General features: G+C 61.8%; 47 protein-coding genes and 2 riboswitches (2 of these 49 only partly in view). Of the genes, 23 read left to right on the forward strand and 24 right to left on the reverse strand.

Annotated elements, in window-relative coordinates; all coding sequences use genetic code 11:
- On the forward strand, positions 1-612 hold the 3' portion of the coding sequence (locus tag N5D61_RS01595) for a UvrD-helicase domain-containing protein (RefSeq protein ID WP_279890303.1). Its footprint begins 1,902 nt before the window's first position; 612 of the gene's 2,514 nt are visible here — the last part of the coding sequence; its start codon lies off the left edge, out of view; it ends in the stop codon at positions 610-612.
- A 72-nt stretch (positions 613-684) separates the two neighbouring features.
- On the opposite strand, the gene N5D61_RS01600 is transcribed toward N5D61_RS01595, so the two are convergent.
- Entirely contained in the window at positions 685-966 is a 282-nt protein-coding gene (locus N5D61_RS01600; RefSeq protein WP_108236755.1) for a DUF1652 domain-containing protein, read from the reverse strand.
- A 563-nt stretch (positions 967-1,529) separates the two neighbouring features.
- On the opposite strand from N5D61_RS01600, the gene N5D61_RS01605 reads away from it, so the two are divergent.
- On the forward strand, positions 1,530-3,155 hold the full coding sequence (locus tag N5D61_RS01605) for a methyl-accepting chemotaxis protein (protein ID WP_108236481.1): 1,626 nt from the start codon (positions 1,530-1,532) through the stop codon (positions 3,153-3,155).
- Positions 3,156-3,202: 47 nt separating this feature from the next.
- Here the strand turns inward: N5D61_RS01605 and N5D61_RS01610 are convergent, their stop codons facing one another.
- The 5 genes from N5D61_RS01610 to N5D61_RS01630 form a co-directional block, all read right to left on the reverse strand.
- The gene (locus N5D61_RS01610) at positions 3,203-4,186 is read right to left on the reverse strand and encodes an NAD(P)-dependent oxidoreductase (RefSeq protein WP_279890306.1); all 984 of its coding nucleotides are present in this window, start codon (positions 4,184-4,186) and stop codon (positions 3,203-3,205) included.
- Between the two features lie 14 nt (positions 4,187-4,200).
- A complete protein-coding gene (locus N5D61_RS01615; protein ID WP_108236483.1) occupies positions 4,201-5,517 on the reverse strand; it encodes an MFS transporter in 1,317 nt (438 codons plus the stop codon).
- A 75-nt stretch (positions 5,518-5,592) separates the two neighbouring features.
- Entirely contained in the window at positions 5,593-6,552 is a 960-nt protein-coding gene (locus tag N5D61_RS01620; RefSeq protein WP_279890308.1) for a sugar kinase, read from the reverse strand.
- Positions 6,545-7,342, reverse strand: coding sequence for a TIM barrel protein (locus N5D61_RS01625; protein WP_279890309.1), 798 nt, complete (start codon positions 7,340-7,342; stop codon positions 6,545-6,547). Before N5D61_RS01625 ends, N5D61_RS01620 begins: the two co-directional genes overlap by 8 nt.
- Positions 7,343-7,442: 100 nt before the next feature.
- Positions 7,443-8,465, reverse strand: coding sequence for a LacI family DNA-binding transcriptional regulator (locus tag N5D61_RS01630; protein WP_279890310.1), 1,023 nt, complete (start codon positions 8,463-8,465; stop codon positions 7,443-7,445).
- A gap of 422 nt (positions 8,466-8,887) precedes the next feature.
- Between N5D61_RS01630 and N5D61_RS01635 the strand changes: the two genes are divergently transcribed.
- From N5D61_RS01635 to N5D61_RS01655, 5 genes are all read left to right on the forward strand, one after another.
- Entirely contained in the window at positions 8,888-10,024 is a 1,137-nt protein-coding gene (locus N5D61_RS01635; protein ID WP_108236487.1) for an MFS transporter, read from the forward strand.
- A gap of 204 nt (positions 10,025-10,228) precedes the next feature.
- On the forward strand, positions 10,229-10,906 hold the full coding sequence (locus N5D61_RS01640) for a hypothetical protein (protein ID WP_108236488.1): 678 nt from the start codon (positions 10,229-10,231) through the stop codon (positions 10,904-10,906).
- Positions 10,907-11,008: 102 nt separating this feature from the next.
- Positions 11,009-11,548, forward strand: coding sequence for a methylated-DNA--[protein]-cysteine S-methyltransferase (locus N5D61_RS01645; RefSeq protein WP_279890312.1), 540 nt, complete (start codon positions 11,009-11,011; stop codon positions 11,546-11,548).
- Positions 11,549-11,642: 94 nt separating this feature from the next.
- Positions 11,643-12,806: an alcohol dehydrogenase-like regulatory protein ErcA gene (ercA, locus tag N5D61_RS01650; RefSeq protein ID WP_279890314.1), complete on the forward strand. Its 1,164-nt coding sequence runs from the start codon at positions 11,643-11,645 to the stop codon at positions 12,804-12,806.
- Positions 12,790-14,520 (forward strand): NahK/ErcS family hybrid sensor histidine kinase/response regulator, encoded by a 1,731-nt coding sequence (locus tag N5D61_RS01655; RefSeq protein ID WP_279890316.1) that lies wholly within the window; start codon positions 12,790-12,792, stop codon positions 14,518-14,520. The genes ercA and N5D61_RS01655 overlap by 17 nt, the downstream gene beginning before the upstream one ends.
- Before the next feature lie 47 nt (positions 14,521-14,567).
- Here N5D61_RS01655 and N5D61_RS01660 read toward each other — a convergent pair whose 3' ends face one another.
- Positions 14,568-15,878, reverse strand: a complete 1,311-nt coding sequence (locus N5D61_RS01660; protein WP_279890318.1) for a glycosyltransferase — start codon at positions 15,876-15,878, stop codon at positions 14,568-14,570.
- The gene (locus N5D61_RS01665; RefSeq protein WP_108236493.1) at positions 15,865-16,230 is read right to left on the reverse strand and encodes a response regulator; all 366 of its coding nucleotides are present in this window, start codon (positions 16,228-16,230) and stop codon (positions 15,865-15,867) included. Before N5D61_RS01665 ends, N5D61_RS01660 begins: the two co-directional genes overlap by 14 nt.
- 271 nt (positions 16,231-16,501) lie before the next feature.
- Between N5D61_RS01665 and N5D61_RS01670 the strand changes: the two genes are divergently transcribed.
- The 5 genes from N5D61_RS01670 to N5D61_RS01690 all read left to right on the forward strand — a co-directional run bounded on the left by N5D61_RS01670 (position 16,502) and on the right by N5D61_RS01690 (position 23,200).
- Positions 16,502-20,008, forward strand: a complete 3,507-nt coding sequence (locus N5D61_RS01670; RefSeq protein WP_279890320.1) for a response regulator — start codon at positions 16,502-16,504, stop codon at positions 20,006-20,008.
- A gap of 48 nt (positions 20,009-20,056) precedes the next feature.
- Positions 20,057-20,878: a protein-glutamate O-methyltransferase CheR gene (locus N5D61_RS01675; RefSeq protein WP_279890322.1), complete on the forward strand. Its 822-nt coding sequence runs from the start codon at positions 20,057-20,059 to the stop codon at positions 20,876-20,878.
- A complete protein-coding gene (locus tag N5D61_RS01680; RefSeq protein ID WP_279890324.1) occupies positions 20,875-21,492 on the forward strand; it encodes a chemotaxis protein CheB in 618 nt (205 codons plus the stop codon). The genes N5D61_RS01675 and N5D61_RS01680 overlap by 4 nt, the downstream gene beginning before the upstream one ends.
- Positions 21,486-22,667, forward strand: coding sequence for a hybrid sensor histidine kinase/response regulator (locus N5D61_RS01685; protein ID WP_108236497.1), 1,182 nt, complete (start codon positions 21,486-21,488; stop codon positions 22,665-22,667). Before N5D61_RS01680 ends, N5D61_RS01685 begins: the two co-directional genes overlap by 7 nt.
- 155 nt (positions 22,668-22,822) lie before the next feature.
- A complete protein-coding gene (locus tag N5D61_RS01690; RefSeq protein WP_108236498.1) occupies positions 22,823-23,200 on the forward strand; it encodes a response regulator in 378 nt (125 codons plus the stop codon).
- 148 nt (positions 23,201-23,348) lie between these two features.
- On the opposite strand, the gene N5D61_RS01695 is transcribed toward N5D61_RS01690, so the two are convergent.
- Both N5D61_RS01695 and N5D61_RS01700 read right to left on the reverse strand, forming a co-directional pair.
- Positions 23,349-25,379, reverse strand: a complete 2,031-nt coding sequence (locus tag N5D61_RS01695) for a PAS domain-containing sensor histidine kinase (RefSeq protein WP_279890327.1) — start codon at positions 25,377-25,379, stop codon at positions 23,349-23,351.
- On the reverse strand, positions 25,376-26,860 hold the full coding sequence (locus N5D61_RS01700) for an ATPase domain-containing protein (RefSeq protein ID WP_279890330.1): 1,485 nt from the start codon (positions 26,858-26,860) through the stop codon (positions 25,376-25,378). The genes N5D61_RS01695 and N5D61_RS01700 overlap by 4 nt, the downstream gene beginning before the upstream one ends.
- A gap of 242 nt (positions 26,861-27,102) precedes the next feature.
- Here N5D61_RS01700 and N5D61_RS01705 point away from each other — a divergent pair, with 242 nt between their 5' ends.
- Both N5D61_RS01705 and nudC read left to right on the forward strand, forming a co-directional pair.
- Positions 27,103-27,915, forward strand: a complete 813-nt coding sequence (locus tag N5D61_RS01705) for a crotonase/enoyl-CoA hydratase family protein (protein WP_108236501.1) — start codon at positions 27,103-27,105, stop codon at positions 27,913-27,915.
- 88 nt (positions 27,916-28,003) lie between these two features.
- Positions 28,004-28,852 (forward strand): NAD(+) diphosphatase, encoded by an 849-nt coding sequence (nudC, locus tag N5D61_RS01710; protein WP_279890331.1) that lies wholly within the window; start codon positions 28,004-28,006, stop codon positions 28,850-28,852.
- Here nudC and N5D61_RS01715 read toward each other — a convergent pair.
- The 6 genes from N5D61_RS01715 to N5D61_RS01740 all read right to left on the reverse strand — a co-directional run bounded on the left by N5D61_RS01715 (position 28,814) and on the right by N5D61_RS01740 (position 34,267).
- Complete coding sequence (locus N5D61_RS01715; RefSeq protein WP_279890332.1) at positions 28,814-29,587, reverse strand: TSUP family transporter; 774 nt, start codon at positions 29,585-29,587, stop codon at positions 28,814-28,816. The genes nudC and N5D61_RS01715 overlap by 39 nt on opposite strands.
- A gap of 137 nt (positions 29,588-29,724) precedes the next feature.
- The gene (locus N5D61_RS01720) at positions 29,725-30,864 is read right to left on the reverse strand and encodes a Gfo/Idh/MocA family oxidoreductase (RefSeq protein WP_279890334.1); all 1,140 of its coding nucleotides are present in this window, start codon (positions 30,862-30,864) and stop codon (positions 29,725-29,727) included.
- A 233-nt stretch (positions 30,865-31,097) separates the two neighbouring features.
- Positions 31,098-31,865: an SDR family oxidoreductase gene (locus tag N5D61_RS01725; RefSeq protein ID WP_279890336.1), complete on the reverse strand. Its 768-nt coding sequence runs from the start codon at positions 31,863-31,865 to the stop codon at positions 31,098-31,100.
- A 44-nt stretch (positions 31,866-31,909) separates the two neighbouring features.
- Positions 31,910-32,977 carry a phosphotransferase family protein gene (locus tag N5D61_RS01730; RefSeq protein ID WP_279890337.1) on the reverse strand — a complete coding sequence of 356 codons (1,068 nt, stop codon included), beginning with the start codon at positions 32,975-32,977 and terminating at the stop codon, positions 31,910-31,912.
- A 208-nt stretch (positions 32,978-33,185) separates the two neighbouring features.
- Positions 33,186-33,500 (reverse strand): SCP2 sterol-binding domain-containing protein, encoded by a 315-nt coding sequence (locus N5D61_RS01735; RefSeq protein ID WP_108236507.1) that lies wholly within the window; start codon positions 33,498-33,500, stop codon positions 33,186-33,188.
- A 56-nt stretch (positions 33,501-33,556) separates the two neighbouring features.
- The gene (locus N5D61_RS01740; protein ID WP_279890339.1) at positions 33,557-34,267 is read right to left on the reverse strand and encodes a histidine phosphatase family protein; all 711 of its coding nucleotides are present in this window, start codon (positions 34,265-34,267) and stop codon (positions 33,557-33,559) included.
- A 218-nt stretch (positions 34,268-34,485) separates the two neighbouring features.
- On the opposite strand from N5D61_RS01740, the gene sohB reads away from it, so the two are divergent.
- Positions 34,486-35,508, forward strand: a complete 1,023-nt coding sequence (gene sohB, locus N5D61_RS01745; RefSeq protein WP_279890341.1) for a protease SohB — start codon at positions 34,486-34,488, stop codon at positions 35,506-35,508.
- Positions 35,509-35,797: 289 nt separating this feature from the next.
- Here the strand turns inward: sohB and N5D61_RS01750 are convergent, their stop codons facing one another.
- Positions 35,798-36,292: a DUF934 domain-containing protein gene (locus tag N5D61_RS01750; RefSeq protein WP_108236510.1), complete on the reverse strand. Its 495-nt coding sequence runs from the start codon at positions 36,290-36,292 to the stop codon at positions 35,798-35,800.
- Positions 36,276-37,934 carry a nitrite/sulfite reductase gene (locus N5D61_RS01755; RefSeq protein ID WP_108236511.1) on the reverse strand — a complete coding sequence of 553 codons (1,659 nt, stop codon included), beginning with the start codon at positions 37,932-37,934 and terminating at the stop codon, positions 36,276-36,278. The genes N5D61_RS01750 and N5D61_RS01755 overlap by 17 nt, the downstream gene beginning before the upstream one ends.
- A gap of 679 nt (positions 37,935-38,613) precedes the next feature.
- Here N5D61_RS01755 and N5D61_RS01760 point away from each other — a divergent pair.
- Positions 38,614-39,702 carry an ABC transporter substrate-binding protein gene (locus tag N5D61_RS01760; RefSeq protein ID WP_279890534.1) on the forward strand — a complete coding sequence of 363 codons (1,089 nt, stop codon included), beginning with the start codon at positions 38,614-38,616 and terminating at the stop codon, positions 39,700-39,702.
- Positions 39,703-39,780: 78 nt separating this feature from the next.
- Here N5D61_RS01760 and metH read toward each other — a convergent pair whose 3' ends face one another.
- Positions 39,781-43,491, reverse strand: coding sequence for a methionine synthase (gene metH, locus N5D61_RS01765; RefSeq protein WP_279890343.1), 3,711 nt, complete (start codon positions 43,489-43,491; stop codon positions 39,781-39,783).
- A 169-nt stretch (positions 43,492-43,660) separates the two neighbouring features.
- Between metH and N5D61_RS01770 the strand changes: the two genes are divergently transcribed.
- From N5D61_RS01770 to nfuA, 3 genes are all read left to right on the forward strand, one after another.
- Complete coding sequence (locus tag N5D61_RS01770; RefSeq protein WP_279890344.1) at positions 43,661-45,976, forward strand: fatty acid cis/trans isomerase; 2,316 nt, start codon at positions 43,661-43,663, stop codon at positions 45,974-45,976.
- Between the two features lie 196 nt (positions 45,977-46,172).
- Entirely contained in the window at positions 46,173-47,195 is a 1,023-nt protein-coding gene (locus tag N5D61_RS01775) for an acyltransferase (RefSeq protein WP_108236515.1), read from the forward strand.
- Between the two features lie 97 nt (positions 47,196-47,292).
- Entirely contained in the window at positions 47,293-47,886 is a 594-nt protein-coding gene (nfuA, locus tag N5D61_RS01780; RefSeq protein WP_108236516.1) for a Fe-S biogenesis protein NfuA, read from the forward strand.
- 77 nt (positions 47,887-47,963) lie between these two features.
- On the opposite strand, the gene cobM is transcribed toward nfuA, so the two are convergent.
- From cobM to N5D61_RS01800, 4 genes are all read right to left on the reverse strand, one after another.
- The gene (cobM, locus tag N5D61_RS01785; protein ID WP_279890345.1) at positions 47,964-48,710 is read right to left on the reverse strand and encodes a precorrin-4 C(11)-methyltransferase; all 747 of its coding nucleotides are present in this window, start codon (positions 48,708-48,710) and stop codon (positions 47,964-47,966) included.
- Between the two features lie 66 nt (positions 48,711-48,776).
- Positions 48,777-49,223, reverse strand: a complete 447-nt coding sequence (locus tag N5D61_RS01790; protein WP_279890347.1) for a cobalamin biosynthesis protein — start codon at positions 49,221-49,223, stop codon at positions 48,777-48,779.
- Positions 49,220-49,939, reverse strand: coding sequence for a CbtA family protein (locus tag N5D61_RS01795; protein WP_279890349.1), 720 nt, complete (start codon positions 49,937-49,939; stop codon positions 49,220-49,222). The genes N5D61_RS01790 and N5D61_RS01795 overlap by 4 nt, the downstream gene beginning before the upstream one ends.
- Before the next feature lie 11 nt (positions 49,940-49,950).
- A complete protein-coding gene (locus N5D61_RS01800; protein ID WP_108236520.1) occupies positions 49,951-50,136 on the reverse strand; it encodes a CbtB domain-containing protein in 186 nt (61 codons plus the stop codon).
- A 94-nt stretch (positions 50,137-50,230) separates the two neighbouring features.
- Positions 50,231-50,446, reverse strand: a riboswitch (cobalamin riboswitch).
- Between the two features lie 125 nt (positions 50,447-50,571).
- A riboswitch (cobalamin riboswitch) is annotated at positions 50,572-50,792 on the forward strand.
- Positions 50,793-50,915: 123 nt separating this feature from the next.
- On the opposite strand from N5D61_RS01800, the gene cobW reads away from it, so the two are divergent.
- The 4 genes from cobW to N5D61_RS01820 all read left to right on the forward strand — a co-directional run bounded on the left by cobW (position 50,916) and on the right by N5D61_RS01820 (position 57,556).
- Entirely contained in the window at positions 50,916-51,980 is a 1,065-nt protein-coding gene (gene cobW / locus N5D61_RS01805) for a cobalamin biosynthesis protein CobW (RefSeq protein ID WP_108236521.1), read from the forward strand.
- Between the two features lie 3 nt (positions 51,981-51,983).
- Complete coding sequence (gene cobN / locus N5D61_RS01810) at positions 51,984-55,763, forward strand: cobaltochelatase subunit CobN (protein WP_279890351.1); 3,780 nt, start codon at positions 51,984-51,986, stop codon at positions 55,761-55,763.
- Positions 55,764-55,877: 114 nt separating this feature from the next.
- A complete protein-coding gene (locus tag N5D61_RS01815; RefSeq protein WP_279890353.1) occupies positions 55,878-56,897 on the forward strand; it encodes an ATP-binding protein in 1,020 nt (339 codons plus the stop codon).
- 26 nt (positions 56,898-56,923) lie between these two features.
- The gene (locus N5D61_RS01820; protein WP_279890354.1) at positions 56,924-57,556 is read left to right on the forward strand and encodes a VWA domain-containing protein; all 633 of its coding nucleotides are present in this window, start codon (positions 56,924-56,926) and stop codon (positions 57,554-57,556) included.
- A 51-nt stretch (positions 57,557-57,607) separates the two neighbouring features.
- Here the strand turns inward: N5D61_RS01820 and N5D61_RS01825 are convergent, their stop codons facing one another.
- A protein-coding gene (locus N5D61_RS01825; protein ID WP_108236525.1) for a hypothetical protein crosses the window boundary here: on the reverse strand, positions 57,608-57,671 show its 3' portion. Its footprint extends 203 nt past the window's final position; the window shows 64 of its 267 coding nt (coding positions 204-267); its start codon lies beyond the right edge, outside the window — the gene reads right to left on this strand; it ends in the stop codon at positions 57,608-57,610.

Consider the following 57,671-nt stretch of genomic DNA (forward strand, 5'->3'; position numbering starts at 1 on the left):
CACATCATCGATGCCGCAGAGCACATCGTACGCGCTGCACCTGCCATTCCGGGGAAGAAGGCCAAGGCGAGCGGGCCGGTTCAGGACCTGCTGCCGGTCACCGTGCTGGACCGCAACGACGAGCTGCTGGTGGCCAGCCTTGTGAAACATTACGAGGCCGGCGAATCGGTGTTGTTGCTGTACCGCAAGGGCAGCGAGCGCAACCGCTTGCCGGAGACGCTTCAGGCATTGATCGACGCTGACCGGGCACTGCCACCCCACGCGCGGCGTCTGAAACAACTGACCTATCACAGCGCCAAGGGGCTACAGGCGGACGCCGTGTTTCTGCTGGGCGATTGCCAGCACCTGACGCAGTCGCCTTACAAGAACCAGGTGTACCAGTTGGCAGGGCTGGGAACGGCAGGCGACCTCGAAGCGTTCGACAATGCCCAGAAAGACGAAGTGTTGCGCCTGGCCTATGTGGCGATCACTCGTGCCGTCCGGCAGTGTTACTGGTTCATCGACGCGGCGGGCAACGAGGACGCCAATGTGCCGAAAGCGTCAGCGCGGATTGCGTCAGACAAGGCGTTTTTCGACGACCGGCGCGGCGGCGTGACGATGCTGGAAGGCTGAGTTACGCCTGATCAAGGGTGGCAGGCGGTGGGGACGCTGGCTGCCGCCGGCCAATTCAATGCAGGGTGGCGATCACGCCTGACGGTCATACGACGGTTGATGCGGCACGAACGTCTCCAATTCCAACTCAATGGCCTCGATGATGTGCTCGACGTCCATTGCATTCATGACCGTTGCGCAGGGAATGCCCGCGATGGCGATCATCGTCTCGCCGCTGGCGCGGTCGAACAGGCGCGCCACCATGCTGCCAGGCGCATCCATGCTGGCTTCGAAGCCCACCGGGTGAAAATGCCAGCGCATCAGTTGGCAGGCGTTGGGAAACGTGACTTTGTTCATGGGACCCACCTCATCAATCGAGCAATTCCAAAGCTCCGCAGGGCAGGAAAACAGTGTCTGTCGCCCGGATCCGAGGAACGGCGCAACGCGCATGCCAGAGCAGGGCGGTGCTTTGTGGGTCGTCCTTCGTGGGTCGAATCAGGCGGTGCAGATCACGAGTCAGGTAAAAGTAGCACTGACTTCTTACAACGATGAGAAAAAATTCCTACGAAACGAAAAACTTTACGTTTCTTTGATGAACGTCACCTGCGCTTATTCGTTGAAGTTATTAGGGTGTTATTAATTTTTTGACGTCAATAATAAGGCACGTGGCCACTATATTAGTTGGGCTCTGTAGCAGTATTCACGTGTGTAATAACGCACACAGCTTTTCAAGTCATTTTTCGCAATTGGATCCGCAAAAACGCACGTTTAAAAAAAATTCCTAAAATCCACTGGTCCTGTTCATACCGCCAGCCGATAGAGAATTAGAGGCGTCAAAGGCCAACTTATTTTTGCGCCCCCTCGAGGTGTGCAGTGGATAGCGGCTGAGGCATAACCCGGCATGGATGCGCTCCGCAGACTGAAAAGAGAGACTTTCCATGTCAATAAGAAACATGAATATTGCGCCGCGTGCATTTCTGGGGTTCGCGTTCATTGCCGTTCTGGTAATCGGGCTGGGCTTCTTTTCCATTAACCGCATGGCAGTGATTCGCCAGGCCACTATTGACATGGAAACCAATCAACTTCCCAGTGTCGGGTTCCTGGGTAACATGCTGGAGAGCAGCTTGCGGTTGCGTATCACGTCCTTCCGCACGTTGGTCAACCGCGAACCCGCCGCATTGCGTGAAACCGAGGGGCGCATCGCGGATTTGATCGGTAAGTTGCAAGACGCCAAGAAGAGTTACGCAGCGTTGCCTGCCGAAGGCGAAGAGCTCGCGACTTACCACCAATTCGAAGCGACGCTGGCTACGTTCCTCGATGTCCAGGCGCAGGTGCTCGACTTGTCTCGTCAGGATAAAGTCGAAGAAATGCGCAACATGATCAATACGCGCATGAAGGACGCCACGGATCTTATGGGCGTGCAACTCAATCAACTCATCACAATTAACAAGGCTAACGCGACAGCAGCGGCGGCGTTGTCCAAACAGCAATACGATGGGGCGAACATTGGTGTCATCAGTGTCTCGGTCATTGCAGCGCTCATGACAGTGTTACTGGCGTGGTTATTGACCAAAAGTATCGTCAACCCGCTGGCCAAAGCGGTTCGGGCTGCGGAAAGCATTGCCGGCGGCGATTTGACCCAACCCATTGAGGTGGATGGTAAAGACGAGGCTACCCAACTCCTGCATTCTCTGGTGACGATGCAGAAGAACCTGCGCCAGACCTTGGAGTTGATCTCTGGCTCGGCCACACAGTTGGCTTCAGCCGCCGAGGAACTGAGCGCCGTCACTGAAGAGTCGTCGCGCGGTCTGCAACAGCAGAACAACGAGATCGAGCAAGCCGCTACGGCGGTCAATGAGATGACGGCGGCCGTGGAAGAAGTGGCGCGCAATGCAGTCTCGACCTCGGAAGCGTCTCAGCAATCCAGTCGGACCGCTGGCCAAGGTCGTGATCAAGTCGTGGAAACCGTCAAGTCGATCCAGGACATGAGCCAGCGGATTCAGTCCACCACTGCGGTCGTCGAGGGGTTGGCGGAGCAGGGCCGTGACATTGGGAAGGTGCTGGATGTGATTCGCGCCATTGCCGAACAGACCAACCTGCTGGCGCTTAACGCGGCCATTGAAGCGGCGAGGGCGGGTGAGGCTGGGCGCGGCTTTGCCGTGGTGGCCGACGAGGTCCGGGCGCTGGCCCACCGCACCGCGCAATCGACCACCGAGATCGAGCAAATGGTCGCGGGCATCCAGACTCGGACCGGGGACGCTGTGCAGTCGATGTCGCGCAACACCGAGAGCGCTCGAACTACCTTGAGCCTGGCGAGTTCGGCGGGGGATGCGTTGGAACTCATTACCGAGGCCATCGCGCAGATCAACGAGCGCAACCTGGTGATCGCCAGCGCTTCCGAGGAGCAGGCGCAAGTGTCGCGCGAAGTCGACCGTAACCTGGTGAACATTCGCGATCTGGCGGCGCAGTCCGCGGCAGGGGCCAATCAGACCAGCGCTGCCAGCCATGAATTGTCGCGATTGGCCGTGGACCTCAAGGCCATGGTGACCCGGTTCAAAGTGTGAAGGAGGGATGGTCGGGAAAGTCGCAGCACTGCAGTGCTGCGACGCCCTCATCCGCGCGGCCAGGTTTCGGGATTCACTAAATCCTTTGGTCGCTGACCGTTCAGCGCGCTGATCAGGTTGTCCACCGCACAGGCGGCCATCGCTTCGCGGGTTTCATGGGTGGCAGAGCCCATGTGGGGCGTGGCGACGACATTGTCGAACGTCAGCAATGGGGAATCCGCAGGCAGCGGCTCCTGCGTGAAGACATCCAGCCCCGCGGCACGGATTTGGCCGCTTCGCAGGGCCTCGATCATCGCTTGCTCGTCCACCACCTTGCCTCGAGCGATGTTGATGAAGATCGTCTCGGGGCGCATCCGAGCGAATTGTTCGGCGCCGATCAATCCCTGGGTTTGGGCGGTCAAGGGCAGGGTGAGGCAGACGAAGTCCGCTTCTTGCAGCAGCGCGTCCAGGTTTCGGTATTCAGCGCCAAAGCGGGCGTCCACCGCCGGTTTTTGCGAGTGGCTGTGGTAAATCACGCGCATGCCGAACCCGAAATGGCCGCGTTGCGCCAGCGCCTCACCAATACGCCCCATGCCGATGATGCCCAGCGTCTTGCCGTGTACATCGGTGCCGAAATGGGCAGGGCCGATATTCTGTTTCCATTGCCCGTCGCGCACCCAATCGGCCAGTTCCACCACGCGCCGGGCGGTCGCCATGATGAGCGCGAAGCCGGTGTCTGCGGTGGTTTCGGTGAGCACATCCGGGGTGTTGGTCAGCAGGATCCCGCGCCGCGTCAGCTCGTCGATAGGGTAATTATCGACGCCCACCGAGACGCTGGACACCACCTGCAAGCGGGGGGCGAGCGACAATAAATCAGCATCCAGCGTGAGGCTCGCGCCCAACAGCCCCTCAGCCTCGGGCAAGGCATCGCGCAGATGAGCCAAGCCGTCCTGGCTTTTCGGGTTCTCCACGACAGTGACCTGCGCCACCGCCTCCAAGCGCGCCATCAAAGGCGCGGACAGGGTTTTGTACAAAACGACGTGTTTTTTCATTGTGGAAGTCCAGGTCAAGGGTGCGCAGGAGTACGGGAAACGTTCGGCCCTTCGCGCAAAGGCGTGGCGGCAGCATCGGGTTTGAGCAGCAGTGTCAGCACCACCGACACCAACAGCGCGCCGCTCATGAACAGGTACGAAGCGCTGAGCGTGCCGGTGACGCCATTCAGGTAACCCACCAGGTAGGAGCCAGCGAACGAACCCAAGGCGCCGAGGCTGTTGATCAGCGCCATGGCCCCGCCAGCGACGTTGGCCGGCAGGATTTCCGGCACGATGGCGAAGAACGGACCGTAGGGGGCGTACATGCAGGCCCCCGCGACCACCAGCAGGGTGTAGGACCACCAGAAGTGCTCGGTGCCCAGCGCGTACGAGCCGTAGAACGCAACGGCCGCCAACAGCAGCGGGGGCCAGACGAACAGCTTGCGTTTTTGCGCCTTGTCCGACGCCCAGGACACCACCACCATGCCGATCACCGCAGCCAGGTAAGGCAACGCCGACAGCCAACCGGCCTCGACCATGTCCATTTCCATGCCTTTCTTGATGATGGTCGGTAGCCACAGGACGAAGCCATAGACGCCGATGCTCCAACAGAAATACTGGGCAGCCAGCAGCAACACCTTAGGCGACCGGAAGGCTTCGGCGTAGTTCTTCACCGGTTTGATACCGACTTGTTCGGCATCGAGCCGTGCCTGCAGCTCGGTCTTCTCGTCGGTGGTCAGCCAGTCAGCCTGCGCCGGGCGTTCGTCCACCAGCCGCCACCAGATGAATGCCCAGATCACCGCAGGCAGGCCTTCGACGATGAACATCCAGCGCCAGCTGAAATGTGCAACCAGGTAACCCGAGACCACGGACATCCACAGCAGGGTGACCGGGTTGCCGAGAATCAGCACCGTGTTGGCCCGGGAGCGCTCAGCCTTGGTGAACCAGTAGCACAGGTACACCAGCATCGCCGGCATCACGGCTGCTTCGACCACGCCGAGCATGAACCGGATACCAATCAGCATGTAGGCGTTCGAGACGATGCCGGTCAGGGTCGCCAGGCTGCCCCAGAGAATGAGGCTGACGAAGATCAGTTTCTTCACGCTGCGCTTCTGCGCATAAATGGCGCCCGGCACCTGAAAGAAGAAGTAGCCGAGGAAGAACAGCGCCCCCAGCAACGACGACATGCCAGGGGTGATGTGCAGGTCCTCGGCCATACCGGAGGCGGCGGCAAAGCCATAGTTGGCGCGGTCCAGATAGGCGAGGCTGTAGGTGATGAACACGATGGGCATGATCAGCCACCAGCGGCGTTTCAAGCCAGCGTGTTTCACGTTGTCGAGTGATGTGTTCATGTCGGGCTTCCTGAGCATGTTGTTTTTGTTGCAGCAGGTATGGGGCAAAAATGTGCAGGTAAACGTTGACCTCGTTCAGGCGCTCTGTCGTCGAAGTGCGCGCTCGGCCAACCGCAAGGCTGCCTGGGTCGGCAGGCCTTCCATGTCGCCGCGACTTTGCACCGCCTGGCTGCCGATCCAGTTGCCACGGGCAGTCGCCTGCGCGAAGTCGAGGTTTTCCAGTAATGCGCTGATGACGCCCACTGCAAAGCCGTCGCCTGCGCCAACCGTGTCGATGACTGTCGCCACCGGTACACCCGGAATGAACGCTTCGTTGAGCTGCGTGCGGTAGTACGCGCCTTTGGCACCGAGCTTGATGATCACGGCTTCGACGCCCAGGTCCAGATAGAACTGAGCGATGTCGCCCGGGGTGTCGAAGCCGGTGAGCACTTCGCCTTCCGCCAGCCCCGGCATGACCCAGTGGGCGAGGCTGGCCAGGCGGTTGACCTCGCGGATCATCGTGGCCTGGCTTGGCCACAGCGAGGGGCGCAGGTTGGGGTCGAACGACACGCTGCGCCCGGCATCGCGCATCTGGCTCATCAGCGTGTGGGACAAGTCGCGGCAGGTGTCGGAAAGCGCAGCGGGAATGCCCGTCGCGTGCAAGTGCCGCGCTTTCAGCAGGTCGGGCACGATGTCATGGATGGACAGATGACTGGCCGCTGAACCGCGTCGAAAGTACTCGACCACCGGATCGGCGCCTTCCAGCTCCAGTGACTTGAATTGAAAGCCGGTCGGGTGCGACGGATCGACGGTGACATGACGGCAGTCGACGCCTTCTTTCGAAAGGCTGTCGGTCACGAAGCGGCCCATGGAGTCATTGCCTACCCGGCTCAGCCAGGCCACCTTGAAGCCCAGCCGCGACAGGCCGATGGCCACATTGCTGTCAGCACCGGCGATGCGTTTCTCGAAATGCCGCACAGCCGCCAGATCACCGGCCTGCTCGGCCACCAGCATGGTCATGGTTTCGCCGAACGAGAGGATATCGATGTCAGACATGGCTCAACGCCTCCGTCGATTGCGGTTCAGGCTGGCCCAGGCTCGCCAGGGTCTGAACCTGAAGCCGGGTGATTTCAAGCAGGTCTTCGCCCTGTAAAGGGTATTCGACGGCGCGGGGCACACCGCTGGGCATGTGCCTGAACAACTGCTCCCACAGGTGCAGGTCCGCGGCGCGGGGCGGGACGGCGACCAGTTTCCCCGCCGCGTTGCGCGCGACCGCCTTGCAATGCACGTAGCGGACATGGCGACCCAACTGCCGCGCGGCGGCACTGGCCGATTGCTCCTGCCACATCCAGTTGCCGATGTCGAAGGTCATGCTGATGGGCATTTGCAAGGCCTCGACGCGCGCGAAGAAACGCACCAGCGGCTCGATGCGCCCCCCTTGCGCGGTCTGGTCGTTTTCCACCAGCAGTTGGATGTCGTAGCGGGCCAGTCGGTCTGCCAGTGCGGCGACGTCACTGTCTTCTGTCAGGTGGCCCAGCGAAACTTTGAGCCACGTGGCGCCACAGGCATGGGCCCGCTGCAGAGCAGATTCCAATTCCGGATTGGGGTGGCGCCGATCCGTTGGCCAGAGCTCCAACGGTGCCGAATACAGGCATTCAAGGTCTTGGGCGCGAATGGCTTCGGCGAGGGCGGAAAAGTCCTCGCGACCGGTGAAGAGCTCTTCGCGCAATTCGATCCGCGTCACGCCGGCGTCCGCCAGCAGCGGTATGAAAGCCGCCTGTCCACGTTCGCGGACCAAATCGGCTCCGTAGGCGCCCAGGCTAATGGCTACGGGGTATCGGTTCATTGTTATTGTCCTCTGAAACCGGTTTCATTTTCGTTCGAACTCGCGCCTTTCAGCAAAGTTCGTTCAATTGGCAGGCCAGGGCGACCTGCGGCGGCACTTTTCAGCCGCGTCGGCGAGTGGACCCGCGGACGATCAGTTGCGCCGAGAAGTCATACAGCCGCGTGGGCTCTCGATCCCCGCGTAAGCGATCGAGCAGGCACTCGAAAGCCGTGACGCCAATGTCGTGGGTCGGTTGCGCGAGGGCGGTGATGCCGCTCCCCACCAACGGGTACCAGTCCAGGTCGTCGAGTGCGATCAGGCCGATGTCGTCGAATAGCTGGCAGCCCAACTCGTGCAAGTGACGCGTGGTGCAGAGGGTGGCGACCCCGTTGCCGGTGAATACCGCTTTTGGGCCGTGGCCGGTGTTCGCGAGAAAGGCGCGCAGGTCCTGCGCCAGGTGGTCGCCGGTTTCCGTCACGTCGCCCCGCAGCGCCGAGCGAGCGGCGATGCCCGCGTTGAAGGCCTCGACCCGTTCGATGCGCGAGCTGGTGCCGTCCTGAGGCTCGGTGACCATGAGAATGTCGCGGAAACCCGACGCTTGCAGGTGGTCGAGTGCTTGATTGACGGCGTCAATGTTGTCGAGGCCCACCAGATCGCTTTGCAACTGATCGACTTTGCGGTCAACCAACACCATCGGCAACTCATCGTGCAGTTCGCGCAATTCGTCGAGGTGGTGGCCCAGCGTATTCACGATCAGGCCTTCGATGTTGTACGAGCGCAGCGCTGCGAGGTGCAGGCGTTCCTGCTCGTCGTCGCGATCGGTATTGCACACCACGAGGCTGTAACCGTGCTTGCGGCAAGCGGTTTCGACGCCGTGCATCACGGCAATGGAATAGGGGTTGCGAATGTCCGCCACCAGCATGCCGATCAGGCGGGTACGCCCGCGTTTGAGGCCGCGGGCCATCTGATTGGGGCGGTAGCCGAGGGTGTCGATGGCCTGCTCGATGCGCTGGGCGATGGCTTCGGACAGGAGCTGGCGGTCGTCGCCGATGAAACGCGAGACGCTGGCCTTGGACACGCCGGCCAGGTCGGCGACATCGTTCATGGTGACGCGGGCGCGCGTCTGCAGTGGAATGCTGTTCATGGCCTGGCCCTTATTGGAGTTGTCAGCAGGCGTTCGAGGCAGAGCGTGTGTGGCTCTGAAACCGGTTTCAGGAAACACCAAAGCGAACGCGTCGTCAACTCGGGATCGGATGAAAGGTGATGGGGAGTACTCGAAACGGGCCCTGTCATTCAGCAGGGCGACCGGGCCAGACGACCAGCGCCTGACCTGAGCCCTGATCAAGGGCATAAGTGAGGTCAAAAAGCGCAACACAATGCTGAACCGCTGTTGCCAGACGAACAGCGGGCAGGTCGTTTGACGATGGCGGAGGAAGGGGATGGCGCCTACTCAACTAAATAGCGAAATGAACCAGCGAACCTCGACCGGGAAAGATAAACATTGTCAGCGAGCCTGCGGGTTCTGCATGCTGCATCTTTCAATTGTGTTACAGGACCTTTCTGCGCATGTCTGCCCCTGCCCGAGCTGCCGACGCCGCATCACGCCGTTCGGCGACCGTTCTCAGTCTGTGCCTGCCCAGTGATGTCCTGTTGTATCTGTTGCTGCCGATGAACGCCGAGGCCTTCGGTATCAGCCTGCCGGAGGCCGGAATTTTGCTGGCCGCCAATCGATTGGTGCGGATCTTCGGCTACAGCTATGTCGTGCGCTTCTACGCCCGCCACGGGGACCGCCCTACGGTGATGCTGGCGGCGCTGGTCTCGGCGCTGTGTGCATTCGGCAATTCGTTTTTCGTCGGTTTCTGGTGGCTGCTGATCCTGCGGCTGGGGTGGGGGCTGACCTTCGGTGCGCTGAACCTCTCGACCCAAGCCTTGGCCACCTCCGAACCCGCCGGGGCCGCTCGCCGGTCGGGGACTTCGCGGGCGATCATCGCCATCGGGCCGATGCTGGCTTTGCCATTGGGGGCCCTGATCAGCCTGCATTTCGGGCCTCGGGTGATCTTCCTGATTCTGGGCTGTTGCTCGCTGGTTGCCTGGGTGGTCGCCAGAGGCTTGCCTGACCTGGCCCACGCGATGCCCAGCACGGGCGGGCGGCGTTTCAAGGCGCCGGACAGTATCGCCATGTGGTCCTTCGTCGAAGGCGTGGCACTGGACGGGCTGTTCATTTTCGGCCTCTCCCTGCAAGCGCAATCGGTGCTGGGAGGCAATGCCGTGTTCATTGCCGGTGTGCTGCTGGCCCTGCGCTATGCCTCGGAAATGCTGCTCAGCCCCTTGGGTGGCCGGGCGGCGGCGCACTTTGGCGCTGTGCGCATGTTGGTGATCTTTTCCGGGCTCACGACGCTGGCGCTCACTGCTTTTGGTTTTCATTGGCTGATCATCGGCGCCGGCAGCGTCTTGATCCTCCGGGCGCTGCAATTGCCGTTGGTCACCACGCTGGTGGCCGAACGCAACCCCGGCGCGGCGCGGGTGCAGGCCCTGGCGGGCAATGCGGTGTGGCGAGACGTGGGGGCCGGTGTCGGACCGCTGCTGGCAGGGGTGCTTCTGCCCATTGCGTCCCCATCCTGGGTGTACAGCCTGGCCGGCCTGGCGGTGGTCATCAGCGCGATCATCTGCAGCCGTTACAAGGTGCGCGAAGCGACGGCTTGAGCGCGCTGTAACATTCGCTTACCTACCGTTCGGCGATTACCGCGCGAGATCAGGGGCTTGCATGCAACCTTTGATGTGTTTTCGCCTCTGATGGTCATTCTTCATACGGACATAAAGTTTCACCAAACTGCGTTGGCCAGTGATGCCAGCGGACAGGGAAGTTGTTCAGGGCGCGTCCGCCCTTCACACAGAACCCGGGCCACCATGACCTTCTTCAAAACAAACGCTTCAACGCCGTTGCAACGTCTCGCTTGTCTCTCCCTCCCTTTGCTGCTGCTGGGCTCTGCGCTGTTCTGGTTCGCCGCGGGCAAGGGGGTGCACGCCGAGCCGAAGGATGGTACGCAGACGCTGGTTTTCCTGCGCCACGCCGAGAAACCCGAGAGTGGGCTGGGGCAGCTGAATTGCCAAGGCTTGAACCGCGCCATTGACCTGTCCACCGTTTTGCCGAATACGTTCGGCAACGCCGATTTCATCTTCGCCGCCAACCCCAACCGCAGGGTGGAAGAAGGTGACGGCGACCATTCCTACAGCTACCTGCGCCCTCTGATGACCGTAGGGCCCAGCGCCATCAAGTTGGGATTGCCGGTCAATATCGACTTCGCGGCCAACGACACCAGCGACCTGGCCCGTGAGCTCATGCGCGACAAATACCACGACGCGACCATTTACACCGCCTGGTCCCACGGCTACTTGCCTGAGCTGATCAACAAGGTCGCCGAGCGGGCCTCCGGCCAAGACCTGAAACTGGTTCAGGACTGGACCGGCGATGACTTCGATTCGGTGATGGTACTGACCCTGAAATGGAACGACGGCAAAGCGACTTTGCAGTACGAAAACTACAAACAAAATCTGAATGATGGTGCGGTGGGGTGCCCCACCTGAGCCGGTGGCGCTTCTGCACGGGGTGATTCGAACGCAAGAACAGGATGGTTTCGCCCTTGGCGCCCGGTAATATGGCGCTCGTCGCGCAGCGAGGAGCCTGGCATGACCTTCACTTACCGTTTCATCGATTCTCCGGTCGGGCAATTGAAATTGGTCGCCAAAGGCGCTGCACTGGCGGCCATTCTCTGGGAAAACGACCGACCTGGCCGGGTACTGCTCGGCGCAATGGACCCGGATTGCGGCAGTGACATCCTGGACCGTACCGAGCGGCAACTGGCCGAGTACTTTGCAGGGGCGCGTGATCGGTTCGATCTGCCGCTGGCGTTTCACGGCACCGCGTTCCAGGTGCAGGTCTGGCAGGCGTTGCTGACGATTCCGTTCGGCGAAACCCGCAGTTATCTGGACATTGCCACCCAATTGGGCAACCCCGCCGCGGTGCGGGCGGTGGGTGCAGCCAATGGCCGAAATCCGATCTCTATCGTCGCCCCCTGCCATCGGGTGATCGGCCGTTCCGGCGCACTGACCGGTTTCGCCGGTGGATTGGAAGCCAAAGAATGGCTGTTGACGCTGGAGGGCTGGCTGCCTCGAACGCCAACCCGACGAGGCCGAAACGAGCCCTCGAGGCAGGTCCCGCTGTTTTGAACGGGTTACGCCAAAGCGGCACCAAGGTGCTATTGCTTTGCCGTTCGGATGCTCTACGCTGGCGATCAACTGCCTAATCGATCGCCTGCCCGCTATGAGCCAGAGCCTCAACCCGCTGCGTAAATTCGTGTCCCCGGAAATCATCTTCGGCGCGGGCAGCCGCCACAGCGTGGGCAACTATGCCCGCACGTTCGGCGCGCGCAAGGTGATGGTCGTCAGCGACCCTGGGGTCATCGCGGCCGGCTGGGTCGCGGACATTGAGGCCAGCCTGCACGGTCAGGGGCTTGATACCTTCTTGTACAGCGAGGTGTCGCCCAATCCTCGAGTCGAGGAAGTGATGCGGGGGGCCGAGTGCTATCGCGAACACGGCTGCGATGTCATCGTCGCCGTCGGCGGCGGCAGCCCGATGGATTGCGGCAAGGCGATCGGCATTGCCGTGGCGCACGGGCGCAACATTCTAGAGTTCGAAGGCGTGGATACCCTCCGGGTGCCCAGCCCGCCGCTGATTCTGATCCCGACCACCGCGGGTACCTCGGCGGACGTCTCGCAGTTCGTGATCATTTCCGATCAGCAGGAGCGAATGAAGTTTTCCATCGTGAGCAAGGCCGTGGTGCCGGATGTGGCGTTGATCGACCCGCAAACCACCCTGAGCATGGACACGTTCCTGTCTGCCTGTACCGGGATCGACGCGTTGGTCCATGCCATCGAGGCGTTCGTGTCCACCGGCCACGGGCCGCTGACCGACCCTCACGCACTGGAGGCCATGCGTCTGATCAATGGGCATCTGGTACAGATGATCGCCAACCCTGCTGACCTCGCCCTGCGAGAAAAAATCATGCTGGGCAGCATGCAGGCGGGCCTGGCATTTTCCAACGCGATCCTGGGGGCGGTGCACGCCATGTCCCACAGCCTGGGTGGCTTCCTTGACCTGCCGCACGGCTTGTGCAACGCGGTGTTGGTCGAGCACGTGGTGGCCTTCAACTACAGCTCCGCCCCGGAGCGCTTCAAGGTCATCGCGGAGACGCTGGGCATCGATTGCCGAGGGCTCAACCACGCGGCCATCAGCAAACGCCTGGTCGAGCACCTGATCGCGCTCAAGCACCAGATCGGCTTTCACGAAACCCTCGGTCGGCATGGTGTGAGCAGCAGCGACATCCCGTTCCTCTCCCGCCACGCCATGGGTGATCCATGCATCCTGACCAACCCCCGGGCCTCGAGTCAGCGCGACGTCGAAGTGGTGTATGGCGAAGCCCTCTGATCCCCGGGAAAACGCGCTGACCGCGCTGCTCGGTCTGGGCAATCACTCGACGCGCAAAAGCCATTACCCGGAGCTGACGCTGCGTCTGGCGGAGCTGGAGAACGAGCGCAATCGCTATAAATGGCTGTTCGAACATGCCGTGTATGGTATTTTCCAGGCGCGTGTGAATGAGGGGTTGCGGGCGGCGAACCCAGCGCTGGCGCGCATGCTGGGGTATGACGATCCGCAAGAAGCCTTGCTGGCCCTCGACGACCTGGCCGGCGCCCTGTTTGTCGGCGGTCAGCCTGAAATGGACCGGATCGTCACGGCCTTGACCCGCGAAGGCGGCGTTCAAGGCTACGAGACTCGCCTGAAGCGCAAGGACGGCCGTTGCATCGACGTGCTGATGAGCCTCTTGCTCAAGCCCGAGGAAGACGGCGTGTATGAGGGTTTCGTTGCGGACATCACCGAGCGCAAGCTGGCTCAACAGCGCTTGCAGGAGCTCAACGATCAGCTGGAGCAACGGGTGGCCGCGCGGACCGACGAGCTGTGGGAGGCCAACCTCAATCTTCAGCAGCAGATTGCTCGCCGCGAACGGATCGAACACGACTTGCGCGACGCCCGGGACGCTGCCGAAGCGGCCAACCTCAGCAAGGACAAATACCTGGCGGCCGCCAGCCACGATCTGTTGCAGCCGTTGAACGCGGCCCGCTTGCTGATTTCGACGTTGCGCGAACGTCACCTACCGCAGGCGGAGGCGACCCTGGTCGAACGCACTCACCACGCGCTGGAAGGGGCAGAGGATTTGCTGACCGACCTGCTGGACATCGCCAAGTTCGACCGGGCGTCGATCCAGCCGGACATCGACCTGTATCGACTGGATGAGGTGCTGGCGCCCCTTGTTTCGGAATTCCAGCCTGTGGCAGCGGCGGCGGGGTTGAGCTTGCGGGCGCACATCGGCGCATTTGCCGTTCGCACCGACTTTCGCCTGTTGACGCGGATATTGCGCAATTTCCTCAGCAACGCCTGCCGTTATACCGAGCGAGGCGGCATTTTGCTGGGGGCGCGCAAGCGCGGGGCTCACCTGCGGATCGAGGTCTGGGACACCGGATGTGGCATTGCGGCAGACCGTTTGGCATCGATCTTTCTGGAATTCAATCAGCTTGACGTTGGGCGCACCTCGGACCGCAAGGGCGTCGGGTTGGGGCTGGCCATCGTCGAGCGTATCGGGCGGATTCTCGGTGGAAGCATTCAGGTGCGCTCCCGCCCAGGCCGAGGGTCGGTGTTCGCTTTCGACGTGCCGCTCTCGGCCGAAGTCCCTGTTCCGGCCTCCGTCAGCGTTCAGCCACAAGCCGGTATCGGTGATCCCTTGCCCGGCCGTCGTTTGCTGGTCATCGACAACGAGACCGGCATTCTGGAAAGCATGGCCGCGCTATTGGGCCAGTGGGGCTGCGAGGTGCTCACCGCCAGCGACGAAGCGTCGTCCCTGGAGGTGTTGGCGGGGCGGGCGCCCGAAACGATTCTGTTCGATTTTCATCTTGATCATGGCGTGCTGGGGTGTGACGTGGTGGCGCGCCTGCGCGCGCACTTCGGTGTCGCGATTCCCTGCGTGATGATCACCGCCGACCGAACAGACCGTTGTCGACACGCGTTGCAGACGCTCAACGCGCCGCTGTTGAACAAGCCGGTGAAGCCCGGAAAATTGCGGGCAGTGTTGAGCCAACTGCTGGGCTGATTCTCTGGGAAACAGCGCAGCCGATGGCCCAACTGCTCCGATGGGTGTCAGTCGCGGCTGAGAGGCTGGGGATTGCGGTTCTTCGCCTCGATCCACTGGGCCATGTACTGCGTGCTCTTGTGCAAGTGGTGACGCAGCATGGCGCCGGTGAAGTTCGCCGCACGGTGCGCACCCAAGTCGCTGCGCAGGTGGTCGATGCGCTCGATCAAGGCCTGGCAGTGCGGTGCGAAGCGAAAGCGCGCCTCCAGCACCTTCCAAGCGTCACGCTGCGAGGCTTCCCAGCGCGCCTGATCGGTGTAGAGCTGCACGGCCTGTTCCGCCAGTGAGCGAGCATCCCGCGCGATGGCTCCTGGGAAGGGCAGCTCGCCGTGCATGGCCTCGGCGCCGATGGGGGTGGTGACCGTGGGCGTACCGCAGATCATCGCATCGATGATCTTGCCCTTGATCCCGGCGCCGAAGCGCAGCGGTGCCAGCGACACCCGGGTGGCGGACATCACCGCCAGCGCATCTTCGGCCCGGCTCATGATGTGAAAACCCTGCGCCGCATTGTGCAGCGCGGTCGCTTTGGGCGGCGTGTAGGCACCGTACACATGCAACTGAGCCGTCGGCAGGCACTGGCGGATCAGCGGCCAGATTGCGTTTTTCAACCACAGCACCGCATCCCAGTTCGGAGCGTGGCGGAAATTGCCAATGGTCAAGAAATGCGCACGCTCTGCATAGCCGGGCGCCTGCCGTGGGACAGTGCGCACCAACAACGGCGCCCAGTGCAGGATCGACGATGGCACACCGAATTGCTCGGTCAACAGGGCGATTTCCAGATCGGAGACCATCAGGCTCAAGTCGCACCGGTAGATGGCGGCGATTTCCCGCTGGGCGATATCGGTGGTCGTCATGCTTGAAAAAAGCGCGTCATGGGGCATCTCGAAGTAGCTTGACAGGTCGACGTCCGATTGGCCTTCGAGGAGTTCTTTGACGCGTCGGTGACGGGCATGACGCAGGCTTTGCAGGTCGGACGTCTCAAGCACTCGCACCGCGTTCGGCGCGTGCCGTTCCACGCGCCAGCCGAACTGTTCTTCCATCAGGAACTGGTCGAACAGCACCACATCCGGTTGCAGCTCGCCGATGAAGGCGTCGAAGCTGCTGTTGTTCAGTTCGATAGGCACTTCGACGATGCCGAGGGCGGCGAGGTCGGCCTTGTGCTCGCCCTCGGCGGCCGCGCTGGCGAAGGTGATGTGCCAGCCCTGCTCGAGGAAACAGTCGATCAGTTGCATCACATGGCCGCTGGCGGCCGAGGAGCGGGGCTCTGGCCAAACGTATCCGATGATCAGTACGCGGGCGGGGTGACTATGACTGGACAAGGATACCGTTGACCTTGTCGCGCAATTGGTCGATGGAAAACGGCTTGCCGATCAGGTGCATGCCCGGCGGCACATCGATGTTCTCGGCATACCCGCTGGCGAACAGCACGGGCAGGGACGGACGCAACGCGGCGGCTTGTATGGCCAGGTCGGTGCCTCGCATGTCGGGCAAGCCCTGGTCGGTCATCATCAGGTCGATGGTGAGGTCTTCCTTGTTTAGAAAGGTCAGCGCTTCGCTGCCGTCGGCGGCTTCGAGCACGGTGTATTCGAGCTCATCAAGTACATCGACGATCAACATGCGCACGATGTCGTCATCTTCAACCACCAGAATCGTGCGGGCTGGGTCGGACATGGAAGGTTCCTTCAAATGGTTTGATCGATCAGGTGGAGTGTGCCCCGATCAGTGTAAACAGCTAAGCGGGTGATTGTGACAACATCCAGGCCGCAAAAACACACCTCATTTGAGTGTTATGGCGCAAAGAAATCATGCAAACGTATAGTGCGCGCACTGGCCCTGTCGATTCCAGCTCATAAAAACTTTGATCTGTGCCATGAAGTCAGAGTTTTTTGTCGCAAAATGCGGCAAACTCCCACGTTTATCCGAATGTGTCCCGGGCCTTGCGATGATCCAAACCTCTGCTGTCAATGAGCAACGTTTCCGCAAACTGCTGAGCCGCAATGTGAGTCTTCCCCTCGCGGTCGGCGTCCTCAGTGCCGCGTTTTTCGTGATTTTAATCAGTTACCTGCTGTCGGCGATTCAATGGGTGGAGCACACCGATCGGGTCATCAACAACATCAACCGCTCGCTGAAGCTGTCGGTGGACATGGAAACCGGCATGCGCGGCTACCTCCTGACGGGCGACGAACGTTTTCTCGACCCTTACGAAGTGGCCAAGCCCAACATCATCTCCGAGCTCAAGGGCCTGGAAGAGCTGGTGGCCGACAATCCCGATCAAGTCGATCGCTTCCGCCGTCTGGCGGCGATGCAGGAATCGTGGAACCAGTTTGCGCAAAGCATGATCAATCTGCGCCGCAACAATGGCGATTACGCGACGCCCGTGCTGAACCGTCAGGGCAAGCGCCTGACCGATGAGATTCGCGAGCAGTACGATCAGGCAGCCAATGTCGAGCACCAACTGCGGCTGACGCGCAACGCAGAGGTGACCCGCACCACCGTGACCTCGGTTTCGCTCTACGTGGTGTTCGTCCTGATCGTCAGCGGGATACTGGCCTGGGTCGGGCGACGCGACATGACGGCGCTGTCCACGACCTACAACGCCAACATGAAGGCTCAGCAAGAAGATGCCGAGCGCCTGGCCCATGTGGCCTGGCTGCGCAATGGCCAGAGCGCTCTGGCCGAGCAGGTGATCGGGCAACTGACGTTGAACCTGCTGGGGCGCAATGTGCTGCAGTTCTTTGCCCAACACCTTGGGGCGGTGGTGGCCGCGGCCTATGTCCGCCAGGAGCATGGGGGGCTGGTGCGCGTGGCCTCCTATGGTTTTTCCCGTGAGCAAGAGCAGCAGGAACAGTCGATCTACAGCGGTGAGGGTGTGGTGGGCAAAGCCGCCGAACAGGATCGGATCATCACCCTGGACAACGTGCCGCAGGATTACTTCAAGGTCACTTCGGGCCTGGGTGAGGGGTCGCCGCGCAGTGTGGTCGTGGTCCCGACCAGCAATGACGACCAGGTCAATGGCGTCATCGAGTTGGGCTTCCTGCGCGAGCTGACCCAGCGCGACCTGGAGTTTCTGGAGCTGGTCGCCGACAACGTCGGCACGTCCATAGAAGCCGCCCGTTACCGGCAGCGGCTACAGGAGGTTCTGGCGGAGACCCAGCAACTCAACGAAGAGCTGCAAGTCCAGCAGGAAGAATTGCGCACCGCCAACGAAGAGCTGGAGGAGCAATCGCGCATCCTCAAGGAATCCCAGGCTCACCTGGAAACCCAACAGGTCGAGCTGGAGCAGACCAACCTGCAATTGTCCGAGCAGAGCAAGGCACTGGCCGAGCAACGCGACGCCCTGGATCGCAACAACGAAGAACTGAACATTGCCCAGATCGAACTGGAAGCGCGCGCCGATGCGTTGCAGCGCTCCAGCAAATACAAATCCGAATTCCTCGCCAACATGTCCCACGAGCTGCGCACGCCGCTGAACAGCTCGCTCATCCTGGCCAAGTTGCTGGCGGACAACCCGCAGGAAAACCTGACGCAAGAACAGGTGACATTCGCCGAATCGATCTACTCCGCCGGCAACGACCTGTTGAACCTGATCAACGACATTCTCGACATCGCCAAGGTCGAGGCCGGCAAGCTCGATGTGCGCCCGGAAAACTGCTCCGTCAGCCGTCTGGTCGATAGCCTGCGGATGCTGTTCGAGCCGCTGGCGGCCGATAAGCGCCTGCAGTTTTCGGTAGAGATCCAGCCTGGCTCTCCCGTGGCGCTGTACACCGACCGCCAGCGGCTGGAACAGGTGCTCAAGAATCTGCTGTCCAATGCCATCAAATTTACCGAGGCAGGTTCGGTCAGCCTGACCGTGTCGCGTCAGCCCGGCGAAGGGATCGTCTTCACGGTGCGAGACTCCGGCATCGGCATTGCCGAAGACCAGCAGGACAGCATCTTCGAAGCCTTCCATCAGGCAGACGGCACCACTAACCGCCGCTATGGCGGCACCGGCCTGGGGCTGTCGATCTCCCGCGATCTGGCGCGCCTGCTGGGCGGTTCCATCTCGGTCACCAGTGCGTTGGGGCAGGGCAGTGTGTTCACCCTCGTGCTCCCGGAACAGTACGTCGAGGACGCTACCCTTATCGAGGCCGCGCCAGCCCCCGCGGTCCCTGCGCCGGTCGTGTCGCCTGTCGTTGCACAGCCCTCGTCGATGGCTTCAGCGCCGGCAGCCGTGGCCGAACCCATCCCTCGGTTCGCCGACGACCGGGAAAAGGTGCCGTTCGACAACCGCTGCATTCTGGTCATCGAAGATGAAGTGCGCTTTGCCCACATTCTTTACGACCTGGCCCATGAACTGGGCTATCACTGCCTGGTGGCCCATGCTGCCGATGAGGGCTTCGACCTGGCGTCCAATTTCCTGCCGGACGCCATCCTGCTCGACATGCGCCTGCCCGACCATTCCGGGCTGACCGTCCTGCAACGCTTGAAGGAAATGCCGACGACGCGCCATATCCCGGTGCATGTGATTTCCGTGGAAGACCGCCAGGAAGCGGCTTTGCAGATGGGGGCCATCGGCTATGCAGTCAAGCCGACGACGCGTGAAGAACTCAAGGACGTGTTCGCTCGTCTCGAGGCCAAGCTGACGCAGAAGGTCAAGCGCGTGCTGCTGGTGGAAGACGACGCCCTGCAGCGTGACAGCATCGCCCGGCTGATCGGCGACGACGACATCGAAATCACCGCCGTCGGCTTCGCTCAGGATGCCCTGGCGTTGCTGCGCGACAACGCTTACGACTGCATGATCATCGACCTGAAGCTGCCGGACATGCTCGGCAATGACCTGCTCAAGCGCATGTCGACGGATGAAATCCGCGCGTTCCCGCCGGTGATCGTCTACACCGGACGCAACCTCACGCGTGAGGAAGAAGCCGAGCTGCTCAAGTACTCCAGAACCATCATCATCAAGGGCGCGCGCTCCCCGGAGCGGCTGCTCGATGAGGTGACGCTGTTCCTGCACAAGGTCGAGTCGCAACTGTCCAACGAGCGTCAGAAAATGCTCAAGACCGCGCGCAGCCGCGACCGGGTCTTCGAGGGGCGCAAGATTCTGGTGGTGGACGATGACGTGCGCAACATCTTTGCCCTCACCAGTGCATTGGAGCACAAGGGCGCGATCGTGGAAGTGGGTCGTAACGGCCTTGAGGCCATCGACAAACTGAACAGTGTCGAGGATATCGACCTGGTGCTCATGGACGTGATGATGCCGGAAATGGACGGCTACGAGGCCACCCTGCAAATCCGCAAGGACCCGCGCTGGCGCAAGCTGCCGATCATTGCGGTGACCGCCAAGGCGATGAAGGACGATCAGGAGCGCTGCTTGCAGGCAGGCTCCAACGACTACCTGGCCAAACCGATCGATCTGGATCGCCTGTTCTCGCTGATCCGCGTGTGGCTGCCCAAAATGGAACGTATTTGAATGAGCCGGATCAATTGACCACGCCCGCAGAGACACCAGGTTTTACCGATGGCCCATGAGCGAAACGCCGAGATCGAATTGCGTCTGTTGATCGAGGCGATCTACCTGAAATACAGCTATGACTTTCGTGATTATTCCGGCGCGTCGATGAAACGGCGCGTCGCTCATGCGTTGCGTCAATTCGAGCTCAAGACCATCTCCGCGTTGCAGGAGCGCGTGCTGCATGACCCTGCGATGTTCATGCAACTGTTGCAGTTCCTGACGGTGCCGGTCAGCGAAATGTTTCGCGACCCTTCCCATTTTCTGGCGATTCGCCAGGAAGTCGTGCCCATCCTCAAGACCTACCCGTCGCTGAAAATCTGGATCGCCGGGTGCAGCACCGGGGAAGAGGTCTACTCGACCGCCATTTTGTTGCGCGAAGAGGGCCTGCTTGACCGCACGATCATCTACGCCACCGACATCAACCCCCGCTCGTTGGAGAAGGCCAAACAGGGCATTTTCTCCATGGAGCATGTGCACAACTATCACAACAATTACCTCAAGGCGGGCGGCAAACGGCTGCTGTCGGATTACTACACGGCAGCCTATGACTACGCGATCTTCGACAAGACGCTGCGGGCGAACGTCACGTTCGCCGACCACAGCCTGGCCACGGACAGCGTGTTTTCCGAGACGCACCTGATTTCGTGTCGCAACGTGCTCATTTACTTCAACAAAAACTTGCAGGATCGGGCCTTCGGACTGTTTCACGATTCCCTGTGCCATCGCGGTTTTCTGGTGCTGGGCAGCAAGGAAACGCTGGAGTTTTCCGCTTACAAGGATCAGTTCGAGCCCTTGGTCAAACAAGAGCGGATCTACCGTAAATCATGAGAACGTCGTTTTCCGCAGCCGATCCGGGGATGCCCGCGCTGCCGAAGGTCGATGCGGTTGTCGTGGGCGCTTCCGCAGGTGGCGTCGAGGCGTTGCTGCGCATTTTCCGACCGCTGCGCAGGGGCTTTCGTCTTCCGATCATCGTCGTGCTTCATCTGCCAGACGAGCGCCGCAGCCTGCTCGCCGAGGTGTTCGGATCGCAGTTGAACATGCCGGTCAAGGAGGCGGACGACAAAGAACCCATCGTCCCTGGCACCTTGTACTTTGCCGCACCTGGCTATCACCTGTCGGTGGAGCGCGACCTGACCTTTTCATTCAGCCAGGAAGAGCGTGTTTACCACTCGCGGCCCAGTGTGGATATCCTCTTCGAGTCCGCCGCCGATGCCTACGAAGACAGGCTCGCGGGTGTGCTGCTGACGGGGGCCAACAACGATGGTGCCAAAGGGATCGCACGAATTGCCGAGTACGGCGGTCTTAGCGTGGTCCAAGACCCGGCGCAAGCCTTGGCACGGGCGATGCCGGACGCTGCATTGGCGTTACACACCCCTGACTTTCTCCTGTCTTTGGCCGACATTGGCCTGTTGCTCATTGAGCTGGAACGTATCGCATGCTGAGTGAAATCAAAGCCAAGTTGTTGATCGTCGACGATTTGCCGGAAAACCTGCTGGCCCTTGAAGCGCTGATCAAACGCGAGGACCGTCAGGTCTACAAGGCCACCTCGGCAGACGAAGCGTTGTCGCTGCTGTTGGAGCATGAGTTCGCCATGGCGATTCTTGACGTGCAGATGCCGGGCATGAATGGCTTCGAACTGGCCGAAATGATGCGTGGCACGGAAAAGACCAAAAACATTCCCATCGTGTTCGTGAGTGCCGCTGGCCGTGAACTCAACTATGCGTTCAAGGGCTACGAAAGCGGAGCGGTGGATTTCCTGCACAAGCCGTTGGACATCCATGCGGTCAAGAGCAAGGTCAACGTATTCGTCGACCTGTATCGCCAGCGCAAGGCGATGAAGCAGCAGGTCGAGGAATTGGAGCGCAGTCGGCAGGAGCAGGAGGCGTTGTTGCGCGAACTGAAGTCCACCCAGAATGAGCTGGAGCATGCGATCCGCATGCGCGATGACTTCATGTCGATCGTCTCTCACGAAGTGCGTACCCCGCTCAACGGGCTGATTCTGGAAACCCAACTGCGCAAACTGCACCTGGCCAAGGACAACGCCTCGGCGTTCACCCTGGACAAGCTCAAGGCGATGGTCGAGCGTGACGAGCGCCAGATCCAGAGCCTGATTCGCCTGATCGAAGACATGCTCGACGTCTCGCGCATCCGAACCGGCAAGTTGTCGATCCGCACCAGCGCGTTCGACCTGTCCGAGCTGGTGGTCAATCTGGTGGAGAGCTACTCCGCGCAAATCGCTGCCGCCGACTGTGTCGTAACACTGCACGCCAGCGAGCCCGTGATCGGCATTTGGGACGAGTTCCGCATCGAACAGGTGGTGGCGAATCTGCTAACCAATGCCATGCGCTACGGCGCCCACAAACCGATCGACGTGCGGGTCTACGCCGCAGAGAGCGAGGCGCGGGTCGAGGTCAAGGACCAAGGCATTGGCATCAGCCCGGAAAACCAGAAGCGCATCTTCCAGCAGTTCGAGCGGGTGTCGGCCAGTCACGCCGTGGCAGGCCTGGGCTTGGGTCTGTTCATTTCCGACCAGATCGTCGCGGCCCACGGTGGCAGCATCAGCGTCGAAAGCGAAGAAGGCCAGGGTTCGACGTTCAGGGTCAGCCTGCCGCTTTGAACCCCAGAGGCCCGTGGCAGAGCGCTTCGCTGATTATCCGTTGCGGTCGGTCACCGGGCTTTTGTCGGCGACTGCTAAATATCTGATTTGCCTGCGCAACCTCCACAGCGCGCCATGGTCGTAATGGCAGCTATTTAAAGATTGAAGGCGTTACCATGAGCTCTGATGCAGAAAATGTCGTTTTGATCGTCGAAGATGAGCCGCTGATCCTGATGCTGCTGTCCGACTATCTGTCGGGAGAAGGGTACCGGGTGCTCCAGGCGGAGAACGGTGAACAGGCGTTCGAAATCCTGGCCACCAAACCTCATCTGGACCTGATGATTACCGATTACCGCCTCCCGGGTGGCGTGTCCGGTGTCATGATCGCCGAGCCCGCGGTGAAGCTGCGACCGGAGCTCAAGGTCATTTTCATCAGTGGCTACCCGGCGGAAATCGTCGAATCCGGAAGCCCCATCGCACGCAAGGCACCCATTCTGGCCAAGCCGTTCACCATGGACAGCCTGCACTCGCAAATCCAGACGCTGCTGAATTGAGCCTGCCCCGTTACGGGCGGTGAGGGTTTAGCAGGGCTGCTTGAGCTGCTGGACGCCCATGGCGATCGACGCGCTCGCAGCCGGGCAGGCAATGCCCGATCGGCGTGCGAGCCCTCGACCGCCGGTCACCGCCAGCAGGGTGACAGGTTCACCCTTCGATCATCTCCCGCACCTTGAGGGTTAACTGCTCAAAGGCGAACGGTTTGGTGATCATTTGCATGCCGACGTCCAGAAATCCAGCATGAGTCCCGGCGTTTTCCGCATAGCCCGTAATGAACAGCACTTTCAGAGAGGGACGCAACTGCCGCCCGATGTCCGCCAGTTGCCGCCCATTCATGCCCGGCAGCCCCACGTCGCTGATCATCAGATCGATGCGTTGACCCGATTCGAGAATCGGCACCGCGGCCAGGGCGTCGCCCGCCTCAAGGTAGTCATAGCCCAGTTCACTGAGGACTTGGCTGACCAGCGCACGTACCGCGGGGTCGTCTTCGACAATCAAGATGGTTTCACCGTCCCGGGCTTCCAGCGCCTGGGCATCGATCAGAGGGTTCTGCGCCTCCTGGTCACCCTTGAAGCGCGGCAGGAACAACTGCACGGTCGTGCCGTGGCCCACCTGACTTTCGATTGCTACATGCCCGCGTGATTGCTTCGCGAAGCCATAGATCATCGACAACCCGAGGCCCGTTCCCTGGCCAATCGGCTTGGTCGTGAAGAAGGGGTCGAACGCGCGGCTGATCACGTTTTCCGGCATGCCTGAGCCCGTGTCCCTCACGCTCAACACCACATAGTCGCCAGGCAAGAGGTTTTCATAGGCATCGGTGAAGGTGGGGTCCAGCCGGCGGTTGAAGGTTTCGATCATCAGCATGCCGCCGCTGGGCATGGCGTCTCGGGCATTGAGCACCAGATTCAGCAGTGCACTCTCCAACTGATTCGGATCGGCTTCCGCGGTCCACAGCTCTGGTGCCAGGCACATGTCCAGGCTGACGCTTTCATTGATGCTGCGGTGCAGCAACTCCCCCATGGAGATGACCAGACTGTTCATCTCCACCGGCTTGGCGTCCAGCGACTGGCGACGGGAGAACGCCAGCAACCGGTGGGTCAATGCCGCCGCGCGATTGGCGGAGGTCACGCCCAGATCGATCAGCCCGTCGAGGTCGTCGGTGCGGCCCTTGGCGATCCGCCGGCGCAGCAGCTCCAGGCTGCCGATGATGCCGGTGAGCATGTTGTTGAAATCGTGGGCGATACCGCCAGTGAGTTGCCCCACGGCTTCCATTTTCTGCGACTGACGCAGCGCCTCTTCGTTGTGGCGCAATTGAGCGGTGCGCTCCTCGACCTGTTGCTCCAGGGTCTCGTTGAGGCGGCGCAGTTGGGTTTCGGCCAGCTTGCGTTCGGTGATGTCCGAGGTCACGCCAGCCAGCAGGCTCACCCGGCCGTTGCGGGCCCGCAGGGCACGGGCGCGCACGTCGACCCAATGCAGCGAGCCATCCGCCCAGACGTTACGGAATTCCATGACGAAATCGCTGCCGGTGTCGAGACTCTGCTGAAGCGCCGACTGCATACGCGGCTGGTCTTCGGAATACACCGCATCCAGCCATTCAGAGTAGGTGAATGGCGCGTTCTCATCGCGACCGAAGTGGGAGCGGGTGAGGGCTGAGCAGTCCAGTTCCAGGTATTCCGCTTCCAATTGCCACGGCCCGAGGCTGCCTGCCTTCAGCGCATGTTGCAAACGCTGCTCGCTTTCGGCCAGGTCTTCCATTCGGCTGCGGGCTTCATATTGCCGACGGCGGCTGCGCACGGCAGTGGTCACCAGGCTCACCAGCGTCACTGGATGGAAAGGCCGCTCGAGAAACGTCACATTGCCCAGCAACTTGCCCAGTCGCGACGAAGGATTCTGTTCCGGGCTGCCATGGCGGGTCATGAGGACGATGGGCAGATCCGACCACGTAGGTTGGTTGCTCAAGAGGCTCATCAGCGGGTTGATGTCTACTCCACGCAACGCTTCGTCAGCCACAATGGCCAGCCCGGCACCGGAGATCAATTCCCGACACAGCCCTGCAAGGTCATGGGTGATCAATGCCGGAAAACCGGCTTCCTGAAGAATCCGCAAAGCGATCTGGCTGTCCCTGCCGAGTGGGGCCAGGATGATGGCTCGTTCTGACAGTTGTCCCGGTGTACTCACGCGTCCTCATCCCTCAGCAAGGGGCTGCTTTCACCTGCGTAGTCCGGGACGCCGCGCAATACGCCCTGGAACGCGTCCAATGGCACACCGATTTTCAGGCCCGAACCGCCGATACGGTATTCGCGGATGCTGGATTCGTGGGTCCCGGTGCGTTTCTTGATGATCGAAATGGCTCGGCGGACCTTGCCCATGGCCTCGAAATACCGCAACAGGATCACGGTGTCCGCCAGGTAAGTGATGTCGACCGGCGCCTCCATTTCGCCCACCAGTCCATGCTGGGCAACCGTCAGGAAGGTCGAGGCGCCGCGACGATTCAGGTACAGCAGCAGTTCGTGGACATGCAGAACCAGGGCATTCTCCTCAGGCATCGCGGCGTGATACCCATTGAGACTGTCGATGATTACCGTGGTGATCCCCTCGTCATCGACACGCCTGCGCACTTGGTGGGAAAACTCCCCCGGCGACAATTCGGCGGCATCGACCTGTTCGACCACCAGGTTGCCGGACGCCTGCAACGCGGCCAGGTCGATCCCGAGCTTATTGATTCGATTGATCAGCAGGCCCTTTTCCTCATCGAAAATGAACACTGCCACCTTTTCGCCTCGAAGGGCGGCCGCCACGCCGAACACCAGGGCAATCAGCGTCTTGCCCGTGCCCGAAGGCCCGATGATCAACGTGCTGGAGCCACTGTCGATACCGCCGCCCAGTAACGAGTCGAGCTCCGGAATACCGCTGCTGACCTCACTACTCTCGTAGCTGGCCCTGTATTCTGCCGCGATCAAGCGGGGGAATACCTGGACGCCTTCGGTTGCGATCGTGAAATCGTGATAGCCGCCGCGGTACTTCTGGCCGCGGTATTTCAGCACCCGCAGGCGCCGGCGTTCGGCGCCATAGTTGGGTGTCAGCTGTTGGAGGCGTATCACGCCATGGGCGACGCTGTGGACCGTCTTGTCCTGGTGTTCCGCCGTCAGATCGTCAAGGAGGATGACCGTGGCGTCATAGCGGACAAAGTAATGTTTGATGGCCAGTATCTGGCGACGGTAGCGAAGCGAAGCCTGTGCCAGCAGGCGAATCTCCGACAAGCTGTCGATGACCACGCGGCTCGGACGTACGCGTTCGACCACTTCGAAAATCTGCCGGGTGGCCTCGCCCAGTTCCAGGTCGGATGAGTACAGCAGGCTTTGCTGGTGCTCGGCGTCGAGCAGGTCTTCCGGCGGTGTGAGTTCGAACACGTCGATGTTCGGGCCCAGCGACCAACCGTGTGACTGAGCGCCGTCGCGCAATTCCTGCTCGGTTTCAGAGAGGGTGATGTACAGACAGCGCTCGCCAGCCGCCGCACCTGCCATCAGAAACTGCAGTGCGATGGTGGTCTTGCCGGTGCCCGGCTCGCCTTCCAGAAGAAAGACGTGATTCCTGGAAAGACCGCCAGAGAGGACGTCGTCCAGACCTTCGATGCCGGTTGCCGCTTTTGATGTAGTCAAAAATCGCCCTCATGCGACCTGTAGTGGAAAGGGGCAGATCGCGAAATCGGTTGCCCCGCACAGCGATTCATAGGCGATTCGCTGGCACTTCTCTGGACCCCGGCCGTACACAGGCGTTCAGTCTTTCAACGCTGCCATTGTCCGGCAAATGGCGCAACCGTTGCCTGCGTCGGTTTCGCTCCATTGATATAGTCCGGCGAGATGGCCTTGCTGCCTTACCCTCTCTCAACAGGATAATCGCCGTGTCCGACTACAGCGCCTTCAAGGTCGACTTGACCGACCACATCGCCCACGTACAGATCAACCGCCCGGAAAAGGTCAACGCCATGAACACGGCATTCTGGAGCGAAATCATCGATATTTTCCAGTGGGTCGACGCGACCGATGAGGCGCGAGTGGTGGTGCTCAGCGGCGCGGGCAAGCATTTCTCCTCGGGCATCGACCTGATGATGCTGGCATCGGTGGCCAATGAACTGGGCGAGGATGTCGGCCGCAACGCGCGAATGCTGCGGCGCAAGATCCTGCAGATGCAGGCGTCGTTCAGCGCCGTCGACCGTTGCAGCAAGCCGGTGCTGGCGGCAATCCAAGGCTATTGCATCGGCGGTGCCATCGACTTGATCAGCGCCTGCGACATGCGTTACGCCGCGGACGATGCCTTGTTTTCGATCCGCGAAATCGACATGGGCATGGCCGCGGACGTGGGCACCCTGCAACGCCTGCCGCGCTTGATCGGCGACGGCATGATGCGCGAAATGGCTTACACCGGTCGCAACGTCAAGGCGGACGAGGCACTGCGCATCGGCCTGGTCAATCGCACGTTTACCGATAACGACCAACTGCTGGAAGGCGTCTTCGCCATCGCGCGGGATATCGCCGAGAAATCGCCGATCGCGGTCAGCGGCAGCAAACGCATGATCGGCTACATGCGCGATCACAGCGTGGACGACGGCCTGGAATACGTTGCCACATGGAACGCTGCCATGTTGCAATCGGCGGATCTGAAACGGGCACTGGCTGCGCACATGAGCAAACAAAAGCCGGTGTTCGATAATTGACCGTGATACCAGGCAGCCCGCCGCCTGACGTCGTCAGGCCTTAGCCGAGCGTCGGGGGCTTGGGTCGCCGCTGAACAGGAGAGCTTTCATGACGCGCCCCAGGCGTTGGACCACCGCTGTGCTCGACCCTCTGGACACCGGCGGGTGGGCCGTGGTCCACAGCGATCAGGGTTTTCTGCTGGATGACAACGGTGCGATGTTTCCTCGCGAGTGGCTCAGGCGGCAAGAGCTGCCGCTGCTGAGCGAGCACGGCATCGGCCATTTCGACGGTGAGCCGGTGTACCTCTACGCGCTGGAGCGTCCGGTCGAGCGGGAAGGCGTCCGTTGGCAGACATTGCGTCAGTTCATGCTGGGCGAGGATGCCGATCTGTTTCAACTGCTCGGGTACGCCGCGCAGATCAGCACCTGGGCCAGGGAGCATCGCTTTTGCGGCAAGTGCGGACGGCCCACTCAGCAGATTCCGCGGGAGCGGGCCATGCACTGCAGCCACTGCGACCTGCGCGCCTACCCGCGTATCTCACCGAGCATGATTGTCCTGATCACCCGTGGCGATGAGGTGCTGTTGGCGCGTTCGCCGCGTTTCGTCACCGGGGTCTACAGCACCCTGGCCGGGTTTGCTGAGCCCGGCGAGTCCGCCGAAGACTGCGTGCGCCGCGAAGTCATGGAGGAGGTGCAGATCAAGGTCAAGAATATCCAGTACAAGGGCAGCCAATGCTGGCCGTTTCCGCATTCGATGATGCTGGGGTTCCACGCCGAATACGACAGCGGCGAGATCGTGCCTCAGGCCGACGAAATCGAGGACGCCCAGTGGTTCAGCATTCATGCCATGCCGCCTTTGCCCGCGAGCCGTTCCATTGCCCGTTATCTGATCGACCTCTATCTGGCACAGCGACTGGGCTTAACTGAACCAGTGCTGCCAGGCCAGGCGGACAGTTAGCGCCAGCACCACACTGATGAACACAGGGCGGATGAATCGGGCACCGCCCTGAATGGCCGTCCGCGCGCCGAGAAAGGCACCGACCATCAAGGCCGCGCCCATCGACAGGCCGATCACCCAGTCCACGGTGCCATTGATCCCGAAGACGGTCAGCGCCGCTGCGTTGCTGACGAAATTCATGCTTCGGGCCACGCCACTGGCCTTGACCAGGTCAACCGGGTACATCAACAGCGTGCTCACCGTCCAGAATGCCCCGGTGCCCGGGCCTGCCACGCCATCATAGAAACCCAGGCCCAGCCCTTGCGTTGCCTGCCATCGGGTCTTGATCGGCACATCGCTGTCCAGCGGCGCCTTTGGCGTGCCCCCAAACAAGAGGTACAGCCCGCAACCGAAGACGATCACCGGTAGCATCTGGTTGAGCCATTCGGCGGGCAGATAATGCGCGACCACCGCCCCGATCAGTGCCCCGGCGAAGGTGCCGAGCAACGCGCGAGTCCACTGTCGAGGGTGAAACAGTTTGCGGCGATAGAAAGTGAAGCTGGCGGTCGCTGAGCCGAAGGTGGAGCTGAGTTTATTGGTCCCCAGCACCAGGTGCGGCGGTAGACCCGCGGTCAGCAGGGCGGGGGTGGTCAGCAGCCCGCCACCACCGGCGATGGCATCGATGAAACCGGCCACGAAGGCGACGAGGGCAAGTACCCACAATGTAGTGAGGTCAACGGACAGTTCGAAGGGCATGGGTCAGGGCTTATTGGCAGCAGGGCAGAATGGCTGCCCGGAAGCGGCGCATTCTACCTGTGATCCATGGCCTTTGGCTGGCCCATCTGCTCTCGAAACCTGCAAGGCGTGAAGGCCGGCTTCTCCCGGCGGCGCGCTCAAATATCCGCCACGTTGACCCAGCGCATTTCCCTGGCCGCCACTCGGATGGCCGCGGCCAGGCGTTCCACTTCCAGCGCTTCGGCGAAATCCGGCCCTTCGTTCCCGCCGCCGCAGATGGCCTGGATCAGGGCGTGCACTTCCAGCGTCTTGAGCTCGTTGTAGCCCAACTGATGGCCTGGCGCAGGGCAGAAGGCCGCGTAACCGGGCTGAGCCGGACCGGCCAGAATCCGTTGGAAGCCATCTCGCCCTGGCGCGTCTGCGCGGTAGTAGCGCAGTTCGTTGAGGCGCTCCTGATCGAACGACAGCGTGCCGCCCGTGCCGCTGACCTCGAAGCTCAAATGATTCTTGTAGCCGTGCTTGAGCCAACTGCTGGAAAAGGTACCGCGCGCGCCATTGCTGAAGCGCAACAACGCGTACGTCTGGTCGTCGATGGCGATCTGGCGGCGTTCCGGGCTGCCGTGGAGGGCAGGGCGTTCGGGGTGCACCGTTTGCGAGTCCGCGCACACCGAGTCGACATCACCCACCAGGTACCGGGCCATGGCCAGCAGGTGACTGCCCAGGTCGGCCAGCGCACCCCCGGCATGGGTGTGTTCGCAACGCCACGACCACGAGGCGTGCGGATCACCCATGAAGTCTTCGCTGAATTCGCCCTGGAAACTGACGATCCGGCCCAGTTCGCCTGCCTGAATCATCTGCCGCGCCAGGCCCAGAATCGGGTTGTGTTGATAGTTGTAGCCCACCCGTGTGACGACGCCGACTTTCTTCGCCGTGCTGTGCATTTCGCGGGCTTGCGCCAGGTTGACCGCCAGCGGCTTCTCGCAATACACCGCCTTGCCCGCTTCCAGGGCGGCCATGGCCATCGGGTAGTGCAAGTGATTGGGTGTGGTGATCGCCACCAGATCGACCGCCGGGTCGTCGATCAGTGCTTGCCACGCGGCGTGGCTGCGGTCGAAGCCCCAGGATCGGGCGCACTGCTCAGCGCGAGCGGCGTCGGCATCGGCCAGGGCAACGAGTCGGAGGTTAACGGGCAGGTCGAAGACGGTGCGCGCGCTATGAAACGCCAGCGCATGGGCGCGCCCCATGAAGCCGGTGCCGATCAGCCCGACACCCAAATCCGGCAGAGAAGATTCACGCATGACGCATGTCCTTGAAGGCTCATTGTTGTGCTGAAAATCTATGCCGGGACGGGGCTCGAGGGAACCGATATTCCCTCACCAGCACCTCAGATTGACCTCAAAGGCCGTTCACCGAGCTGCAGTCGCCACTGCAGTCGATGAGCTGACGGTGCGCAGGCGGGTTGGCCGTTGCAGAAAGGGACGCGTGAGGGCTGGCCCGTCGACTCGCCCCTGCTGAGTCATGCACGCAGGCTTCAGGACAGGAACCCGCCGTCCACGTTGAGCGCCACGCCGGTGGTGTAGCTCGATGCATCGCTGGCCAGGTACAACACCGTGCCGGCCATTTCGCTCGGGGCGGCGACCCGCTTCAGCGGAATCTGCGCCAGTGCGGTCTTCAGAATCGTGTCGTTGTTGACCAGTGCCGAAGCGAACTTGGTGTCGGTCAGCCCCGGCAGCAAGGCGTTGCACCGGATGCCGAACGGGGCGCATTCTTTGGCGAAGACCTTGGTCATGTTGATCACTGCGGCCTTGGTCACCGAATAGATGCCCTGAAACACCCCCGGCGAAACGCCATTGATCGACGCGACGTTGATGATGCTGCCGCCGCCGTGTTCGCGCATCAGCTTGCCGGCCTCAACCGACATGAAGAAATAGCCGCGGATGTTCACGTCGACGGTTTTCTGGAACGCACCCAGGTCAGTGTCCAGCACGTTGCAGAATTGCGGATTGGTCGCCGCGTTGTTGACCAGGATATCGAGGCGCCCGAAGGCCTCCCGGATGCGCCCGAACACCTGATTGATCTGTTCCATTTCACCGATGTGGCAGGCCATGGCCGTCGCCTGACCGCCCTCGGCGATGATGGCATCGGCCACCTGCTGGCAGCCGTCGAGTTTACGGCTGGAGACGATGACATGAGCCCCTTGCTGAGCCAGCAGCTTGGCGATGGCTTCGCCGATACCGCGGCTGGCACCGGAGACGAAGGCGATCTTGCCGTCGAGGTCGAACAGTTGAGTCTTGGACATGGTGTCTTCCTTAGGGTGTCGCGAACGGAGGCTGCACACAGGGTTCAGAGCGCCGAGCGGTCGATGACCTGCAGGGCCATCTGCTCCAGCAAGGCGTTCATGTGGATGAACGGTGCGAAGCGCTTGTCCTGGGTCTGGCCGTGATAGAAACGGTAATAGATTTGCTGGACGATGCCTGCCAGGCGGAACAGCCCGTAGGTGTAGTAGAAGTCGAAATTGTCGATGCGAATGCCCGAGCACTCGGCGTAGTACGCGACGAATTGATCGCGGGTCAACATGCCGGGCGCATGGCTGGGCTGGCGACGCATCATTTGCACGGGCGCCGGATCATCGGCCTGGATCCAGTAGGCCAGGCTGTTGCCCAAGTCCATCAGCGGATCGCCCAGTGTCGTAAGTTCCCAATCCAGCACGCCGATGATCCGCATCGGATTGGTGGGGTCGAGAATCACATTGTCGAACCGGTAATCGTTGTGCACCAGACTGGGGGCGGGGTGGTCGGCGGGCTGCTTGTCGGCCAGCCATCGCGCGGCGCGCTCCCAGTTTGGCGCGTCTGGCGTCCGGGCCTTGTCATAGCGTTCGGTCCAGCCACGAATCTGCCGCTCGACGTAGCCTTGCGGTTTACCCAGGTCTCCCAGACCGCAGGCGTTGTAGTCGACCTGGTGCAGCTCCACCAGCTTCTCGATGAAGCTTTTGCAGAGGGCTTCGGTGCGCGCCGCGTCGAGGTTCAGTTCGGCCGGAAGCTCCGCCCGCAAAATGATGCCCTTGACCCGCTCCATGACGTAAAACTCGGCACCCATCACCGATTCATCGGTGCAATGCACATACGCCTTGGGGCAGTAAGGGAACGCTTCCTTCAATTGATTGAGGATGCGAAATTCGCGCCCCATGTCGTGAGCGCTTTTGGCCTTGTGGCCGAAGGGAGGGCGGCGCAGGACGAATTCCTGTTCGGGGTACTGCAGCAGGTAGGTGAGATTGGACGCACCTCCCGGAAACTGACTGATGCGTGCGCTGCCGGTCAGGCCCTGAATGTGGGCTTTCAAATAGGGGTCGATCAGACCAGCGTCGAGTTCTTCGCCGGATCGGACCTGAGTGGACTGGTCGGTGAGCGCCATGCTTATCCCTGTCGTTTATTTCGGAGGATCAGGATCATTGACTAATCTAATGCGCGCTCAGGGTGAGGAACAGCGCATGTCGGCCGTTATAGGCGAGCGTGTTACGAAGTAATCAGCCGCTTTGATGCCCGACTCACCCAGGGCTGGCGAAAAAAAACCGAAGCCGGTCGGCTTCGGTTCTTCGGTGTTGAGCGAGGCGCCTGCGCGCTTAGGACGGAAACAGCTGGCTCAGTTTCATCGCCAGCATCATGTCGCCTTCCGCGCGCAGTTTGCCCGCCATGAACGCTTGCATGCCGTCGGTTTCGCCGCTGACGATGCCGGCGAGCGTGTCGCCATCCATGACCAGTGTCACTTGCGCATCAGGGTTTTCGCCTTCCTGCAACTCGCATGTCTTGTCCTTGACGATCAGGGAGAAGTGTTTGTCCTCGTCGATACGGAAGCCGAAAACCAGGTCCAGGCCTGCAGCGGCGCTTGGGTCGAACTTGGCTTTCATCGCTTGTACGGCGTCGGCTACGGAGGTCATGGTGTCATCCTTTTATTGAAGTGATTGCAGGCACCTCGCGGTGCAGTTGGCCGGGCTCACCGGTAAGTGATGAGCTCCGGCGCCTTCGTCAGTTGCAAATGTGCATGACTGTTGAAGGAAGCCAGCGACACCTCGCGCCCTCTGAATTTCAGGTGGTTGAGTGAGGTGTTGACGATTTGCCAGTTGAGTTCGAATGCTTGGGCCGCAGGGATGCGGGTGATCAGGTGAAGCAGGGCGGTGATGGTGCCGCCCGACGTGAAGACCGCGATGCGGTCGCTTGGCGCCGCTTGATCCAGGACAGCGTCCAGGCCGCGTCGGGCCTGTTCGACGAACGCGAGCCAGGTTTGCAGCGCCGGGGTATCGTGTTGGCCGCCGAGCCAGCGGCCAATGATCAGCGCGAACAGGCGCTGAAACTCGGCGCGGTTATGGGCGGCATTGCGCATGATCGCCAGCGCTTCGGGTTCGTCCGGCAGCATCGCCGGGAGCAGGGCGCGGATCACGCCTTCGGCGTCGAACTCATTGAATGATGGATCGGTGTCCAGCGCTGGGGTGGTCAGCCCGGCGGCATCCAGCTGCGCCATGACCGTCTCGGCGGTGTGGCGTTGGCGAAACAGACTGCCGCAAATGCAACGGTCGAACGTCAGGCCCAAGTGGGCGAAGTGCGCACCGAGGACTTCGGCCTGGCGATAACCGGTCGGCGACAGGACATCGTAGTCGTCGGCACCAAAAGAAGCCTGGCCATGTCGAATGAGGTAGATGCTGCCCACGTCCGCTTCGCCCCGGTACGTTGAAAGTGTTGGGAGGTTAGGAGGGCGGTGCAGGGTCTGTCAACGAAAAAACATACGCTTGTTTGAATTGTTCGACTGTCATCCCCTTTGGCCGTCGCTTCGCTGGCTCCCCGCCGGGTGCGACGGTATGCTGGGGCGTTCGCGATTCTGTCTCGGGCCTGCGATCCGGGCCCTGCACATGTAGGTAAGGAGCCTCTGTGGAGTTCATCTTCGATTACGCCAGCTTCCTGGCAAAAACCGTCACCGTGGTCATAGCGATCATCGTGGTGCTGGTCATGATCGCCTCGCTACGGGGCCGCGGGCGTCGTGGCGGCGGTGGGCAGTTGCACGTGACCCGGCTCAACGATTTCTACAAGGGCCTGCGTGATCGCCTGGAAGGTTCACTGCTGGACAAGGCCAAGCTCAAGGCACTGCGCAAGGCCCAGGCCAAGGAGCAGAAGAAGGACAGAAAGCAGGGCGAGGTGAAACAGCGGGTCTATGTGCTGGATTTCAACGGCGACATCAAAGCGTCCGCTACTGAAAGCATGCGCCATGAGATCACCGCGTTGCTCAGCCTCGCCACGGGCAAGGACGAAGTGGTGCTGCGCCTGGAAAGCGGCGGCGGCATGGTCCACAGCTACGGCCTGGCCTCCTCGCAATTGGCGCGTATCCGTCAGGCGGGGATCCCGCTGACGGTGTGCATCGACAAGGTCGCGGCCAGCGGTGGTTACATGATGGCGTGCATCGGCAATCGCATCATCAGCGCACCGTTTGCGGTGTTGGGTTCAATCGGCGTCGTGGCGCAACTGCCCAACGTGAACCGTCTGCTGAAAAAGCACGACATCGACTTCGAAGTCCTGACCGCCGGTGAGTACAAGCGAACCCTGACGGTCTTCGGCGAAAACACCGAAAAAGGTCGTGAAAAATTCCAGCAGGACCTGGACATTACCCATGAGCTGTTCAAGAACTTCGTTGCCAGCTATCGCCCGCAGTTGCACATCGATGAAGTGGCGACGGGCGAGGTCTGGCTGGGCATGGCGGCCAAGGACAAGCTGCTGGTAGACGACCTCCAGACCAGCGACGAATACCTCGCCGACAAGGCGAAAACCGCTGATGTGTTTCATCTGCACTATGCCGAACGCAAGAGCCTGCAGGAGCGCGTCGGGCTTGCTGCGAGTGGGTCAGTGGATCGCTTGGTGACCGGCTGGTGGAGCCGATTGACTCAACAGCGGTTCTGGTAATTATTTTGTTGTGGGAGCGCGCTTGCCCGCGATGACGTTGTGCCAGGCGACATCTGTGTCATAGGCACGCCGCCATCGCGGGCAAGCGCGCTCCTACGATACGAGTTGTTGATCGTTCCCACGCTCTGCGTGGGCACGCAGCCTTGGACGTTCTGCGTCCGGTGACGCGGAGCGTCACGCGATTCATTCCCACGCGGAGCGTGGGAACGATCAACGATACGAGTGATAACAAAAAGCCCCGGCTTCGTGAGAAGCCGGGGCTTTTTGTTGCTCGCCAATCAGCGTCGAATCAACGACGACGGAACAGCGGCAGTGGCTCGTCGGTTGCAGCCTGGTACGTCACGGAGAAGTCTTTGAGGCTCTCCAGCGCTTCGTACGGGTCTTTGTCCGCGCGGATGGCAAAGGCGTCGAACCCGCAGCGACGCAGGTAAAACAACTGATCGCGGAGCACGTCGCCAATGGCCCGCAATTCGCCTTTGAAGCCATAGCGGTCGCGCAACAGCCGCGCATTGGAGTAACTGCGGCCGTCGGTGAAGGCCGGGAAGTTAAGGGCGATGACCTGGAACTGGTTGGCGTCGTCCCCGATTTCCTCGGCCTCTTCGTCGCTGTCCAGCCAAACGCCCAGGCCGCCGTCACGGGCCTTGAGCGCGTGGGCATGTTCACGCCACAGCGCCAGCGGCACGATCAGATCGTCGCAGTTGGACAGGCCGTCCAGGGGGGTGTCCTTGGGCAGCAGGTGCCAGGTCTCGTCCACGACTTCGTTGTTCTTAATGATTCGCTGCATAGACGCGCTCCTTGAAAGGGTCGATGCCGATACGCTGGTACGTGTCGATGAAGCGCTCGTCCTCGTTGCGTTTCTCGACGTAGACGTTGATCAGTTTCTCGATCACGTCCGGCATGTCGTCCTGCGCGAACGACGGGCCAAGGATCTTGCCCAGGCTCGCGTCGCGGCTGGCGCTGCCGCCCAGCGACACCTGGTAGAACTCTTCGCCTTTCTTGTCCACGCCCAGAATGCCGATGTGGCCGACGTGGTGGTGGCCGCATGCGTTCATGCAGCCGGAGATGTTGAGGTCCAGCTCGCCAATGTCGAACAGGTAGTCCAGGTCATCGAAACGGCGCTGGATGGACTCGGCGATAGGAATCGACTTGGCGTTGGCCAGCGAGCAGAAGTCACCGCCGGGGCAGCAGATGATGTCGGTCAGCAGACCGATGTTCGGGGTTGCGAAACCTTGCTCGCGCAGTTCGCCCCACATCGCGAACAGTTGGCTCTGTTCGACGTCGGCCAGAATCACGTTCTGCTCGTGGGAGGTACGCAATTGGCCGAAGCTGTAGCGGTCGGCCAGATCGGCGATGCCGTCCAACTGCTTGTCGGTGACATCGCCCGGCGCCACGCCCGTCGGCTTGAGCGACAGGGTGACGGCGGCGTAGCCAGGCTTCTTGTGCGCCAGGACATTGCGCGAGCGCCAGCGGGCAAACCCCGGGTGTTCCTTGTCCAGTGCCGACAGTTCGGCGCTGAAGTCGGGCAACGTCTTGTAATCGGGGTCGACGAAGTGCCGGGCCACGCGGTGCACTTCGGCTTCGGTGAGGGTGGTCTGGCCGCCACGCAGGTGAGCCATTTCCGCCTCGACCTTCTCGGCAAAGACTTCCGGGGTCAGTGCCTTGACCAGAATCTTGATCCGCGCCTTGTACTTGTTGTCGCGACGGCCATAGCGGTTGTAGACCCGCAGGATGGCGTCCAGGTAGCTGAGCAGGTCCTGCCAGGGCAGGAATTCATTGATGAACGCCCCCACCACTGGGGTACGGCCCAGACCGCCACCCACCAGCACGCGGAAGCCCAGCTCGCCGGCAGCGTTTTTCACCGGCTCCAGGCCGATGTCGTGCACCTCGATGGCGGCCCGGTCAGAAGTCGAGCCGTTGATCGCGATCTTGAATTTGCGCGGCAGGTAGGCGAATTCCGGGTGGAAAGTCGTCCATTGACGGACGATTTCGCACCAGGGGCGCGGGTCAACCAGTTCGTCGGCAGCGACGCCGGCAAACTGGTCCGTGGTGACGTTGCGCAGGCAGTTGCCGCTGGTCTGGATCGCGTGCATCTGCACGGTGGCCAGTTCAGCGAGAATATCGGGAATGTCTTCCAGCGCGGGCCAGTTGAACTGCACGTTCTGGCGGGTGCTGATGTGCGCGTAGCCCTTGTCGTAGTCGCGGGCGATTTTCGCCAGCATCCGGGCCTGACGGGACGTCAGTTGGCCGTAGGGCACAGCCACGCGCAGCATCGGGGCGAAGCGCTGGATATAAAGGCCATTTTGCAGCCGAAGCGGGCGAAATTCTTCTTCGCTCAGCTCGCCGGCCAGATAGCGGCGGGTCTGGTCGCGGAACTGCTTGACGCGGTCCTCGATGATCCGCTGATCGTACTCGTCGTATACGTACATGGTGGTCCTGTTCTCAGGCGATTCACTGCTGCCTGGACGCACAGAGAGGCGATGCGATGTCACCTGCGTTCGGTGCGTCCCAACAAATCTGCGCGCACGGTCGCGCAGCCTCCAACGAGGCCGGGGGAGGTTACCAGTTTGCTGATATGCGCAAAAGTGAAGTTTGAATATAAGCAAAGAACCGGAAGTAATAAGCCCTTCGTCAGCCGCTTTCGCCCTGACTTGTGCAAAGGACAGGCCTCGACTTTACTCTGTCAAGAGCCGAGGTCAACCGTCTTCGGTCGGCGCCGGAGCCTGTGAAAGGCCGTTCGCGGCAGCCAGGCGATTGAGGCGGCTGATGCGGGCGGGCCGCAGGTTCGCTGAGTGGCCGTGCCGCTGCGCAAGGTGCGTCGATGATTTCGATGTCACCGGTTCATCTGCAATCACCCATAAGAAGCACAAGAGGCGATGCAATGAGTAGATCCCATCCTAAAACTGCCAAGTCCGACAGTCGCGTAGACGCCTGGGCGATTCTCTTCCTGATCATCCTCGTGGTGGGGGCCGCCGTTTTCTGGGTCAGCCATCAATAGCAGCGATACCCGCTTCACGCAGGGGTACGACTTACCCGCCAGCGGCCGATAAGGTATAAGCAGACCTAGCGGGTCGGCGAACGACTTATGGGTGATGAGGCTCGGTGTCCATGATCAGGTGTTTCATTGGCTGCCTCATGTGTGGCGTGGCTTGGCTGTGGGGCGGGGCAGCGTGGGCGGCCTCGGTGGTATTTCTCAATCCCGGCTCGGTGCCGGACCCGTACTGGAACAGTTACTCGCGTTTCATGCAGGCTGCAGCGGATCGCCTGGGCATGGGCCTGACCATTCACTACACCAACCGTGACACCCGCACTTTGCTGACCTTTGCTCGCGAGGCGTTGCAAGGCAGTGCGCGGCCTGACTACCTGGTATTTTCCAACGAACTGAACGTCGCCCCGGAAATCCTGCGCTTGTCGCGGGGCAGCGGCGTCAAGCTGCTGGCCGTCAATAACACCTTCACCGCGGATCAATTGAGCATCCTCGGTGATCTGCGCACTCGCTACCCGGATTTTCTCGGCAGCGTCGTGGCCAACGATGAAGAGGGCGGCTACCTGGTCGCCAAGCGCCTCATCGAATCCCGCCCGTCGAACGCCTCAGGCCAGCCAGTGGAAATGCTCGCCTTTTCCGGCACCAACACCACACCGGTGTCTCTGCAGCGGGAGCAAGGTCTGTACCGGGCGCTGGCCGAACACCCTGAAGTCCGCTTGCGCCAGATCGTGCTGGGCGGCTGGCGGCGGGACAGGGCTTACGAACAGGCGCAAGTACTGCTCAAGCGCTATCCGGCCATCAGCCTCATCTGGACGGCCAGCGATTTGATGGCGTTCGGCGTGATCGACGCAGTGGGCGAAAGCGGAAAGCGCCCCGGGGTCGACGTGTCGCTTGGCACCGTCAACGACTCCACGGCCGCGTTGCAGGCGCTGGTGCAAGGCCAATTGAGTGTGGTGGTCGGCGGCCATTTCACCTTGGGAGGCTGGGCGCTGGTGTTACTGAACGATTACGACCGCGCCGACAGCCGCACTCGCTCGCCCATCGGCACTTGGCGCGTGCGGGCGATGCAGGTTCGGGAACGCAGCGACAGTGTCCGCTTCATGCAGGCCAATAACCAGGACGACTATGGCATCGATGTGCGCCAGTTCGTGGGTGGCCACAGCCCGGCGGGTGTGGCGTACCCCTTTGAGCGGGTCGAGGCAGTGCGCTGAACCGGTCACTGAACAGACACTGATGTTCAGCGCGGAGCTCCGCGGTCAGCGGGGCCGACCGACTTGTCTGTCCAGCGGTTACTCGTCATACCCCAGATTCGGCGCTAGCCAACGTTCGGTGACGCGCATCTCCTGGCCTTTGCGGGCGTTGTAACTTTCGACCTGATCCTTGTCCACCTTGCCCACGGCGAAGTACTGGGCCTGTGGATGAGCGAAATACCAGCCACTCACCGCCGCTGCCGGGAACATCGCGTAGTGCTCGGTGAGAAACACACCGCTGATGCCAGGCTTGCCATCGCCCTGCGTCGGATCGAGCAGATCGAACAGCACGCCTTTTTCGGTGTGGTCCGGGCACGCCGGGTAGCCGGGCGCCGGGCGGATGCCGACATACTGCTCCTTGATCAAGGCTTCGTTGTCCAGTTGCTCATCCCTGGCGTAACCCCACCAGGTTTTGCGCACTTCCTGGTGCAGCCATTCTGCGCAGGCTTCCGCCAGGCGGTCGGCCAGGGCCTTGACCATGATCGCGTTGTAGTCGTCGCCCTTGTCCTGATAGGCCTTGGCCACTTCTTCGGCACCGATGCCCGCGGTGGTGATGAAGCCCCCCACATAATCCGTCACGCCGCTGTCTTTCGGTGCGACGAAGTCGGCGAGGGAAAAGTTTGGCTTGCCATCGGTCTTGATCGTCTGCTGACGCAGGTGATGCAACTTCGCCAGAGGCTGGCCGTTGTCGTCGAACAGTTGGATATCGTCATGATCGACTTGATTGGCCGGCCAGAAGCCAAACACAGCCCGACCACGGATCAGTTTCTCGTCGATCAGCTTGCGCAGCATTTCCTGTGCATCCGCAAACAGTACGGTCGCTGCTTCGCCCACCACCTCGTCGGTGAGGATGCGCGGGTATTTGCCGGCCAGATCCCATGAAATGAAGAACGGCGTCCAGTCGATGTAATCCACCAGCACGTTCAAATCGATGTCTTCCAGCACCCGGGCGCCAGTGAAGGTCGGCTTGACGGGGGCATAAGCGGCCCAGTCGAACTGAGGCTTCTTGGCGATGGCCGCACTGTAGCTCAGGCGTTCAGTGCGGGCGCTACGCGCGGAGGTGCGTTCGCGAACCTCCACATACTCGGCGCGGGTTTTCTCGATGAACCCGGCTTTGAGCTCCTTGGACAGCAGTTGCGTGGCGACACCCACGGCGCGAGAAGCGTCGGTGACGTACACGACCGCATCATTGCTGTACTTCGGTTCGATCTTGACCGCGGTGTGGGCTTTCGACGTGGTAGCACCGCCGATCATCAGTGGGAGATGGAAATCCTGGCGCTGCATTTCGCGGGCTACGTGGACCATCTCGTCCAGCGACGGCGTGATCAGGCCGGAAAGGCCGATGATGTCGCATTTTTCCTCCTTGGCCACCTGCAGGATCTTCTCTGCAGGCACCATGACGCCGAGGTCGACGATGTCGTAGCCGTTACAGCCCAGCACCACGCCGACGATGTTCTTGCCGATGTCATGCACGTCGCCTTTCACGGTAGCCATGAGGATTTTGCCCTTGGCTTCCGGCTTGTCGCCTTTTTCCGCTTCGATGAAGGGGATGAGGTGCGCCACGGCCTGCTTCATCACCCGGGCCGATTTCACCACCTGAGGCAGAAACATCTTGCCCGAGCCGAACAGGTCGCCGACCACGTTCATCCCCGCCATCAGCGGGCCTTCGATGACTTCGATCGGCCGGGCGAAGGTCAGGCGCGAAGCCTCGGTGTCTTCGACGATGTGGGTGGTGATGCCCTTGACCAGCGCATGCTTGAGGCGCTCATTGACCTCCCAGCCGCGCCATTCCTCGGTCTCGGCTTCCTTGACTGAACCGTCACCCTTGAATTCGTCGGCGATGGCCAGCAGCACTTCGGTGCCGTCATCGGTGCGGTTGAGCACCACATCCTCCACCGCGTCGCGCAGCTTGACCGGGATCTCGTCATAGATTTCAAGCTGACCGGCGTTGACGATGCCCATGGTCAGGCCATTGCGGATCGCGTGCAGCAGGAAGACCGAGTGGATCGCCTCGCGCACCGGGTTGTTGCCCCGGAACGAGAACGACACGTTGGACACGCCGCCCGAGGTCAGCGCATAGGGCAATTCATCACGAATGTAGGCGCAGGCATTGATGAAATCGACGGCGTAGTTGTCGTGCTCCTCGATGCCGGTGGCGATGGCAAAGATGTTCGGGTCGAAGATGATGTCTTCCGGTGGGAAGCCGACTTCATTGACCAGGATGTCGTAGGAGCGCTTGCAGATCTCTTTCTTGCGCGCCTCGGTGTCGGCCTGACCGGCCTCGTCGAACGCCATGACCACCACCGCTGCGCCGTAGCGCTTGCACAATTTGGCGTGATGGATGAACTGCTCGACGCCTTCTTTCATGCTGATCGAGTTGACGATGCCCTTGCCCTGGATGCACTTGAGGCCGGCTTCGATCACCTCCCATTTCGACGAGTCGATCATGATCGGCACGCGGGAAATGTCCGGTTCGCCGGCAATCAGGTTGAGGAAGGTGACCATCGCCTTCTTCGAATCCAGCATGCCTTCGTCCATGTTGATGTCGATCACCTGCGCGCCGGCCTCGACCTGCTGCAGAGCGACTTCCAGCGCTTCGGTGTAATTGTCTTCCCGAATCAGCCGGGCGAACTTGGCGGAACCGGTGATGTTGGTGCGCTCGCCGACGTTGACGAACAACGACTGACGATCGATGGTGAAAGGCTCAAGGCCCGACAGACGACAGGCTTTCGGAATGTCCGGAATGGCACGCGGCATGTAGTTGGCCACGGCGTTGGCGATGGCCTTGATGTGCGCCGGGGTAGTGCCACAGCAGCCACCGACGATGTTCAGGAAGCCGCTCTGGGCGAACTCTTGGACCACTTTGGCCATTTCTGCCGGAGATTCGTCGTACTCGCCGAATTCGTTCGGTAGACCGGCGTTCGGGTGGGCGGATACGTGGGTGTCGGCTTTGTTCGACAGTTCTTCCAGGTACGGACGCAGCTCGCTGGCGCCCAAGGCGCAGTTCAGGCCCACGGAAATCGGCTTGGCGTGACGCACCGAGTTCCAGAATGCTTCGGTGGTCTGGCCGGAGAGGGTGCGGCCCGAGGCGTCGGTGATGGTGCCGGAAATCATGATCGGCAGCTCGAAGCCTAATTCGTCGAACACCCCTTGTACGGCGAAGATCGCCGCCTTGGCGTTCAAGGTGTCGAAGATGGTTTCGATGAGGATCATGTCCGCACCGCCTTCGATGAGGCCTTTGGTGGCTTCGGTGTAGTTCTCGACCAGTTCGTCGAACGTGACGTTGCGATAGCCCGGATTATTGACGTCGGGCGACAGCGAGCAGGTGCGGCTGGTCGGGCCGAGAACGCCGGCGACGAAGCGCGGCTTGTCGGGGGTTTCGAGGGTCTTGGCGTCCGCCACCTGACGGGCGAGGCGCGCGCCTTCCATGTTCAGCTCATAGACCAGCGCTTCCATGCCGTAGTCGGCCTGGGACACTTGCGTAGCGTTGAAGGTGTTGGTTTCGAGGATGTCCGCACCGGCGTCCAGGTATTCTTTCTCAATGGCGCCGATCACGTCGGGGCGCGTGAGGACCAGCAGGTCGTTGTTGCCCTTGACGTCGCTTGGCCAGTCGGCGAAGCGTTTACCGCGGTAGTCTTCTTCCTCCAGGCGAAAGCTCTGGATCATGGTGCCCATGCCGCCATCCAGAATCAGGATGCGCTCGTTGAGCGCTTGATGGAGTGCTTTGAGACGCGCGTTGCGATCAGACATAGGCCTACCTGGAAGACAAAAGCGAAAAGATGACGATGAAAGGTGCGAAATAATAGCAAACCTGCACGCTTTTAAACCGTGACGCGATTTAGATGAATTCTGTTCATGTTGATGGCGGCTCGCCACAGGTAGAATCGTTCCGGTTTTTTCTTCTCAGGACGTTCGTTCCATGTTGCATCGCGTGTTTGCCATTGTCTTGGCGGTATTTTCCTGCGGTGCAGCGTTCGCGCAGTCACCCTCCGGATCGACCCCGGCGTCTCACCCGGCAATTTCCTACAGTCGTGATATCCAACCGATCTTCACCGAGAAATGCGTAGCCTGCCATGCATGCAACGACGCGGCCTGCCAGTTGAACCTGGGCAGCGGCGAAGGCGTGCTGCGCGGCGCGTCCAAGGTGCCGGTGTACCAAGGGGAGCGCAGCCAGGCCATTGCGCCAACGCGGATTTTCTATGATGCCGAGGGCCCGGAGGCCTGGCGCAAGAAAGGCTTTTACTCGGTGCTCGACGGCCAGAGCAATCAGGCGGCGTTGATGGCGCGCATGCTGGAGTTCGGGCACCGCACGCCGTTGGTGCCCAATGCCAAACTGCCCGATGACATCCAGCTTGGACTCAACCGGGAGAACATGTGCCCGCTGCCTCAGGAGTTCGACGGTTACGCCGCCTCTCATCCGCGGCAAGGCATGCCGTTGGCGGTGACCGGGCTGACGGACGCGCAGTACGACACCTTGCAAAGCTGGCTGGCGGCCGGGGCGCCGGTGGAGCAGGCGCCTTTGCAGCCAAGTGCAGGCGAGGCGGCGCAGATCACCGAATGGGAGCAGCTGTTCAACCGCCCGGGTTCCACGCAAGCGCTGGTCGCGCGCTGGCTCTACGAGCACCTGTTCCTGGCGCACATCTACTTCACCGGCGGCGAGCCCGGGCACTTCTTCCAGTGGGTCCGCTCGCGTACCCCCAGCGGTCAGCCCGTGGACCTGATCGCCACCCGCCGTCCCGACGACGATCCGGGCACGACGTTCTATTACCGCCTGATGCCGGTGCAAGGCGTGATCGTGCACAAGACCCACATCACCTACCCGATGGGGCCGGAGAAGCTGGCGCGGGTCAAGCAGCTGTTCTACAGCGGCGATTGGCATGCCACCGAGTTGCCGGGGTATGGCCCTCAGCGCCGCGCCAATCCGTTCGATACCTTCAAGGAAATTCCGGCCGTGGCGCGTTATCAGTTCATGCTGGATAACGCCGAATACTTCGTGCGCACCTTCATTCGAGGGCCGGTCTGTCGGGGCGAGATCGCAACGGATGTGATCCGCGACCATTTCTGGGCCTTGTTCCAGGAGCCGGCCCACGATCGGTACGTCACCGACGCCGCCTACCGTGCCGAGGCCACGCCGTTGCTGGCGATGCCGGGCCAGAACGATGACGTGGGCAGCGTGCTGAGCCTGTGGCTCGACTATCGCAACAAGCGCAATGCCTATGAGGACCTGCGCCGGGACGCCTACGCGCACATGCCGCCGCCGGGTTGGGCCACGCTGTGGGCCGGCAACGACAACGCGTTGCTTACCATCTTCCGGCACTTCGACAGTGCGACCGTCAACAAAGGCCTGATCGGCGACCTGCCGACCACCGTCTGGCTGTTCGACTACCCATTGCTGGAGCGCACGTATTACCAACTGGTGGTGAATTTCGACGTCTACGGCAACGTCTCCCATCAGGTTCAGACGCGGCTGTATTTCGACCTGATTCGCAATGGCGCCGAGGTCAACTTCCTGCGCCTGATGCCTGCCGACGCGCGCGACGACATTCTCGGCAGTTGGTACCAGAACAGCGGAAAGCTGAAAATGTGGCTGGACTACCAGGCCATCGACGACGACACGCCCACCGGCATGAAGCTGGATGAAAAGGCCCCTCAGCGTGATTTCGAACGCAAGTTGATCGAACGCGCGGGCACGCTCAACGTCGCACCTGACCCGATCAATCGTTGTTCCGGCGCGTACTGCTCACGTCCCGGTATCGGGCCGGTGTTCAGTGACGTGGAGCAGGCACTCAGCCGCTTGGTGGCAAGGCCGGCTGCAGGGCTCAGGGTCATCGATCAATTGCCTGAAGCCACGATGTTACGCATCCAGGACGGCACGGGTAAGCGCATCGTCTACAGCATGCTGCGCAACCGTGCGCACACCAACGTCGCATTCCTCCTTGGCGAGGCCTACCGCTACGAGCCGGGGCTGGACAACCTGACCATCTACCCAGGTGTCCTCACCAGCTACCCGAATTTCATGTTCAACATTCCGGCCAATGAAGTCCCTGCATTCGTCGATGCGATGGAACAGGCTCGCGGCCACAAGGATGCGTTCGAGAAAATCGTCGAGCGCTGGGGCGTGCGGCGCAGCCACCCGCTGTTCTGGACCTATTTCCACGATTTGGACCGGTACATCCAGGAAACCGAACCTCAGGAGGCGGGCGTGCTGGACATGAATCGGTACGAGAATCTCTGACACCCGAAGCGGGCGCACGGCGGGCGATTGACCGAAAAATCCTGATAAATCATGGCTCGCAGCCATTATGCAGCCCGTCAGTGCCTGCGAACCTTTTGCCCGACATCGACTCCGACCCCTGAGTCGCCCCCGCGAGACCTGGGCCTTTTCGAAGGCTGAGATCGCGGGTCAAACTGGTGTGAGCAAGAGGTTGCAGATGTTGATTTCGGTTCAAGCCCTGCGGGCACTCGCCGCGTGGGTCGTTGTATGTCACCACTTCATGCAGATTTTTTTCGACTTCCATCCCAGCGGCCCGATTGGCCGTTTCTTCACCGAGAAAGGCGCCGTGGGCGTCGATATCTTTTTCGTCATTAGCGGGTTGGTGATCTACCTCTCCACCGTCGACAAGGACATTCCCGCTCGCCGTTTCATGCTCCATCGCATCATTCGCATCGTCCCGGCCTACTGGCTCTACACACTGGCCATGGGGCTGCTGGTGGTCATGGCCCATCCGTTGTTACCTCACCAGGTGGTCGATTGGCAGAGCTTTGTCCTGTCGCTGCTGTTCATTCCTTCGGAAAACCCTGGCGGCTATGGCTTGTACCCCACGCTGAACGTCGGCTGGACACTGAACTACGAAATGCTGTTCTACGTGCTGTTTTCCATGGTGTTCCTGTTCCAGCAACGCTTGCGCCCGTTGATCATCGCCGCGGCCCTGGTGGCGGTGACCGACGTGTTGGGGCGCTCGGGGCTGGTCAGCCGGTTTTACGGGAACGACATTGTTTACGAATTCCTGCTGGGGATCGGCGTGGGTATCTTGTACCGCCGTGGCTGGATCGCCGAGCGCTTGTGGTTGCCGCTGCTGGCCATCGGCGCGGCGTTGCTGACCATCAAGCAATTGCCGCCAGACCTTCGCATCATCAACTGGGGGCTGCCCAGTGCGGTCATCGTGGTGGCGTGCCTGTCGCTGGAGCCTTACCTGCGCGGCAGCCGACTGCTCAAAGCCATGGGTGATTGCTCCTATTCGGTGTATCTGTTGCACGTACTGGTGCTGTACGGGGGCTGGCTGGCAACCGAGCGCTATGGCCTGAACCCCTACGCAGCGTTTGCCGTGTGTGTGCCGATCATCGCCCTGGGGGCGTGGCTGAGTTACGAATGGATCGAGAAAGGTCTGTACCGTCGCCTCAAGGGCTGGCTGGACCGCAGGAGAACGGTCGAGCAGGGTACCGCAGCGCGTTGAGAATGGTGATTGGGACTATTACCTGAGCGAATTACTGGGACTTTGTCAGTTGCCGTGGAATGGCGTAAACTCCGCCCCACGTCTGCGAGGAAATTTCATGACCGCTATTACGATTACAGATGCCGCCCACGATTACCTGGCCGATCTGCTGCAAAAGCAGAACACCCCTGGCATCGGCATCCGCGTGTTTATTACCCAGCCTGGCACCCAATACGCTGAAACCTGTATCGCTTACTGCAAGCCCGGCGAAGAGAAACCGGAAGACAAGGCCGTCGGCCTGAAAAGCTTCACCGCCTGGATCGACTCGTTCAGCGAAGCGTTCCTGGAAGACGCGGTGGTGGATTACGCCACCGACCGCATGGGCGGTCAACTGACCATCAAGGCGCCGAACGCCAAAGTGCCCATGGTCAACGCCGACAGCCCCATCAACGAGCGCATCAATTATTACCTGCAGACCGAGATCAATCCCGGCCTGGCCAGCCATGGCGGTCAGGTGACGCTGATCGACGTGATCGAGGAAGACGAGCGCAACATTGCGGTGCTGCAATTCGGAGGTGGTTGCCAAGGGTGCGGCCAAGCCGATGTGACACTCAAGGAAGGCATCGAGCGCACCCTGCTGGAGCGCATTCCTGAGCTGTCCGGCGTGCGCGATGTGACCGACCATACGCAGAAAGAGAACGCCTACTACTGATCGGCGGCTCAATTGCGCAAAATGCCCCGACTCGTCGGGGCATTTTCATTTGCGTCAGGTGGCGCTCATGGCTGGCATCAAGGCCTGAACAGATGCGCATGGCCGGCGCGATACAGCGATGACTCCCCGAACACTTCATTGCCCAGCACCCGGCCTACCAGAATCAGCGCGGTGCGGCGGAAGCCCTTGGCTCGCACCTTTTCTTCGATGTCTGCCAGCGTTCCCTGCGCCCAGTCCTGATCAGGCCAACTGGCCCGATGAATCACGGCAATCGGGCAGTCGGCGCCGTAATGCGGGGTCAATTCCGCGACAATGTTCGCCAAGTGCTTGACCCCCAGGTGAATGGCCATGGTCGCCCGGTGCCGAGCCAACTCGTGCAGCGATTCGCCTTCGGGCATGGCGGTGTTGTTGGCGTATCGGGTCAGAATGACGCTTTGGGAAATGTCCGGCAGCGTCAGTTCGGTCCCGAGCAAGGCCGCACACGCTGCCGTGGCAGTGACCCCCGGGATGATTTCGAATGGAATGTTCAGCGTGCGCAGGCAACGGATCTGTTCACCGATCGCGCCGTAGAGGCTAGGGTCGCCCGAATGGACCCGTGCCACATCCTGGCCTTGTGCATGAGCGGATTTCATCAAGGCGATGATCTGATCGAGGTGAAGCGCCGCGCTGTTGATCACCTGGCTCGCTCGATGCCCCTCCAAGAGGGCGGGTGGGACCAGCGAGCCGGCGTAGATGATCACCGGGCAGGTGCGGATCAGACGCTGGCCTTTGACGGTGATCAGGTCAGGATCGCCAGGGCCTGCACCGATGAAAAAAACAGTCATTGAAACTCCGAAGGGCTGAAGCAGGGGCCGACCCCTTTGAACCTCATGTTTCGCGAAGACGTCGGGCTAAGCGTGTAGTGAAGAGGAAGGCGAAACCTGGGCTCGGCTAATGGCCATTGCCAGGGTCGCACGCGTGCTGTGGCGGCGTTCGATCACCAACTCGGCGGGTTGGTGACTCAGGTGGGTGGCCAGCGCCAGGGCCGAACTTTCGGCCACCCCGTAGCAGCCAGTGTGGTTGAAGGAGACCTGCGAGCGGTGGCTGAGGCGGGATTCGAAAGCCACCAATTGCCCCGCATCGAAAAAATGCAACGGCAGTGAAAGGTGTTCGGCGAGCTCAAGCAACCCGGCCTCCGTGGACTTGGTGTCGATGGAGGCGAGGGCGGTGATCTCGTTCAGGGCCATCCGATGTTCGAGCAGCGTGACTTCGACCAACCCCATCAACACCTCCGCCGGGCAACCGCGCTGGCAGCCAAGGCCGATCACGCGGACCGGTCGAGGAGGGCGTGCGCTCATATTGCAGGGTCTAAACCGGCTTGGGTCTGACGGGCGTCCTGGCGGCGGAACAACCACGCGCTGATCAGGCCCATCGCCACCCAGAACAACGCGTTGGTCAACAGCGAAGCCACTTTGAATTCGGCCTCCAGTGCCTCGGGCGCCAGCGCGGCATGCACCTGCGGCTGCGGTGCGCCGATCACGTGCGGCACCACCAGAATCGCGGCGCCGAGCGCTTTCAACAATCCGCTGCGGGCAAACACGATCAATGCCAGTCCGACGGCCGTGGATGCCGCCGTACCGATCCACCAGATCTGTCGTTGGGTCAGGTCAGCCGCTGCCGTACCGGGCAACTCGGGCGGCAAGCCCAGCGTGGGCGCCAGGACAAACACCGCGTAACCGGCCAACCCCCACAGCGCGCCCTGACGAACGCCAGCGGGCTCGCGCAAGGTGTACAGCGCCGCCAGCATGAGCGAGAACCCGACCGCGACGACCAAGTTGCCACCGGTGGTGGACAGGACACGCTGCCAACCGTCCTCCGGCTCCCAGGCTTGCTCATCGTGCACATGGCCGCTCATGGCGCCTTCCGCGTGCTCATGCATTTCGGCGGCCGGAGCCTTTTCGTAGGTTTCTGCCTTGAGGATCAACGGCGCGACCCAGAAACTTTGCAGCAACGTCAGGATCAGGGCCGCGAGCAGCCCGGTGAAGCCGGCCGTTTGAGCGATACGCTTGAACATGGGAGCGAACCTCAATGGCAAGGGAAGGCGGAGCTGTGACGGGTATCGTGGGCGGCATTGTGGACGGCCGCGATGTGAGAGAAACCGGCGAAGTAGACCAGGCAGGCGCCAAGCACCATGGCGCTGATGGCGGCGGTCAGGCGTTGGGTCAAGGTGCTGGTAGAAGAGGCGGTATGGCTGGCGGTGCTGATCGACATGGCGGTTCCCTCGTGGTGTTGGCGTAGGGAAGGCGCAAGCGAGCCACGGACGGTCGTCAGTCGCGAACTCAACAGCGCCCGCCCACCGCGGGTTTGTCAGGTGTCAATGTCGGGCCGGTCTCCGGGCTTGCGAGGGGCACCGAAGATGCCTTCAAGAATCGCCTTCCCATATCGCTGACCGACACAGTGGATCTGATCCTTCGCTCGCTTACCGTTGCGGGGGCAGCACCGGACTTGCGCAGAGTCGCCCTCTGCACGCACCGGTTTCCCGTTTCACCCTGTGAAGGGCACCCGTAACAAGGTGTGTAGGAGAGCATGGCGGCGCGCAACCGTCAATTGGCCGCGTCGTCGCCAACGGACACTTCGAGTGAGGTGGGCTCGCAGTGACCCTGCCAGCCTCTGCCGGATGCACATTGACCTCGGCCCGCCCACTGCGTAGCCTTGCGCAGTCGAGGTTCGCCGGCCCGGCCTTGCCTGGGCACCGGCGCTAAGAAGGGAATGTGGTCAATGCCACAGCTGCCCCCGCAACTGTAAACGGTCATGTTCATTGCACAGCCACTGCGCGAGCGGGAAGGCGCGATGAATGCGCCGCCACTGGCTCAGCCAGTGCTGCGCCGCCGTGAGCCAGGAGACCTGCCTCGAAGCGGACGAAACGTCCACGCATTCTCATTACAACCGGGCGGGGTGATCCGGTGGCGAATCGAGCGGCGCGCCTGTCCACAGCGACAGCGGCCCGCAGTACTCGTCCTGTCTGCCCGCCGCTGTGCCCGAGGGCAATCATGAAAACACTGGCCAAACTCCCCGTCACCATCGTCACCGGCTTCCTCGGCTCGGGTAAAACCACCCTGTTACGCCATATGCTCGACCACGCCGAGGGGCGTCGCATCGCGGTCATCGTCAACGAATTCGGCGAACTGGGTATCGACGGCGACATCCTCAAGCAATGCACCATTGGCTGTACCGAGGAAGAGGCCACCGGGCGGGTGTACGAACTGGCGAACGGCTGCCTCTGCTGCACCGTTCAGGAAGAATTTTTCCCGGTGATGCAGGAGTTGGTCGCCCGTCGCGGCGATCTGGACCACATCCTCATTGAAACTTCCGGTCTGGCGCTGCCAAAGCCGTTGGTCCAAGCCTTCCAGTGGCCGGAGATCCGCAACGCCTGCACCGTCGATGCGGTGATCACGGTCGTCGACAGCCCGGCGGTGGTCGCCGGCACGTTCGCCGCCTTCCCGGAGCAAGTGGACGCCCAGCGCAAGCTCGATCCCAATCTGGACCACGAATCGCCCCTGCACGAGCTGTTCGCCGATCAATTGGCCAGCGCGGATCTGGTGATTCTGAACAAGGCCGATCAATTGGACGCCGCCGCGCTCGCTGCGGTGCGGGCGGAAGTCGCCGAAGAGCTGCCTGCGGCGGTGAAAATCGTCGAGGCCAGCAAAGGGCAGCTGCCGCTCACTGTGCTGTTGGGGCTGGGTGCCGAGTCAGAATTGCACATCGACGGGCGCAAGACGCACCACGATCACCACGACGGCGAGGACCACGACGATCACGATCACGATGCCTTCGACTCGATTTCCATTGCGCTGCCGCAAGCCGATGAAGCGCTGTTGCTCGACGCCCTGACGCAAGCGGTCGTGCAGCACGGCATTCTGCGGGTAAAAGGCTTCGTGGCCATTCCCGGCAAGCCCATGCGCCTGCTGGTGCAAGGTGTCGGCACGCGCTTCGACAAGCACTTCGACCGGCCATGGAAAGCCGACGAGGCCCGCGAAAGCCGCCTGGTGCTGATCGGCCAGGACCTGGACGCCGCCGTGCTCGAAGCTCAATTGCGCCAAGCCATTCAGGGGTAAGGCATGCACCTGCTGCGCACCCAGCCCGGCGGGTTCGTGCCCGACGACAGCATCGCCGACCTCGGCCAGACGCCTGCCGAGCTGGTGATCCTGTGCAGCGGTGATTCCCATTTGGCCCTGCTGGCAGAGACCGCACAGCAACTGCCGGAAGATTACCCCACGCTGCGGCTGGCCAATCCGATGCAGGTGCAGAACCACGCCTCGGTGGACCTGTATGTCGACCAGGTGCTGCGCCACGCCAAAGTGATTCTGCTGTCGCTGCATGGCGGGATCGGCTACTGGCGCTATGGGGTCGAGCGGCTGGTGGAGCTGGCTGCGGGTGCCAGAAAGGGCGAGGGCGTCAAACTGATCATGGTGCCGGGAGATGACCGCCCGGACCCCGAACTCAGTGAGCTCAGCACTGAGCCGTCGGAGGATCGCGAGCGCCTGTGGCACTACCTGCGTCAGGGGGGCAAACACAACGCGCTGCAGTTGTTCAATTGCCTGGCCGATCGCTGGCTGGGTAGGGATTACCCCTGGGAAGCCCCGCAGGTGTTGCCCCGCGTCGCTATTTACCACCCTCGAGTGGCTCGCGCTGCGTTGATTGATTGGCAGGCTGAGTGGCGCACCGATCAGCCAGTGGCTGCCGTGCTGTTCTATCGCTCCCACTTGCAAGCGGCCAATACCGCCTTCATCGACATCTTCTGCGAGCGCCTGGTGGCACAGGGGCTCAATCCGCTGCCTATCGCGGTCGCCAGCCTGAAAGAGCCCGCCTGCCTAGACGCGGTGCAGGACTGGCTCGACGAAGCGGGTTGCGAGATCATCCTCAACACCACCGGGTTCGCCCAGTCGACACCCGAAGCGCCGCATTTACGACCGTTCCGTCGTAATGTCCCGGTGATCCAGGCCATCTGCGCACAGGACAACGAACCGGGGTGGCGCGCCAGTGACCAAGGGCTGGGGCCGAGGGACCTGGCGATGCACATCGCATTGCCCGAACTGGATGGTCGGATCATCAGCCGACCGATCAGCTTCAAGGACCTGGCCTGGCGCAGCGAGCGCAGCCAGGCTGACGTGGTCTGCTACCGCGCCCAGCCCGAGCGGATGGATTTCGTCGCCGAATTGGCGCGGCGCTGGGTCACCCTGGCGCGCACTGCCAACGCCGACAAGCGGGTCGCGCTGATCCTGGCCAACTACCCGACCCGGGACGGGCGCATCGGTAACGGTGTTGGGCTGGATACGCCTGCGGCCGCGCTGAACATTCTCAAGGCATTGCAACAGCAGGGTTACCCCGTGGAAGGCCTGCCGCAGACCGGCACTGCGCTGATTCACGACCTGCTCGGCGGCGTCACCAACGACCCGGACGGTCGTGATCAACGGCCGTGTCATCAAAGCCTGGCGATGGACGACTACCTGGCGGCGTTCCAGGCCTTGCCCGAGGCCAACCAGCGAGCGGTGGTCGAGCGCTGGGGAGCGCCGCAGGACGATCCGATGTGCCGCAACGGCCGCATGATGGTGGCCGGGTTGCGGTTCGGCTTGATCTTCGTGGGCATCCAGCCGGCGCGCGGCTATGACGTCGACCACAGCGCCGTCTACCACGATCCGGACCTGGTGCCGCCCCATGGCTATCTGGCGTTCTATTTCTGGTTGCGCCAGGCATACGGCGCCCACGCGGTGGTCCATGTCGGCAAGCACGGCAACCTGGAGTGGCTGCCCGGCAAGGGCGTCGGCCTGTCCGAGCAGTGCTGGCCGGACGCGATCCTCGGCCCCATGCCCCATATTTACCCCTTCATCGTCAATGACCCGGGTGAAGGTGCACAGGCCAAGCGACGCACACAGGCGGTGATTATCGACCACCTCATGCCGCCGCTCACGCGGGCGGAAACCTATGGGCCGCTGCGCCACCTGGAATTGCTGGCGGACGAATATTACGAGGCGCAGCTCCTCGACCCGCGTCGGGCTCGCGAGCTGCAACGGGACATCCTCAAGCTGGTGCGCGAAACCCATTTGGACCGAGAGCTGGCACTGGACGAGCACCTGAACGGTGAAGCCGATGCGGCGATTTGGTTGCCGCGGCTCGACACCTATTTGTGCGACCTCAAGGAGTCGCAGATCCGCGACGGGCTGCATGTGTTCGGTGAGTCGCCCAGCGGCCGTTTGCGGGTCGACACGCTGCTGGCGATGCTGCGTGTACCCCGGGGCGATGGGCGCGGGGCCAATGCCAGTCTGCTGCGGGTGCTGAGCCAGGCGCTCGCACTGGAATTCGATCCTCTGGACTGCACCCTGGGCGATGCCTGGCAAGGTCCGAAACCTCAGGTTTTACATGAAGTCAGCGCCGAGCCTTGGCGAACCGTAGGTGATACCCGCGAGCGGCTCGAGCTATACGCGTGGCAAATGATCGCACAGGCGCTGGCAGATCCATCTGCGGTCAACTGCTTCGAAAACAATGAGTTAGAGATGGTTATTAACGCTGTTTCTCAGACGGTGGCGCCGCGTCTTGACGGCTGCGGTGCTGCAGAGCTCAAGGGATTGCTTGACGCGCTGAGCGGGCGCTTCGTGCCAGCCGGTCCCAGTGGCGCCCCCAGTCGAGGGCGGCTGGACGTTCTGCCGACCGGGCGCAACTTCTTCTCGGTGGACGTGCGCAACCTGCCGACCATGACGGCGTGGCGCATCGGCTTCCAGTCGGCCAACCTCTTGCTGGAGCGACATCTTCAGGACCATGGTGACTACCTGCGTCAACTGGGGCTGTCGGTATGGGGCACCGCAACCATGCGCACCGGTGGCGACGACATCGCCCAGGCCATGGCGCTGATGGGGGTGCGTCCGGTCTGGGCAACGGGCAGCCAGCGGGTCGATGATTTCGAGATCCTCCCGTTGAGCCTGCTGGACCGGCCCAGGGTCGATGTGACGTTGCGCGTGTCGGGATTCTTCCGCGATGCCTTCGCCAACCTGATCCGGCTGTTCGATGCGGCGGTGCAGGCCGTCGCTGCGCTGGACGAGCCTGACGACATGAATCCGCTGGCGGCCCGTGTGCGCCAGGAGCGCGCGCAATACGAGCAGGAAGGTCTGAGTGCGGAGCAGGCGGCAAAGCAGGCGGGCTGGCGCATCTTCGGTGCGAAGCCGGGCGCCTACGGCGCTGGGTTGCAGAACGCCATCGACGGACGTCTGTGGCAGAGCCGCGATGACTTGGCGCAGGTGTACCTCAACTGGGGAGGCTACGCGTATGGAGCTACAGACGAAGGCACGCCTGCCCGCCAGGATTTTGCCAACCGCCTGAGCCAGGTGCAGGCCGTCCTCCAGAATCAGGACAATCGTGAGCATGACCTGCTGGATTCCAATGACTATTACCAGTTTCAGGGCGGCATGCTGGCGGCGGTGGAGCGCCTCAGCGGCGCAAGCGTTGCCAGCTACCATGGCGATCATAGCCAACCCGACTTGCCGAAAATCCGTACGCTGAAGGAAGAGCTCAACCGCGTGGTGCGTTCCCGCGCGGCCAATCCGAAGTGGATCGAGGGGGTCAAGCGTCACGGCTACAAAGGCGCGTTCGAGATGGCGGCCACCGTGGATTTCCTGTTCGGGTTCGACGCCACCACGGAGTTGATCGAGGATCATCAATACGCGCTGCTGGCGGATGCCTATCTGCTGGACGCCTCGACCCGTGAATTCATCCAGCAGCACAATCCCCATGCCCTGCGAGACATGACCGAACGCATGCTGGAAGCCCAGCAGCGGGGTTTATGGCAGGCGCCGGGAGCGTATCGCGAAGCGCTGGAAAACCTGCTCTTGGACATCGAGGAGACCTGATGACCCTCTGCACTTTTATGAACTGCGATGCGGTCCGGAGGGCAGGGTCATGCCACGCCCGTGCGCCAGTCCGCCTCTCAGCCTTGACTGCCCGGATCTCCAGAGACCGCCACCATGATTGATGTGCCGCATTTTCCTCTCGCCGCTGTCGTGGGCGCCGAAGCGCTGAAACTCGCGCTGTGTCTGACCGCCATTGACCCGAAAATCGGCGGCGTGCTGATCGAAGGACCACGCGGCATGGCGAAGTCGACCTTGGCGCGGGGGGTGGCGGACCTGCTGGCCAGCGGACAGTTCGTGACCTTGCCGCTCGGGGCCACCGAAGAGCGGCTTGTCGGAACGCTCGATCTGGACGCGGCGCTGGGCGAAAGCCGAGCGCAGTTTTCGCCCGGTGTTCTGGCCAAGGCCGACGGTGGCGTTCTGTACGTCGACGAGGTCAATCTGCTGCCCGACCACTTGGTCGATTTGTTGCTGGACGTGGCGGCCAGTGGGGTCAATCAGGTGGAGCGTGACGGCATTTCCCATCGTCACACGGCGCGTTTCGTGTTGATCGGCACCATGAATCCGGAAGAGGGCGAGCTGCGGCCGCAATTGCTGGATCGCTTCGGCCTGAACGTCGCCATGAGCGGCCAGACCGCCCCGGCGCAGCGTAGTCAGATCATTCGCCGCCGCCTGGATTTCGATGCAGACCCTCACGCCTTCTGCCTGCACTGGGCAGATGAGCAGCGTGAGTTGCAGGCCCGTTGCGAAACCGCACGCCGTCTGCTGTCTGGCATTGAACTGGACGATGGCAGCCTGGCGGTCATTACCGAGCGTTGCTTTGCCGCAGGCGTCGATGGTGTGCGTGCCGACCTGGTCTGGCTGCGGGCCGCGCGCGCTCACGCGGCGTGGCGCGGATCATCGGCCATCGCGCTGGAAGACATCGACGCCGTGGCCGATTTTGCCTTGCGGCATCGGCGGCGCACCCTTTCGGCCCCTGAACCGGCAACACCACCTGCAGCGCCCCCTGCGCCCGCGCTGTCGTTGGCGCAAGGCGCCGAACCGGACTCGGCGAGCGGACAGTGGGGTGAAATGCCTGCACAACCGGTGAGCACGGGCCAACGCCGCGAAGTGCCTGTCTGGCCAAAAAAGCCTTAGGCATCCGCCCTCGGCAACGTGCGGGGGTGGGTGCCAATCCTCGACCGGGCAGGCTCAGCGGCGGGAGGAGCGGTGCTCGGCGTTCGGGTGTCGAAGGCGCGGTGGCATGGCTGCCGACGTTATTGCGCGGTCGCCCGCAACGGCGTGTCGATCTGATTCGGTTGCCACGCACCCGGCGCGAGCAGGCCCTGTGGCTGGTTATCGTCGATGCCTCGGCATCGACTCGGCGCCATCAGGCACTCAGCGACGCCAAAGGGCTGCTGGCGCAGCTGTTCGAAGACGCCTATCGACAGCGTGTCAGGTTGGCGCTGCTCACCGCCAGCGGAGGAGCGGCGCGCTGGCAGCGCCACGGAATGAAGGCCGGTGCTTCGATGCAGCCCTGGCTGGATGCATTGGGGGCGGGCGGCGGAACGCCGCTGTTCGATGCCCTGGCACAAGCCCGTGATTGGCTGAGCGAGCGCAGTAAACGCAATCCTGGCGAGTCGCAGCGGGTGCTGATCCTCACCGATGGCCGCGTCAAGGATCTGCCGTCGCTGCAGCCAATGAACAGCCCGAGCGTGGTGATCGACATCGAACGCGGTCCGATCCGTCTGGGCAGGGCCGCGCAGATCGCCCGTGCGCTCGAGGCGGACTACCGGCACATCGACGATCCGCAGTGAGCGATTCCGTTCGTCACCCCATCCGGGACGGCGTGACGATGACGGGCAGCCTCAGGCGGGCATTGTCCAGGGTTTCAGGCGGTAGCCTTCTTCGCTGATTTCAGCGCGTGCCTGT

The organism is Pseudomonas sp. GD03842 (assembly GCF_029841165.1).
Lineage (GTDB): Bacteria > Pseudomonadota > Gammaproteobacteria > Pseudomonadales > Pseudomonadaceae > Aquipseudomonas.

Bases quoted from the DNA above. Each gene is read 5' to 3' on its own strand.
- N5D61_RS01605 (WP_108236481.1), top strand. From the start codon at position 1,530: ATGTCAATAAGAAACATGAATATTGCGCCGCGTGCATTTCTGGGGTTC.
- N5D61_RS01610 (WP_279890306.1), bottom strand. From the start codon at position 4,186: ATGAAAAAACACGTCGTTTTGTACAAAACCCTGTCCGCGCCTTTGATG.
- N5D61_RS01615 (WP_108236483.1), bottom strand. From the start codon at position 5,517: ATGAACACATCACTCGACAACGTGAAACACGCTGGCTTGAAACGCCGC.
- N5D61_RS01620 (WP_279890308.1), bottom strand. From the start codon at position 6,552: ATGTCTGACATCGATATCCTCTCGTTCGGCGAAACCATGACCATGCTG.
- N5D61_RS01625 (WP_279890309.1), bottom strand. From the start codon at position 7,342: ATGAACCGATACCCCGTAGCCATTAGCCTGGGCGCCTACGGAGCCGAT.
- N5D61_RS01630 (WP_279890310.1), bottom strand. From the start codon at position 8,465: ATGAACAGCATTCCACTGCAGACGCGCGCCCGCGTCACCATGAACGAT.
- N5D61_RS01635 (WP_108236487.1), top strand. From the start codon at position 8,888: ATGTCTGCCCCTGCCCGAGCTGCCGACGCCGCATCACGCCGTTCGGCG.
- N5D61_RS01640 (WP_108236488.1), top strand. From the start codon at position 10,229: ATGACCTTCTTCAAAACAAACGCTTCAACGCCGTTGCAACGTCTCGCT.
- N5D61_RS01645 (WP_279890312.1), top strand. From the start codon at position 11,009: ATGACCTTCACTTACCGTTTCATCGATTCTCCGGTCGGGCAATTGAAA.
- ercA (WP_279890314.1), top strand. From the start codon at position 11,643: ATGAGCCAGAGCCTCAACCCGCTGCGTAAATTCGTGTCCCCGGAAATC.
- N5D61_RS01655 (WP_279890316.1), top strand. From the start codon at position 12,790: ATGGCGAAGCCCTCTGATCCCCGGGAAAACGCGCTGACCGCGCTGCTC.
- N5D61_RS01665 (WP_108236493.1), bottom strand. From the start codon at position 16,230: ATGTCCGACCCAGCCCGCACGATTCTGGTGGTTGAAGATGACGACATC.
- N5D61_RS01670 (WP_279890320.1), top strand. From the start codon at position 16,502: ATGATCCAAACCTCTGCTGTCAATGAGCAACGTTTCCGCAAACTGCTG.
- N5D61_RS01675 (WP_279890322.1), top strand. From the start codon at position 20,057: ATGGCCCATGAGCGAAACGCCGAGATCGAATTGCGTCTGTTGATCGAG.
- N5D61_RS01680 (WP_279890324.1), top strand. From the start codon at position 20,875: ATGAGAACGTCGTTTTCCGCAGCCGATCCGGGGATGCCCGCGCTGCCG.
- N5D61_RS01685 (WP_108236497.1), top strand. From the start codon at position 21,486: ATGCTGAGTGAAATCAAAGCCAAGTTGTTGATCGTCGACGATTTGCCG.
- N5D61_RS01690 (WP_108236498.1), top strand. From the start codon at position 22,823: ATGAGCTCTGATGCAGAAAATGTCGTTTTGATCGTCGAAGATGAGCCG.
- nudC (WP_279890331.1), top strand. From the start codon at position 28,004: ATGACGCGCCCCAGGCGTTGGACCACCGCTGTGCTCGACCCTCTGGAC.
- N5D61_RS01715 (WP_279890332.1), bottom strand. From the start codon at position 29,587: ATGCCCTTCGAACTGTCCGTTGACCTCACTACATTGTGGGTACTTGCC.
- N5D61_RS01720 (WP_279890334.1), bottom strand. From the start codon at position 30,864: ATGCGTGAATCTTCTCTGCCGGATTTGGGTGTCGGGCTGATCGGCACC.
- N5D61_RS01725 (WP_279890336.1), bottom strand. From the start codon at position 31,865: ATGTCCAAGACTCAACTGTTCGACCTCGACGGCAAGATCGCCTTCGTC.
- N5D61_RS01730 (WP_279890337.1), bottom strand. From the start codon at position 32,977: ATGGCGCTCACCGACCAGTCCACTCAGGTCCGATCCGGCGAAGAACTC.
- N5D61_RS01735 (WP_108236507.1), bottom strand. From the start codon at position 33,500: ATGACCTCCGTAGCCGACGCCGTACAAGCGATGAAAGCCAAGTTCGAC.
- N5D61_RS01750 (WP_108236510.1), bottom strand. From the start codon at position 36,292: ATGCAGCGAATCATTAAGAACAACGAAGTCGTGGACGAGACCTGGCAC.
- N5D61_RS01755 (WP_108236511.1), bottom strand. From the start codon at position 37,934: ATGTACGTATACGACGAGTACGATCAGCGGATCATCGAGGACCGCGTC.
- N5D61_RS01760 (WP_279890534.1), top strand. From the start codon at position 38,614: ATGATCAGGTGTTTCATTGGCTGCCTCATGTGTGGCGTGGCTTGGCTG.
- metH (WP_279890343.1), bottom strand. From the start codon at position 43,491: ATGTCTGATCGCAACGCGCGTCTCAAAGCACTCCATCAAGCGCTCAAC.
- N5D61_RS01770 (WP_279890344.1), top strand. From the start codon at position 43,661: ATGTTGCATCGCGTGTTTGCCATTGTCTTGGCGGTATTTTCCTGCGGT.
- N5D61_RS01775 (WP_108236515.1), top strand. From the start codon at position 46,173: ATGTTGATTTCGGTTCAAGCCCTGCGGGCACTCGCCGCGTGGGTCGTT.
- nfuA (WP_108236516.1), top strand. From the start codon at position 47,293: ATGACCGCTATTACGATTACAGATGCCGCCCACGATTACCTGGCCGAT.
- cobM (WP_279890345.1), bottom strand. From the start codon at position 48,710: ATGACTGTTTTTTTCATCGGTGCAGGCCCTGGCGATCCTGACCTGATC.
- N5D61_RS01790 (WP_279890347.1), bottom strand. From the start codon at position 49,223: ATGAGCGCACGCCCTCCTCGACCGGTCCGCGTGATCGGCCTTGGCTGC.
- N5D61_RS01795 (WP_279890349.1), bottom strand. From the start codon at position 49,939: ATGTTCAAGCGTATCGCTCAAACGGCCGGCTTCACCGGGCTGCTCGCG.
- N5D61_RS01800 (WP_108236520.1), bottom strand. From the start codon at position 50,136: ATGTCGATCAGCACCGCCAGCCATACCGCCTCTTCTACCAGCACCTTG.
- cobW (WP_108236521.1), top strand. From the start codon at position 50,916: ATGAAAACACTGGCCAAACTCCCCGTCACCATCGTCACCGGCTTCCTC.
- cobN (WP_279890351.1), top strand. From the start codon at position 51,984: ATGCACCTGCTGCGCACCCAGCCCGGCGGGTTCGTGCCCGACGACAGC.
- N5D61_RS01815 (WP_279890353.1), top strand. From the start codon at position 55,878: ATGATTGATGTGCCGCATTTTCCTCTCGCCGCTGTCGTGGGCGCCGAA.